Here is a 57,671-nt window from a genome sequence, read left to right on the forward strand (position 1 = left end):
AGTAAGAGGGAAAGAAAAAAAGCCTGTGGAGTTCGGCGCCAAAGCCCACATTCTTCAGGTTGATGGCCTTACTTTTATTGACAAACTGGATTTCAATGCCTTCAACGAGTGTACCAGACTTAAGCTGTCGGTAGCCAAACATAAAAGGTTTTTCGGCCCTGCAAAACAGCTTGGAGCTGACAGGATCTATGCTACCAACAAAAACCGTGTATTCTGCACTGGAAAAAAGATTTTTACCTGCTTCCCTAAAAAAGGTCCTAAAAAACTAAGCAAAGCTGAAAAAAACCTGAGCTCGGAAATATCCAAACAGAGGGCCACTGTTATGGAAGGTGTTTTTGGAACAAACAAAAACTTTTACGGTCTGGGTAAAATCAAGGTCAAAGGGGAAAAGAGGGAGAAGCTGATGATTTTTTTTGGTATTATGACGGCCAACGCTGTTCTGATCGCTAAAAGAAGGAAAGCCAAAGAAAGTCCAACTAAGCAAAAAGCAGCCTAGAAAAGCATCCAAAAAGCAACTTTATGGGATAGGTGTGCCCATACGGAAAATCCAGGTCATTTTCATACAATACCTGACCGTTAATTGTACTTTTTCAACCCTAAATTGACTCCTGGATCAAGGGTCTTATACATAAAAAAAGAAAGTAGGATTTAGTTTCAACCCTACTTTCTAATTCCGGAGGAATTTTCCAAGAAGCCCTATTTAGATACTTCTTGATATTGTTTTGGAATACCCATTTGTATCAGAAATTGAAGCTCCTGGTAAAGTGATGTATAATAATGATTTTTTTTATTCTGCTTTGGTCCACTTGATAGTACAACCTATTGCTTTGGTTGTCTGATTGGCTACAGGCTGTCCGTTCATAACCGCTGCTAGTGCTTCCTCCACATACCTTTCTGTCACCGCTGAGGCATCCTGATAATTGTTGTCTATTGCTCCTATGTATTTGACCTTGAAATCATTTCCTTCTTTGTGCAATAGGTAGACATGCGGCGTTCTGGTTCCTCCATAGGTTTTGATTACTTCCTGACTTTCGTCATAAGCATATGGAAAGGTGAACCCCTTATCCTTTGCTCTTTCCTGCATTTTTTCAAAGCTATCCCCTGGGCTTGCTTTGGCATCATTGGAATTGATTGCAATCACCGGGTATCCTTGAGAAGCATATTTATTGTGCAGTTCAATCATTCTGTCCTCATATGCCACTACATAAGGGCAAGTGTTACAGCTGAAAATCACTATAGCTCCTTTTGCACCGTCAAGTCCGGTCAATGAGACTGTGGAACCATCCGTGGTTTTAAGGCTAAAGTCTTTAGCATTATCCCCAATTTTATAACCTTGGCTGTCTTGGGCCTGCACAAATTCCTGAGCTGCCAGGAATAACACACTGAATAGAAATAAACCGATTTTTTTCATTGTCTTATCATTTGAGTTGCTTGATCATTTCCTTTAATTCTTCCTCAGTCACTTCACCTTCATGAAAAAATCTACTACCATCAGGTTTTACAAAAAGCGTAGCGGGTATGGCTCCAGACCATGAAGGATCTACTTTATCTATCCATTTATTGTAGTCTACATCATTGAGTAAATAAACAGGAGAAGAGACATTCCTTCTTTCCATAAATGTGGTAACCCTTTCTGGCTTTCTTCCATCGTCCATGGAAATAAAAATCAGATCTAATTTTGGATCCTCATCCTTCACTTTTTGGAAATAAGGCATCTCTTTGACACATGGGGCACACCAAGTTGCCCAAAAATTGAAAATTCTGATTTTATCCGATTTTTCATTTGTCATTTCCTCAAATTCAGGAAAGCTGATAAGTTGTAACTCTTTATTGGATTGGTCAGAAATAAAACCAAAAGACAATAAAAGTGTGACTAATGATGAAATGATAAGCTTCATAAGAATTTCACTTAGGGTGTTAAAATTGCATTATTCCAATTCATTCCTAGATAATATATTATTTACTGGTTTTTTAGAATCCCGCTACACAAGGATTTGAACTAAGACATTCTAAAAAAGCAGAATATTATTCTATTATGATAGGTCAAACACCTTAACCAAAATGGTAACGAAAGCAGAAAAAACTTGTTCAGCCATTCATAAAAAACATTGAATTTTAAGCAATTTCAAGGATACAAAAAAGCAAGCTTTTTTTATCCACATTTATCCACACTTATCCACACACCTTTAAAAATTACACATATTTCGTTGATTTTCAGACCATTAACAATTAAAAAGAAATGTCAAAATTGTGGATATCTGTCTGTAAATGAGTTTTTTACACATTGGGATTTTTTTTCATAAGTGGATAAAGTAGACAAACCGAATATTCTTCTTTTTTAAGTCATCTTGGATAAGTCTAATCTTTAAACAACTATAAAAAAGTTGTTTATTATATGTTTGCTTAGATCGTTTTAGAACTAAACTGAAATTTAAAAATTAAAAGAAAGCGCGAATGTAAGCCATGGGCTGTATTGGCACTTTCTAAGGTCAATTTTGAATTTATAGGTGGTGACCGATTTTTGCCTTTTTTACCAATCCATTTGGTCAAACTCCCTTAAAGACCGAAGTATCAAACCCACCGCATTTACAAAAAAATCAGGATCTATATTCTCAAATGTATCTGTCTCTTTATGATAATCTTCATGGTCATCTACACCGAAATAGATGAAAGGTATTCCCTTTTTATGAAAAGCGGCATGGTCAGAAGCAGTAGTCCAATCCTGCAAGTCCCCTTTGGGATCATCATGGCCAAAGGACAGGGTAATCGGAGAATCTTGGGAAACCTTTTCCAATGCAGGTTTTAAATTCGGGTAATGGAATGTACCTACTGCCCATAGCACCTGATCATCACTTCTGCTTACCATATCCATATTGATATTCAGTACCACTTGCTCTACAGGAAAAGGAAAGTCATCTACCAATGCCTTGGATCCGTGTTGACCCATTTCTTCAGCGTCCAGGCCTACAAACATCATGGAATGCCTTGGCCTGTTTTTGGAAAAATGTTCTGCCAATGCCAACAAAGCTGCTGTCCCAGAAGCATTGTCATCTGCACCGTAAAAAATCTTGTCGCCACGCTTACCCAAGTGATCATAATGAGCAATGACCACAATCAGTTTCTCTTTTTCTTCTCCTGGAATAAAACCAACTACATTGGCTCCGTCTTTATATTCCTTCATTTCCCTTCTGTTGAAAAATGAAAATTTTTGGACATACCCTGAATACTGGGAAGTCAATTCCAGTTCCTGAAACCTACTCACGATAAAATCCCTTGCCAGGGCACCACCTATAGAACCGGTCTTTCTGCCTTCAAGCTCTTCTGAGGAAAGGTACTTTAAGTCAGAGAGTAATTTTTCCCTGTCAAAATTCTGGGAAAAGGTGGTAGAAATGATAAGTGATGTAAAGAAAATAATTAATCCTGCGGTTTTTTTCATATTACTGCGCTAAATTGTACGTTATCTTTGTCATAAAAGTAGCAAGATTTAATTGCCCGAATCGACTCACATGAAATATCTTTCAGCCTGCTACCTGTTTTTCGTTTCCATTTTTGCTCTACAAGCACAGGGAGGAATACCTGAACCTTTCCTCAACGGAAAGTCAATAGTGCTGATATCAAATGCACCTTCTGCAAGACCTATTCTGGACTGGAAAGAAATCGCAGAGGGTCTGCATTCCGGCTTGGTAGAAGCCGGAGGAGACCCGGTAGGGTATTTTGAACTTGAAGACCTGACCTTATCAGAAGAAGTTCAGACAGCCTATGCCAATCAATTTAGCAAAAGATTGGTTACTTCAATAGTAATCCTCACCAGAAAAGCCAACGGGGAATTTATACTACATATTGCGCCTTACTCGGGCAGCAGCAGCATTGTGAACAGCACCACGGCATGGTCTATAAGTGGAAAAAATTTAGAAAACATCCGCGAAACACTTATCCAAATCGGTCAAAGTATAAGCTCTCAAAACTACTTGGTCTTGGAAGTCCCGGAATATCCGGAGGCGGCTTCTGGCCAATCAACGGCCAGCGCTAGGAGATTTCTACCCCGAAATCCCCTCAACCTGGATGTGTTTAAGCTTGGTGTTCAACTTGGAGGAGCGGTGGGTGATGCCGGAATTCTAAGCAGCTTCAGGTATGACCTATTAGGAAAATCAGAACAAGCCATAGAAGCAGAGCAAAAAGCAGAAAAAGAAGGACTTCAAGGAATATTTGAAACTTATTATCCTCACTCAGTGGAATACCTCAGCACCTCCAAGACAGATGCAGAGCTATTAAGGGACAGGGTTCAATTTTTACTGGTCAAGGTAGAAGGAAGGGAAGCAGACTTGATGGAGAGCATGGGTTTGGACCCTTCTGGACTTAAGGACCCCAGCAGGATAGTGGTGAAATATTATATCAGGCTTATCGTAAGAGATGAATTGTATTTAGGCCCAGAATGGGATGCAGATCCGGACTGGAGGACAGCACTTAGCAATTTTCTGAAAAACCTATCCATCAATCCATAAAAAAAGGACCTTCCGGTCCTTTGGATAAGCTTTTAAATTGTAGAATTTGGGTGATTAGACAACTTTCAGCTTAATTTTTTACTTGTCAATAGATCCTGTAACCCTTTTCATGAAGGCATTCATGGCTTCTTTTTTATCCATACCATCTTTGATCATTTTGTTGACTTCGAGCGTACCATACAAGTTGGACAGCAGTTCTCCCATTACTTCCAATTCATCATCCTTTAAGGAAGGTATCTCGGTCATGTTTTCGAGGAGCTCGATGGTTTCATTTACCCAATCCTCATCATTCTCTTCGATAAAGGACAGGACATGCTTAATTATCGGCAATCTCATTGATAAGGGATTTTAATGCGTCTTCTTTATTGGTTTGGATTTGGTTGACCAAAGTACCGCCTTTGAATGCTGCAAAAGTAGGAAGGTTAGTCACTTGCGCCAGTTTCCTTGACTCGGGAAACTTTTCCGCATCGGCATAAATAAAAGTGATACTTTCAAAATCACCCGAAAGCCTCTTAACTTTGGGCTTCATGATTCGGCAGTTTCCGCACCAAGTTGCACCATATTGAACCAATACAAGTTCATTATCAGCTATGATCTGATCTAGGTTATCTGATTCTAATTCCTGTAACATTATCTAAAATTTTAATTTCCTTTATTTGAAGTCACAAAAGTAGTGACTATTGACTTCATAATCCAATTGATAATCTCTATCGCTTATTGAAAACACTTTAGTAAAGGTCTTCATGTAAAAAGGGGATGAGGGCCAGCACTACCGCTTGCTGATAATATTCTTTCCTATCGATGGCCCCCTTTGTAAGTATGCCAACAGCGCCACTTTCCTCCTTTGAGTTCTCTCTCTGAAATACTTTGTCATCTGCATCTCCAAGTTCCATTCCACCGTCAACAAGTTCTGAAATCGCTTTTGGTAAGATAAATGAGGCAGTTTTTGCTTTTCCCATATTGTTGTATTTATCCAACACTACAATCCAGGCAAAAGCTACCATTTCCCCATTGAAATGGTCGACACCACCCTCAATACCCACCCAAAAATCTGCTTCGGGAAAAACAGCTTTGGAGTTTACAGCCCTGTTGGTTGCACCTTTCAGTGTTTCTTCATCGCCTACAGGTTGTGCTGTTACGCCCGAAGATACATTTAAGCCTTCTACAAGAAACGAATAGGGGAGTGCCTGGTGAAAACCAAGCTCTGTACATTCTATTTTCACTGGGTTTTTGCTACCCACGATGACCAGCTGTTGCCTTACGCTTTGCTGTATATTCTTTCTTTTTGGAAATGCCATTTCAAAATAAATTTCAAATCCTGATTGCACTTTTATGGTCCTTCAAAAATTTGGCAATCAGGGATCAAAGAAAAAGGTCTAAGTCTTTCTTAGACCTGCTTATGCCATGTTTGTAAAAACTTGGTTGACGTCATCGTCTTCTTCGAGCTTTTCAATTAGCTTATTGATATCTTCTTCCTGTTCTTCTGACAATTCTACAGTGGTCGTAGGAAACCATTGGAAGTCCGCATTGATGATTTCGATATTCTTATCTTCAAGTGCCTTTTGCATTTTTCCAAAATCTTCAAATGCTGTATAAACAAAGATTTCTCCTTCATTTTCTGCCACTTCTTCCAATCCAAAATCAATAAGTTCCAACTCCAACTCTTCCAGATCATGTTCGTTATGCGCAAATCTGAATACCGCCTTTTTATTGAACATAAAACTCACGGAACCGGATGTACTCAAAGAACCATTGGCTTTTGAGAAATAACTTCTGATATTGGCGACAGTCCTGTTGGTATTATCTGTGGAAGTTTCTATGATGACAGCCACACCGTGTGGTCCGTACCCTTCATATACAAGTTCTTCGTAGTCTTTTTCGTCCTTATTGGAGGCCCTTTTGATGGCAGCTTCAATCCTATCTTTAGGCATAGAAGCACCTTTGGCATTTTGAATGATCGTCCTGAGTTTTGAATTATTTGCCGGATCAGGTCCTCCTGCCTTTACGGCCATTACAATCTCTTTCCCAAGTCTTGTGAAAACCTTGGACATTTGGCTCCACCGCTTAAATTTTCTTTCTTTCCGAAATTCAAATGCTCTTCCCATTACTGATTGTTTTTTAAAAGGTCGGTAAAAATAAGAAATCTTTTCGTAAGGTTAAGAATCAAAAATCAAGGATAGGTGTTAACCTTACAGTATCGGTAATATCTATTAAAGGCTCTTTTGTCAAAACAACCCTGACTTTTATGATAACAATACAAGAACTCACTCCGATCCCCAATATACCCCAAACAGATTCCAAAAGAATAGTAATTGTTGGAGCCGGTTTTGCCGGTCTCAAACTGGCCCAAAAACTCTCCGGGACAGGATATCAGGTTATTTTGCTTGATAAAAACAATTACCATCAATTTCAACCACTACTGTATCAGGTAGCAACAGCTGCCCTGTCACCAAGTGCTGTTTCATTTCCATTGAGGAGAATTTTTCATAAGACAGACAACGTTATTTTCAGAATGGCAGTGGTCAGAAAAGTCGACAGAGAAAAAAAGTTGCTGGAAACTAATCTTGGGCACCTGAACTATGACATATTGGTAATGTCACAAGGAGCCAGTACCAATTTTTTCGGAAATAAAAATATTCAGGAAAATGCAATTCCGATGAAATCCACATCTGAAGCACTTTACATCCGAAACAAAATCATTTCTAATTACGAAAGGGCAATTAATCTTTCTAACGTGGAAGAGAAAAGACCCATTATGAATGTAGTGATAGTCGGCGGAGGGGCAACAGGAGTGGAGCTTGCAGGCGCCATAGCAGAACTGAGAAACCATGTATTTCCCAAAGACTACCCACAGCTCAGCTTTCAGAATATGAGAGTCATACTTATTGAAGCAGGCCCTGTTTTATTGAGCGGTCTCAGAGAAAAATCCCAGGAGAAAGCCAAACTCTACCTTGAAAAACTAGGGGTGGAAGTCAAGTTAAATACCATGGTGGAAGATTATGACGGCTTTACAGTAAAAATTCAAGACCAAGAGCCTATCAAAACAATCACATTACTATGGGCTGCAGGAATCAAAGCAAATCTGCTTACAGGTCTTGACCCGGTGCAAATAGCCAAAAATGGAAGGTTGATCGTAGATGAGTACAACAGGTTGATCGGAGAAAAGGACATATACATATTGGGAGATCAGTGCTTTCAAAAAGAGGAAAAATTCCCTAATGGTCATCCGCAGGTAGCGCAGGTAGCCATTCAGCAGGCATCCAATTTGGCCAACAACCTAAAATCGGATTTGAAAGGAAAAGATTGGAAGCCTTTTAATTATAGGGATCTTGGATCTATGGCTACTGTAGGTAAAAAAATGGCTGTGGTGGACTTACCTTTTATCAGCTTTCAGGGAATTTTTGCCTGGCTGGTATGGCTATTTGTTCACTTAATGGCCATCCTAGGTGTAAAAAACAAGCTTATAATTTTTATTACTTGGGCATGGAAGTATTTAGCTTTTGATCCCAGTCTGAGGCTTCTTATCAGACCGAAATATGTCAAAAGAAACAAAAGAGAATGGTTATTGGATCAAGATGAGTTAGAGGAGTGATTGGGTGATTCCGGCCCTGTTCATGATTTGGGAGAGGTAAGTAGCCGGGATGCCACAATCCAAACCACCTTTATAAATGGTCTCCCAATAGGACTTGGCAGGGAATATTCCTTCCTGGATATGTTCAGATACAAACACAAATGCCTCAATGGCGCCTTTCGCAGTATTTATTTCTTTTTTGACAAACTCATAGCCTGGCTCTGAAGTAAGAAAGTGTTCTTTTGCAGATTCAGAAATCTCGAAAACTACCCCATACACCGATTCGTTTGGGCTGGGAACAATATTGGCCCTGGCAGATCCATCAGGATTGCGAAAATTGAAACGGAAGCCGTATTGAGGCAATAGACCCAATCCAACTTTTGAAACAGTAGCTCCTACACGGCTATCCAATGTAGCTACATCAAGGTTACTTGCATACGCGAAGTAGTAAATCTTCCCCATTCTTTAATTAAGATTTATTAACATTTTAATTCAAAACTGGATTAAACCTGCATCACACTTCACAGTCTAATCAACAAATCCCTCGCAACAGATACAGCTTAGCCTAGGAAAGCCTGCTGTCTCAGGGACAAGTTAAAAATTGATTTTCATTTAAAAAGATACAGACATGAAAAAGCTATTGATGATTGCCGCAATATTTTCTTTGACTTTTGCCACTGCATTTGCTCAGAGAGAAAACCCTAGAAAAATGCCAAGCTCTGAAGAAAGGGCTGAAAAGTCAGCAGAGAGGTTGGCGGAAAGACTGGAACTGACAGAAGCTCAGAAAAAACAGGTTTATGAGCTTAACCTTCAGACAGCTGAAGCCAGGAAAGCTCAGATGGAAGCCAGAAGAAACGAGCTCAAGCAGAACCGCGAAGCCCACAAAACCCAGATGGAAGCAATTCTATCACCAGAGCAGGTAGAAAAGTGGAACGAACTGAGAGAAGAAAACAGAAAACGTGGTGCTGAAATGAGAAAGGGGAATGAGGAGCGTAGGAAGCAATTTAGAAAAGGTGGCCCTCACAAAAAAGGCTCTAGGCATGATGGACCTAGAGCTTCTCACCGAGAGCGCTCATAATATTAAATTTTCATAGATAGGTTGGTTAATAAACCCGGAAGGGATACAATGAAAAAAAGCAGGTTTTTGGCCTGCTTTTTTTTGTAAAAAGAAAAGGTCATCAACCTGATCTTTTTTTAGTCAGCCAGTGGTGGCTGGTCAAACTAAACTTACTATCACGCTTACTCTTATTTTAGGCTTATTGCTTCATTTTTAATCTGTGAGGATATCTTCCTCCACTTCATAGTATCCTTCATCCTTCCTCGGCAAAGATGAGCTACCCATTAAAAATTCATCCACTTTTACCGCAGCCTCCCTACCTTCTGAAATGGCCCATACTACTAAAGATTGGCCTCTGCGCATATCTCCGGCCAAAAACACTTTTTTGTTAGTACTTTGGTATTCTCTGGATTTAGGAAGAGAGTTTTCAAGTGTTTGAACACCAAATGCTTCAAGCAAACCATTTTTGGCAGGACCTGTATATCCTATTGCCAGGAATGCCAGGTCACATGGCAGAGTTCTTTCACTACCTGGTATTTCCACAAACTGCATTCTTCCATTTTCTTCTTTCCACTCAATATCCACGAGCACCAGCCCGGTCACTTCTCCCTTTTCATTTCCCACAAACTCTTTGGTAAGAATAGAAAAGACCCTTTCGGCACCTTCCTCATGGGATGAGGAAGTCTTTAGGGTCATAGGCCATTCCGGCCAAGGATTCAGCACGGTTCTCTGTTTCGGTGGCTTTGGCAACAACTCCAACTGGGTAATACTCTTCGCTCCATGTCTATTGGACGTTCCAATACAATCCGAGCCTGTATCTCCACCTCCTATTACTATCACATGTTTATCTTTGGCAGAGATGGGATTTTCTTTTAACTCTTCTCCTACTACTTGATTTTGTTTTCCCAAAAACTCCATGGCAAAATGCACACCTTTAAGGTCTGCTCCTTTTATATTCAACTCCCGAGGCTGTTGGGCTCCGGTTGCAAGTAGGACGGCATCATAATTTCGCAAGATATTTTCGGCTTTGATATTAAAGCCTACATCAGTACCATTGCTGAAGATCACCCCTTCATCCTCCATTACTTTTAGCCTGCGGTCAATCACCCATTTTTCCAGTTTGAAATCCGGAATTCCGTACCTAAGTAAGCCACCTGGCTTTTGATCCTTTTCAAATACTGTCACTTCATGTCCTGCTTGATTCAATTGGTCTGCAGCGGCAAGTCCTGCAGGACCCGATCCGATCACTGCTACCTTTTTCCCTGTCCTGTTTTTAGGAGGATTGGCAATCACATGCCCGTTTTCGTAAGCCTGCTCTGCGATATGTTTCTCTATCAGCTCAATGGTGACAGGATCTTTATTGATTCCCAATACACAAGACGCCTCACATGGCGCTGGGCAAATTCTACCGGTAAACTCCGGAAAATTATTGGTACTGCGCAGGATATGGTAAGCCTCTTCCCATTCATGCCTGTAAACCGCATCATTGAAATCAGGAATGACATTGCCCAAAGGGCAGCCCTGATGACAGAAGGGAATGCCACAATCCATGCAGCGTGCTGCCTGATTGTTGAGTTTTTCCCCATCAAAAGGTTCATATATCTCCTTGTAATCCTTTATTCTCTCCTCAGGCTTTCTGGACTGAGGTAATTCTCTTTTATATTTGATAAATCCTTCTTTAGCTCCCATCTTAAATCAATGTTGTTGATTTCTCCAATGCTCTTTTTCTCAATACTTCTTTATAATCCCGAGGGATAACCTTTACAAACTTGGTCTTGTACTCTTCCCAATTGTCAACAAATTCAGTTCCTAACTCACTTTTAGTCAGTGCCACGTGTGTAATCAGCTTTTGCTTGATCGTCACAAAATCATCCTCGTTTAGAGGATCTAGGTCGACCATCTCAGTGTTAATCTGATCCTGATAAGACTTAAGAATATAGGCAATTCCTCCGCTCATACCTGCCGCAAAATTTCTTCCTATCTCTCCAATATTGATCATCAGCCCACCTGTCATATATTCGCAACCATGATCACCAATACCTTCCACTACAGCCTCCACGCCGGAGTTTCTAACACAAAAACGTTCTCCTCCTTTGCCATTGATATAGGCCTGACCGGAAGTCGCTCCATAAAACGCCACATTTCCGATGATGATGTTCTCATGGGCAAGGAACTTGGAGTTACGGCTTGGATAGACAATCAGCTTACCGCCTGAAAGCCCTTTTCCGAAGTAGTCATTGGACTCTCCCTCCAGTTCGAAGGTGACTCCTTTAGTCAAAAAGCCTCCAAAAGACTGTCCCGCTGAGCCTCTAAATTTATAGTGTATGGTATCCTCAGGTAGACCTGGACTTCCAAAAATTTTGGATATTTCGTTGGAAAGCATCGCTCCCACAGTTCTGTCTGTATTTTTTATCTCGAATGAGCCTTTGACGGCATTGGCCTGTTCCAAAGCCGGGGCAGCCTGTTTGATCAGCTTTCTGTCCAGTACTTTTTTGAGCTCAAACTCTTGATCAATCTGCTTATAAACTCCAACATGGTCCGGAACTTCCACTTTATGAAATACCGGCGTAAGGTCTACTTTATCCCATTTCCAATGATTAAGCTGAGATACTACTTTGAGCACATCACTCTGTCCGACCATTTCATCCACCGTATGGAAGCCTAAAGAAGCCATTATTTCACGAAGGTCTTCCGCCAGGAATTTAAAATAGTTGACCACATGATCTGGGTCTCCGGTAAATAACTTTCTCAGCTCGGGGTTTTGTGTAGCTATGCCTACAGGACATGTATTCAAGTGGCATTTCCTCATCATTATGCAACCTTCGACCACCAAGGCTCCGGTAGAAATGCCCCATTCCTCAGCCCCCAAAAGAGTAGCGATGGCCAAGTCTCTGCCTGTTCTGATCTGACCATCAGTCTGTAGGACTACACGGCTTCTCAGGTTGTTTTTCACCAAGGTCTGATGCGCTTCAGAAAGCCCAAGCTCCCAAGGCAATCCAGCATGACGGATAGAACTTAATGGAGAAGCTCCTGTCCCTCCATCTGCACCTGAAATGAGTATCACGTCAGATTGTGCTTTGGCAACACCGGCCGCTACAGTCCCTACTCCGGCTTGAGATACTAGCTTGACGTTAATCCTTGCTTTTCTATTGGCATTTTTCAGGTCATAAATCAACTGCGCCAAATCCTCAATAGAATAGATATCATGGTGTGGGGGAGGGGAGATCAACCCAACCCCTGGAGTAGAATGCCTTACCCTGCCTATCCAATCATCTACTTTGTGTCCGGGCAATTGGCCGCCTTCCCCAGGCTTGGCACCTTGTGCCATTTTGATCTGAAGCTCGTCGGCATGGGAGAGGTAATTACTTGTCACCCCAAACCTACCGGAAGCCACCTGCTTGATCGCTGATCTTTCCCAATCTCCATTTTCTTTTCTCTCAAATCTGATTTCATCTTCCCCGCCTTCTCCAGAATTACTCTTAGCGCCTATTCGGTTCATGGCTATTGCCAGAGTGGAATGCGCCTCATGGGAAATCGAACCAAACGACATAGCTCCTGTGGCAAAACGTCTCATGATGGACTCTGCAGGCTCCACCTCTTCCAAAGGAATAGATATTCTCTTTTTAAATTCAAATAAGCCCCTCAGTGTCAATGCATCCCTAGTCTGATCATTTATTTTCTGGGCAAATTTCTTGTACAATTGATAATCCCCAAGGCGGGTGGATTTTTGAAGTAAGTGGATGGTCTCAGGATTGAAAAGGTGTTTTTCACCTCTTCTCTTCCATTGATACACCCCTCCTGCTTCCAAAATTGGACTCTCAGTCTTGTAGGCAGCATGATGCCTGATGAGAACTTCCTCTGCTAGCTCGTCAAATGAAATTCCAGATATACGGCTTACTGTGCCTTTAAAACACCTGTCAATCACTTCAGGACCTAAACCGATTGCCTCAAAAATCTGGGCACTCTGATAAGATTGTAGGGTGGAAATACCCATTTTGGAAAGTACTTTAAGCAAGCCCTTTCCTATGGCATTTTGATAATTTGCAAATAAGTCTTTCTGATCAAGCTTTTTGCTCAAGGCACCCTTTTCGTTCAAAAAAGCGAGTGATTCCAAAGCTAAATATGGATTGATAGCTGAAGCCCCATAGCCGATTACCGTCGCAAAGTGGTGGGTTTCACGTATATCTCCTGCTTCTAACACCAAGCCGGCTCTGGTTCTCAGTTTCTTCTTAATAAGGTGATGGTGCACCGCCCCAATCGCAATAAGTGAAGGGATGGGAGCATGGCTTTCATCACTGTTTCTATCAGAAATAATGATGATATTCTTCCCGGCATAGATTGCCCCTTCTGCCTGTCTGCAAAGATGATCCAAGGCTTCTAATAACCTGCCCGGCTGATGGTCAACTTCAAAATGGGCGTACAATGTCACCGCACGATAACCTTGATCTTCCAGGTGCTTTAATTTCTCCAAATCCTCATTGAGCAATACCGGCTGTGAAATATGGATCTGCCTGGTATGTCTCGGGCTTTCTGCAAGGATATTATGGCTTTCTCCTATCCTTGTAAATAGTGACATCACCAACCTCTCCCTGATAGGGTCGATGGGTGGATTACTTACCTGCGCAAAAAGCTGCTTAAAATAATTGGAGATGTGTTGACTCTGCTTGGATAAAACTGCCAAAGGTGTATCCGCCCCCATTGATCCAATAGGTTCATAACCAGTATCTCCCATAGGAGCCAAGACAACTTTAATCTCTTCTGCAGTGTATCCAAATACCGTTTGTCTCTTTTTGATATCTTCAAGTGAATAAGGATTTTCAAGCGTCTTGGGATCCGGCATCAGCCTGAGTTTCAACCTTTCTTCTTTGACCCAGGAGTCGTATGGTTTATTGTCACAAACCGTGGACTTGATTTCATCATCATAGAAAATCTTACCTTTTTGTAAGTCAGCAAGAAGCATACGTCCAGGACTGATGCGTCCTTTATCTGTCACAGTCGCCTCTCTAATAGGTAATGCCCCTGCTTCGGAAGAAAGAATCAGCCTGTCATCACTGGTAACAAAATACCTCAAGGGCCTCAAGCCGTTTCTGTCAAGTGTAGCTCCAAGAGATTTACCATCGGTAAACAACAGGGCCGCAGGTCCATCCCATGGCTCCATTAGGGCTGCATGGAATTTATAAAAAGCTTTCCTATCCTTATCCATGGTCTGATTGTCCTGCCAGGCTTCGGGAACCAACATCATCATCACATGAGGAAGTGACCTGCCACTCAAAGTCAGCAATTCCACCATGGCGTCAAGGTTGGCAGAATCTGAATTAAGCTTATTGGTGATGGGCATCAGCTTACTGAGCTCATCATCTGTAAAATAAATAGACCTCATCAGGGTCTGCTTGGACTTCATCTTATTGAGGTTACCCCTGATGGTATTGATTTCACCATTGTGCGAAAGGTACCTGAAAGGCTGGGCCAAACGCCAGTTGGGAAAAGTGTTGGTCGAAAATCTTGAGTGAACAATCGCCAGACCAGAGGTAATTTTATTATTTTGAAGATCCTTATAAAATGGCAAAACCTGATCAGTTCTCAGCTGACCTTTATAAATTAAAGTAAAGGCGGAGAAACTGGCAAAATAAAAAGCAGAGTTAACACCGGGAATAGTCTGGTTGATCACATTTGTAGCATAGTTTCTCAACACGTACAGTTTTCTTTCCAGGTCTATGTCACTAAGACCGTCTTTGTGCTTGACAAATACCATTTCAATATTTGGCATCACCTCAAGCGCACCGGAACCAGGCACAGTTTCATCTACAGGTACTTCCCGGTAGCCAATTAATTTAAAGCCTAGCTCATCAATGATCTTTTTAAGCTGCTCTTTGGATTTCTTATAAAGTTGCTTATTTCTCGGAAAGAAAGTCATTCCTACTCCATAGCTTCCCTCTTCTGGAAGATCAAATCCAGCTCTTGAAGTAACTTCTTCCAAAAATGTATGCGGTATCTGTATGAGGATGCCTGCACCGTCTCCCGTCTTAGGGTCACTTCCGCGACCACCCCTGTGCTCCATGTTGCTCAACATGAACAGCGCATCGCTGATGGTTTCGTGACTTTTTACCCCCTTTACGTTGACTACTGCTCCAATCCCACAGGAATCGTGTTCAAATTCCTCACGATAAAGTCCTTGATTCATGTATGTTTGGTTTAATATAGGTTTAATCAAATTGGATGCAAAAATTACAAAAAAATTTCCTTTTATTAAAACCAACACAAAAAACAGGGTATTAAAATGAATAGTTTACATATAAATAGGCCATTTTTTAAATTAAAAGAAATTAAATTATTGGTTTAAAAATTAACCAGAATTTAATGAATCTATACAATTATCAATTTATTGGGATATAAAAAGAAGCTAATGATTTATTTTTTACACTAAATCATGAAAAATCAGTTGATCAGATATTAATTTAAAAATTTTTGGTCAAAAATGAATGTTTCTTTGTGAAGTAAACGTTTTCAAAAAAATAGAGGATTCATTATGAAATCAATAATGTTGTAAAATGATAAAAACTCAAAATATTATTTTGCAATAAAAATCGTTAATCTTGGTTATCACCCTCCATTTGCTTCTCATTTTCTACCAAATGAACTTTGACTTTTTTAATCCGTCTTGCATCGACTGCCAAAATGGTAAACTCATATTTACCGAATACAATCTTGGCTCCGTTTTTTGGAAAATTAGAATTCAATTCCAAAAGCAAGCCTCCAAGAGACTCACTTTCTCCTTTCACTTCGTCAAATTCCTGAGGTTCAATTTCAAGCTTTTTACAAAAGTCATTCAAAGACACTTTCCCCTCAAAAATAAAGGTATTGGAATCCAGCTCTTTAAAATAAAAATCTTCTGCATCATCAAACTCATCGTTGATTTCCCCTATGATTTCTTCTATGAGGTCTTCTAAGGTAACCAATCCTGAAGTACCTCCATATTCGTCCACCACGATTGCCATATGAACCCTTTTTAGCTGAAAGTCTTTCATTAGGCTATCCACTTTTTTATTTTCAGGGACAAAAAACCCTTTCCTAACTAGATCTTGCCATTTGAAATCTTCTCCCAGATCAATAAAGGGAAGTAGGTCTTTAATGTAAAGTATTCCTTCAATATTGTCTATGGTCTCTCTGAAAACAGGAATTCTGGAATACCCGCTTTTATTGATTTTATCCATCAACTCATGGAAGTCCATTTCTAGGTCTACGGCAGTGATGTCCATTCTGGATCTCATTACCTGTCTGACAGACAAAGTTCCAAAATTGACAATTCCCTTTAGGATATCTTTCTCTTCTTCGCTCGTATCCTCGGTTGTAATTTCCAAAGCTTGGTTGAGCTCGTCTACAGAAAGCGAAAACCCTCTTCTTTCTATTCTTTTTTCAATCACGTTGGAGACAGAAAGGAGCAAAAAGGACAATGGCTTCAGCACAAAGGAAAAAAAGTAAATAACCGGAGCCATCATCAAAGAAAACTGTACATTGGCTTTGGTAGCATACACTTTGGGTACTATTTCACCAAAAAACACAATGGCAAAAGTCACTCCGATTGTTTGTACCACTATTATAAGCAGTCCTGTAGCATTGTACCCAAACAGCGTCCATGCCAGAAAAGTGGTCAGCGTGACCATACCGATATTGATCAGGTTATTTAGAATCAAAATTGTACTGAGGAGGCTTTTAGGAGATTCTATGAGGGAGATAACCCGTGAAGCACGTGGGTCACCTTTTTCCTGAATGGAAGCGAGATCATCAGAATTGAGAGAAAAAAAAGCAATTTCAGATCCTGATATCAAACCTGAAGCGATCAGCAAAAACACGAAAATTACTGCATTCAACAAAAGATAGCTGGCCGAAACCGAATTGATTTCAGCCAGCAACATTATACTCGGGTATGGGTCGTCCATCAATTTTTTTAGATGATGATTGCAAAATTAAACATTTCCCAATCAATTCTTCAACTATTTGGGTCAGAAGGGCAAATCGTCTTCTTCCTGACCACCTTCTGAGACGGTACTTGGAGCAGAGACATTGCTCGGCTGCTGTCCATAATTACCTCCGCTTTGAGGAGCACCTCCTGAGGCACCATCAGGCCTTCCGCCAAGCATGGTAAAGCTCAGAACCCTGATTTTTACTCTTTTTCTATTATTTCCCTGATCGTCTTGCCAGGTGTCTGATTTGATTTTTCCTTCTACAAAAATCTGACTGCCTTTGCGAAGGTACTGCTCAGCTATCCTCGCCTGACCATCCCAAAGCTCCAGATCATGCCATTCCGTATTTTCTATACGGTTGCCTGTTTTGTCTTTGTATGCTTCTGTGGTCGCAAGTCTTAAGTTAGCAACTACCTTGTCGCCATCCAAATGCTTTACTTCCGGGTCAGCACCCAAGTTGCCTACTAAAATAACTTTATTTACTCCCGCCATAGTGTTGAAATTTTTAAGGTTTAACGAAAAGTTTATGATTAAAATTAAGAATTATTTTTCTTGGTTCAAATACTTCGAAATCAATCTGGGTTTACCAAGGTTTTCAAATTGCTCATCACTTACTAGTAGATAACCATGCTCTTTTGCCCATTGGAACAATTTATCTTTCTCCTTCTCATCAATCACAAACTTTACAAAGTTGGCAAAAATTCTTTGATGGGTAAGGATATGTTTGAAGATATGTGAAGATTCTTCGACATTTAATGTCACAAAATCTTCAAGACCATTGATCCCTCCTTCCCAATCGCACAGCTCATCCAGCGTTTTCTTTTCAATTTTGGGGAAATCATGCAGACCTTGCCAGATATCTCCTTCTTGCCTTTCTCTGATCACTATAAATTGACCACACCTTATATGTATGTACTTGAAAAATCTTTTTCTTACCTTTACTTTTTTTTCCTTTTTAGGCAAATCGCCAACATGATTGTTTATAAATGCAAAACAGGAATCGGCCAAAGGACAGACGAGGCAATCAGGGCTTTTAGGCACACATTGTAATGCTCCAAACTCCATTATGGACTGATTGAAAACATCTGGTACATCAGCAGGAATCAATTGATTTGCCAAGGTTTCGAATTCTTTTTTGCCTGCCGGTGTTGCAATGTCAGTGAAAATTCCAAAATACCTGGACAAAACCCTGAAAACATTTCCATCTACTACCGCGACCTGTTCTCCAAATGCAAAAGAAGCAATAGCTGCTGCGGTGTATGAACCCACACCTTTGAGTTTTAAGAGGTCCTTGTAGTTGTTGGGAAAAGTACCGCCATAGTCGTGGACTACCATTTTGGCACATTCATGTAGGTTTCTAGCTCGGCTGTAATACCCTAGACCCTGCCACAGTCTCATAACATCTTCTATGGGAGCATTGGCAAGGCTTTGAACATCCGGATAATGATCTAAAAATTTCAAAAAATAAGGTAGTCCTTGAGCCACACGGGTTTGCTGTAGGATAATTTCCGATAACCAAATGATATACGGGTCATTGGTATTTCTCCATGGCAAATCCCTATGATGTCTGGGATACCACTCCAATAAAGTATGGACAAAGGGGTGAATTCTCAAAACGGCAAGAAATTTAATATGAAGACAATGTTAAACAATTCAATCTTATTTTGTGCTTTTTGTTTTTATATTGGAATGCTTCCTTTAAATTTGCAGTCCCAAAATTAGTTGGTTAATAGGTCGTTAAGCTTATTTGATAATAATTTAAATTAATTAAACAGTGACTAAAGCAGAAGTAATCACAAAGATTTCGGATAAAACCGGTATTCAGAAAGACGATGTAACTCAAACTGTTGAGGCGTTCTTCAAAGTGGTAAAAGATTCCATGGCTGAAGGAGAGAACATTTACATCAGAGGGTTTGGAAGTTTCATCAACAAAAAGAGGGCTAAGAAAATTGCGAGAAATATCTCTCAAAATACAGCTATCGTAATTGATGAGCACTATGTACCGGCCTTTAAGCCATCTAAGGTATTCATAGAAAAAATCAAAAACAGTAAAAAAATCAAAGAACTAGCACCTCAGGATTAATCCTGAGTGCTTTTTTCCTTATGAAAAAATCCCAAATTATAGTTCTAGCTATCGGTGTTGTCAGCATTGCGGTGCTGTTTTCACTTCCTACGGCAGTAGTGGACAATGATGAAGGGGATACTCAGATCAGGTCGGAGGCAAGCACAGATGAAGAGACTCCAAGGAACCTTCATGAAGCGGAAATCTCTCAGGATGTGCGTGAAAGAATTGCTTCTCTAGCCATAAAACTGGAAGGCATTGAAGATAAGGAAGAAATCAGTTCTTTGGCAGACTTATTGGCTGAAGAGTACACCCAGGCGGGTAAATTTGACTCAGCAGCTTATTATCTCGAGCAAGCCGCTATCAAGATCGATGACGTGAAGCATTGGGAAAAAGCAGGGTCTGCCTATTATGAGGCATATACATTTGCCTTAAATGAACAAAAGATAGCTTTGCTTGCAGACAAGACTAGAAGCTACCTGAACAAAGTGTTGGATAAAGATCCTTCACGTCTGGATTTGAAGACCAAAGTGGCCATGACTTATGTGTCTTCCAACAACCCTATGCAAGGCATTACCATGCTTAGGGAGATATTGGAAGAAGATCCCACTAATGAAGACGGTCTCTTCAATATGGGCGTATTGTCCATGCAGTCAGGCCAATACAAACGAGCTGCAGAAAGGTTTGAAGAACTTGTGCGTTATCATCCCGATAACATACAGGGCCAATTCTACCTAGGAGTCAGCTACTTTGAATCCAAACAAACCAATAAAGCAAAAAAACAATTTCAGGAGGTCAAAAACATGACCCAAGACCAAATGGTATTGGCAAGTGTGGAAAGCTACCTGGAGAGGTTATAAACAATTTGTTCCACTTAAAATCTTTAAAACTATGCCTTGCGGTAAGAAAAGAAAAAGACATAAGATCGCTACGCACAAGCGTAAGAAAAGACTTAGAAAAAACAGACATAAGAAGAAGTAAGATTACTTCTTCTTTTTGAGTTTTTAAACAACACGTTCATTAAAATCTAAAAACAGACACGATTGAGCACAGAATTATTAATTGATTCGGCTCAAAACGGTAGTCGGATTGCTCTTCTCAAAGACAAAAGTCTGGTAGAACTTCACTCAGAAGGTGGGGAAAACCAGTTCAAAGTAGGTGATATCTACTTGGGGACAGTGAGAAAAATCGTCAATGGGCTCAATGCAGCATTCATTGACGTAGGCTATGAAAAGGATGCTTTTCTGCATTATCAGGACTTAGGTCCTCAGATCAACAGCTTAAATAAATTCTCCAAACTTGTCCGCAACAACAATTACCCAAACGTAAATCTGAAAGGATTTGAGAAAGAAGCTGACATAGAAAAACTTGGAAAAATCTCCAATGTTTTGTCAAAAAACAATCAGGTCTTGGTGCAGGTGGTCAAAGAGCCCATCTCCACCAAAGGCCCAAGACTATCTTGTGAGCTCTCCATCGCAGGTCGTTATTTGGTATTGGTGCCTTTTTCAGACACGGTCAATGTATCCAAAAAGATACGCAGTGCAGAAGAAAGAAAAAGACTAGTACGCCTTATTACCTCCATCAAGCCTTCCAATTTTGGCGTGATCATAAGGACGGTAGCTGAAGGTCAGTCAGTCACAGAACTTGACAAAGACCTTAGAAACCTCCTTACCACTTGGGAAGATGGAATGAAAAAGCTGACCAAAGCCAAAAGCCGCGACAAGATCATAGGAGAAATGAGTATGGCTTCTTCCATTATAAGAGACCTGCTCAACGAATCATTCGATGCAATCACCGTAGAGGATGAATTGATCTTTGATCAAATCAGGTCTTATATCAGGTCTATTGCCCCTGAAAAGGAAAAAATAGTCAAGCTTTTCAACGGAAAAGCGAAGCTCTTTGAAAGTTTTGGAATAGAAAAGCAAATCAAAAGCTTGTTTGGTCAGACTATAAGTCTTCCACAAGGAGGGTATCTAATCATAGAACATACCGAAGCCCTTCACGTCATTGACGTCAACAGTGGAAACAAGTCAAACCAAGAAAGTGACCAGGAAATGACGGCCTTAAAAACCAACCTGGTTGCAGCCAAAGAAATTGCCCGACAGTTGCGCCTCCGGGATATGGGAGGCATCATCGTCATTGACTTTATCGACATGAAAAAAGCCGAAAACAAAAAGGCTATTTACGATGCGATGAAAAATGAAATGAAAGATGATAGGTCCAAACACACCGTGCTGCCACTGACCAAATTTGGTCTGATGCAGATTACCCGGCAGCGTGTAAGACCAGAAGTCAACATTGTCACCAAAGAAACCTGTCCTTCTTGTAACGGTACAGGTAAGATCCAGGCTTCCATCTTGGTAGCCGATCAATTGGAAAAAGACCTCGAGCATATTGCTACTATCCAGAATGTTTCTGATATCCACATAGGATTACACCCTTACCTATTTGCCTATTTTACCAATGGCATGATTTCAAAAAGAGTAAGGTGGTTTTTCAAATACTTTAAGTGGGTAAAGCTGATAAAAGATTCTTCTCTACCTGTGACGGAATACAAATTCCTGGACGCTTCAGGAGAGGAAATAGAACTAACAGTAAAAAGCGAGACCGAATAGGTCCCGCTTTTTTTTATGAATTTTTGTTTCCAAATAATTGAACAACAAGGAGACCTGCTCCTCCACCAAACATAGCCCCTGTCAAAAAACCAATTAATTCAGTGCCTGGCGGAGTTAATATGCGAATAATAACTCCCGAGATAATCATTAATATAGCAAGGATAATTATAGTGTTTTTTTTCAATTTGTTCATTACAGAATATTCTTTCAATTAGGTCTAAATTTCATTTGCAAGCCCCTCAAAAAGTAACGCAATACCTGATCCTTACAATCCCTGTATTGGCTCTGGGTGGGCTTTCTGAATATCGCACTTAGCTCGTGTTTGGAAAACCTGAAATCAGCATCATCCAAAATCTGTAAGATATCTTCATCCCGCAACTCTAAAGCAATCCGAAGCTTCCGGAATATCATATTGTTGTTCAGCCTTTTTTCCGGCCTGGGTTCTTCCCCATCTCTTCTTCCTCTGTTTTTGATGATGAGACCATTTAGAAATGCGGCTAAATCCACGTCATATATCGACAAAAAATCAGGGTCTTCGTCTTTTTTAAGCCAATTGCTAATCTCTGTCCTGTCTGTCTGCCTTCCACCGTCTCTGAAGAGTTGAATCATCTGATCATCACCAAAATCAAAGGTGTACCTCAGTGACCTTAAAATATCATTGTTGTTCATAGCTGCAATTTAAACTCCTAGGAGCAAATTACCCTAAAGTTGCCCTAATTGATTCTGTGAAAATTTTTGGCCTTATAATAATGGCCCCCTCTAACTTATCCAATCCAAGTAGTTTCCTGAATGGATTAAATCTATTTCCCTGAAAATCAATCAAACTGACGGAATTTACACTAGGGCTTGCTGAAAAAGTCTCAGGTATGCCAGATTCAAAGCGGGCGAATGAAGATGTATGCTTATACTTCGAGTGAGCCCAATGAAGAAGATGGTATGCCTGAGACTAGCCTTAAAATTTCAAAATTCGAAATTTTAAGGAGCACGGAAATCAAGCTATAACATTGAATAAACGTGCACCTGCTAAAAAGAAATTACCTGACAAACGGGGTATTCATCAAAATTTAAAGAATTTATTCTTCAGTTGGCGTTTTTCAGCACGCCCTACATTAATTCCGTCAGCACAATGACTGATTTAACGTTAATTGCATCACTTCAATGGTCTTAGGTTATAAAAAATCCGCATCAATTACCTGACTGCATAGCTGAGCCGCATGGTAATGGAAGCCGTTTTTTCTTTTGAACTGGTATTGAAAGTACCTCCCCAAGAATAATCTTCCGTACTGTTTTGTCCTGTAATCTGAAAAATACCCATGTTGGCCGAGATCAACTTCCCAAGGCTAGCACCAGAGTTTTCGGCTATCCTTTCAGCCCTGAGCCTCGCATCCTCAGTAGCCTTTGAAATCATTTCAATTTTGAGGCTTTCAAGTTGGGTATAATAATACCTAGGAGATTGTGAATAAAAGCGTACACCTTGTATAAGCAACTCTGTTATTTCTCTGGAAATCTGCTCAACAGTTTCTACATCTCGGGATTCTATTTGTAATGATTGCTGCAGTTGATAGCCCTTAAAGGTTTGTCCCATATAATTACCCGAACTGCTGTAATTCTGCTCGTAAAGAGGGTTGGTATTGACTGCGTTGAAAACAATATTTTCTGAAGGTATCCCCTTTGAATTAAGGTATTTTGTGACCGCCTGCCGGTCTTTTTCCAATTCCGAATAAGCAGACTTGATATCAAAACTTTCCCGGCTAAAGTTGCCTTCCCAGACTATCAGATCTGAGGTAAAGTTCTGCTGACCCAGACCCGTTACATCTATTGTTCCTGATTTTTGATGCCTATTGATGAAAGCATTTCCCAAAAGTGCAGAAGCTACAATGATGGCCAGGGAGAAGATAAATGCCGATAAGTGCTTTTTCATAGGCCGGAGTATTTAGTTTTTATAGAGATACGAAACTTTGCCAGTTAAGATAGAAAAATTCCGATTTAGCTTAAACTTAGTTTTTGATATATGCATCTTACTTCTTGATAACCTTTCCTGATTTACAGGCTTAACCAACAACAAGCGATAAATTGAAGTTACTGGCAAAGAAGCATTTAATCAAATGGTATTTACATCAATCTTTGCTTGAAAGCTACTTTTTCTGGTTTGTCCAAATCTATCAAATAGCCATTGACCAAAGCGTATTTGAGATTTCCATTTTTTGCCAAAAAGAAATTTGGGACATTTCCCACACTGACCATATTCGGTATTCTGTTTTGATTTTTCAATACCAAAAGCGGTAGTCTATGTAAGGCCTTTCCTTCTTTTACTTTTATAGCGAGATACCCATTTCTCAATAATTCAAATGCTTCTTCCTGATCCAAATCTTCGGTTGAGTCGAATTCTTGGTCATAAATTTCTCCTTGTACGATTTCCATTTCAAAAGCATCTATCTCTTGATACCCATGAAAAATGGAAAGATCCCCCATATCATCTATGGATCCAGTAGCAAAATAATCTCCTGCCAGATCGGTTTCCTTTTTTCTTATTCCAATGTCTGCCCGGTATTGATAAACCCCTTTGGTAAGGTTCAGATTTCTGATTATTACATCCATCAGTTTAAATGAATTGTCCGGTATACCATAATAATCCTCAAGCTTGTATTTAGTATAGCTGCCATTTGCAATTAGCTGAAAAGAGTGCAACATAGCCATAAAATTCAGCTTTCTTATTTCCTGCTTTTCGGGATCATTGGGATACCCACCTGATTCTATTAATATGGTACTGGTACCCCATTTCTGAATATTGTCACCAAACGCCCTAGGTTCGAAGGCGTCGTCATACTTTCCAACATGACCGGGCTTTACCTGCTGCAACATCTCGTTCATGCCCACTATCACTTGCATGGCCCTTTGTCTGACCTCATTGACCTCAGTTTCATAATTGTAGGCAGGGGCCAAAACAGAAATTGTTGCTGGCTTTTCGGTATCCCCTACGGTATAAAATGTGGATTGGTCATGAAGATTGAATCCAAATTCTGGTGAAAATGAATCTCTGGCATTTTTGAGTATAACTGCTTCAGGTGAAGCCAACCTGAGCGCATCTCTATTGAGGTCAATATCAAGGGCATTTCTTCTAATCCATCGGTTCATTCCGTCTGGATTGAGCATAGGGATAAATCTTATAGTCAGCTCATTTTTCAAAAATTCACGAAGCTCATCATAGCCATCATTGCTGCCTTCTATAAAGTTGAACAGGTCAAACAATGCCATGGTAGCCGTACTTTCATTACCATGCATCTGTGACCAAAGCATCACCTTGGTTGGCCCATTGCCCCAAGTCATCTGATAAATGTCTCTACCCTCCACAGATTTTCCAATGGCTTCCACTTCAAAAACACCCTTGTTTCTGCCCTTTACCAAAGCTATTACATCTGAGTATTTGAAGCGCCGTTCAGCTACAGCACCTTCTTTTGAGCTTTCATAAGCTGATGCCAGTTGGTCCACGCTTAGCGGACTGAACTTTTCTTTGGGTTGACATTGCACCATAAGCAGTACCAAAAAAATAAATAGGGGAATAAGTGGAGTCTTCATAAACTAAGATTTCTTGAATTTCTTATACTAAGTTATGAACTTAGCCAAAAATATTAAGTTACTTTGATTCTATTACCAAAATTAATACAAATGAAGCTTTCATATTTTGTCAAAGACCTGCCACTCAAACATACTTTTACCATCGCGCATCAAAGCAGAGATGTACAGGATACAGTAATCGTAAAATTAGAAAATGAGGAGTATTATGGTCTAGGAGAAACCACCACCAATCCATTTTATGGGATGACTGCCGATAATATCACTGAGGCGCTTGAGGATGCAAAACAAAAAGTGGAGTCAAAAAACTGGAATAGTCCAGAGGAACTTTGGGAATTGTGTAGGGATGCCTTTTCACAAAACCCTTTTGCCCAATGCGCTTTGGATTTGGCTGCTTGGGACCTATTTACCAAAATGAAAGGGAAAAAGCTTTATGAATACCTTGGGCTTGATCCGAAAGTAATTCCTGTGACCAATTTCACTATAGGAATAGACACCACAGAGAAGATGGTAGAAAAAATGAAAGAGGTAGATTGGCCCCTTTACAAAATCAAACTGGGAACTGATCATGATCTGGATATCATCCGGGAGCTCAGAAAACATACTGATGCGGTATTCCGGATTGATGCCAACTGTGCCTGGACTGCCGAACAGGCAATCATTTATTCTGAGGAGCTACAGAAGTTGAATGTAGAATTTATGGAACAGCCTCTCGGAAAAGACGACTTAGAAGGTATGAAAGAAGTATTCAGGTACTCAAAGCTCCCTGTAATCGCAGATGAAAGCTGTATAGTGGAATCGGATGTAAAAAAATGCAGTGGATTGTTTCATGGTATCAATATCAAATTGGTCAAAGCCGGAGGGATAACCCCTGCATTGAGGATGATAAAAGAGGCCAAAAGCTTGGGTATGAAATGTATGGTAGGTTGTATGACCGAATCTTCTGTAGGCATCACCGCAATTGCCCATATTGCACCTTTGCTGGACTATGTGGATATGGATGGTGCTATGCTCCTCTCAAAAGACATTGCCAGAGGAGTGATCATCACGCCTGAAAAAGTAACCTTTCCGGACGGAAATGGGATAGGGGCGGAATTGATCTGAAGGTTGGGTGATTGATGAATTGTGTAAATGTGGACCTGTTTAATTGTGGAACTGTGTAAGAGATTAACTGATTATTGTTCTACCAAGTTATTGTAAATTAAGCTCTGGACTGCAATCAAAAGTCAGGCTTAAGGTCAAGCGATTGAGTTTTCACCTCTTGAATACTACTGGAATATTGGGTTTTTGAAATTTATTTTATGGAAAGTCGTACAAAGGCCATTTCATCATCCAGGTTAAGGTAAAGGTAGATTTTACCGTCTTTGACAAACTGCGGATTGGGTACTTTTATTCCTAAATCTGTAATTTCCTTTTCTCCCATCAATTCAAATTCCGGGCTTAGTATACTGATAAAACTCCTGTATCTGATCTCTTCATCAGCCACTTTTGGCAAGGCATAAGAGGCAAATCTATAAAACACTTCATTCTTATCATCCCAAAGAACTTTAGTAAAATTCACTTCCTCCCTGATCTCTGCGCTTACCTTTTGCATTTCTTCCTGAGAAGAAACTTCATTTTTATAGGTTCCTGTCTTCTCACTTGGGGTCAATACATTTTCATATTGGTGCAGGGTAAGGGAGTCCTTTTCAGGATCATATCGATAAATACTGTTATGGGAAGTGGTGTAAAAAAGGTTTTTACCCTGCCAGTTGACCATATTGAGACCTGGAAAAGTCATAGACATGGACCTACCATCATCAGATTTCCAGGACACTCTATACTTTTCTCGTTTGTCGAATTCAGGAAGCTCAATTTTTGTCCTAGTTTGGTTTTCAAAATCTATTATATAAATGTCAGAGTCGAGTTTTTGAAAGTTTGAAATACTGCTATATGCCTTTTGCCCATCTTCAGAAAATTCCATTAATGATAAAGTACTTCTTTCTTCCAAGCCCTCCATCATCCACGGTTCTTCCAGGCTAATTTTCTTTATTACTTTCCCTCTTAGATCAGTCACAGCCATTTTTTCTCCCCACCCAATAAAGGCCAACTGATCTTTGCCAACATACTTCATATAATAAGCATTTTGACCGACTCCATCTGGACCTTCCTTCTCTGCGGGTATTTTCTCTACAATTTCCAGTTTATTTAAATCGACCACTTCAATTTTGGAAGATTTCGAATCCCAGTGGTATAAACGCTCGTTGCCTGGGTCTATAGCATGCCCATACCCAGTAGTTGCTGCCATAAGTATCTCATCTTTGGAGTCAACCATTACAGTATCCGATACGACAGTGAAGTCCGAATATGCATTTGCCTGATCTGAGGATTCACGGTCTCCGCAGGAAACCAAAATAAGAGCCGAAAGGCCGAAAAGTAGCTTTCTCATAGTGTCTAATATTTTGATTGTTTAAAAAATTTTTCAATTGGCCAAGTTTTTCTACGAAATATATTAGTTCACAAAACTAATAACTTACTATATTAAACTAATAGGATAAAAAATACAAGATAAATATTCTCGAATTGAATAAATTAAGAAAAAAATTTACAGGTTTGTCAACAGAAAGGTAAAATGTTTCGTCTAGGTTTCATATGAAATAAAAATGAAAAAAATTTACATCTTGTTTGTCAGCCTTTTGGTACTGAGCTCCTGTATGGGAACAGATGATATGGAAATGGTCAATGCTGAGTTTCCACTGGGTATCTGGAAGCAGTCCTCGTGGAAAGGTGAAACTTTTGATCTGGAAAAAACCGTCAAACTTTCTGAAAACTCATTTGGCTACATTTTTAAAGCTGACGGCTCTTTGATTCAAAGATCCAATGCTGGTTGGTGTGGTACCCCTCCAGTAGTCACGGCAGATTATTCGGGTAAATGGACTTTGGCTGGAGATATCCTGAGTATAGAATCGGAGTTTTGGGGAGGAACCCAACTCCTCACATGGAAAATACTGCGTGTGAGCAATGGAAAAGCCTCAATAAAGTTTATTGATTCCGAATTCATTTATAACGAATAGCATAAATATTTACTTCTCTCACAAGATCAAACTTAAATGTTATGAAAAAGCTTTTACCATTCGCATTTTTAATTTTCTTCTTTTACTCCTGTATCGAAAGTAGCGAAGATTTCAGTAGTCAAACCTTAGAAGGAAGTTGGCTTAGAAAATTCGAAAATACTTACGAAGCATTGGATATCATCTATTCATTTGACCGAAATGGAACTTATGAAAACTTTATCATCCGAACAGGTAGTCAGGAGGAGCTGGAAAACGGGATTGTCGGTTATTACAAAGGAAATTACTCCATTTCTGAAGGAACAATTTTGTTCTCTGATAGAAGGTATTTTTATCCGGAAGTCTACGAAAACCCACCTTCGGTCCCGGAAGATCTGATAGAGCAAACCTCTTTTCCTATGGTCATTCAGTCAGCAGAGATTTCTTTTGAAGAAAATGAAATGGTGATGGTATTGATTTACGGCTGTAATGACATGATCCCTCAGGCTGATTTTATGTCTATATGTACAGAGCCAGAACCAAAGCGTTACGATAAGATTTTGGAATAAGCTTAAAATTTTTTTCCATGTTAGTCTTTATTAAAAGCCTCATCAATATTTGCTGAGGCTTTTTTTATTGTAGCCCTTAAATGTCGTCATATCCACGATGTTATAGGTTAGGAAAAAAGAAGCTTAAAAGTGATATGGAGCCCCATACAGGAAAATCTTTAAGTTCACTATTCCCTATTAGCACTCAAACCTAAAACCTGTTTGCCGCATGGACTGATTTGGGCATAAAAAAAGAGGCTGTCCTATTACAAAGACAGCCTCTTTTCTTAAACTTTTATTTCAGATTATTTTCCTTTTCCACCGATAGAGATCATGGCGCATCTGAATCCGATATGGTTAGTAGCAGAATCCTGATGTGCAAACCTTCTTGCACCAGGAGTCAACCAATAAGCCATATCTCTCCAAGATCCTCCTTTATACACCCTAAATTCATCTGTGATCAACATAGTTGTGTAGTTCTCTTCTTCATCGTAAATTCCATCCTGTCTCAATGGGTTGAGGTCGTCAAAATCCTGGAATGAAAGTGGTCGATAAACGTCACCCACCCATTCATTGACGTTACCTGCCATATGATACAATCCAAAATCATTTGGTGGCATGTCATACACATTGGTAGGAAGGATCTCTCCATCATTGACTTTACTACCTGCGATACCGGCATAGTCACCGCGACCTCGCTTAAAGTTGGCAAGGAAATCACCTTGTCTTCCTTTTCTTTTTATATTGTATGGGTTTCTTACCCCTCTACCATCCCAAGGATAGATTCTTCCGTTTTCCTGGTTCTCATCCATATACTGAGTACCAATCATTGCTTTGGCAGCATATTCCCATTCACCTTCGTTAGGAAGTCTGTATTCGGCGATAGCTACCCCTCTTTCAATCAATTGCCTCTTGGTCAGGGCAGAATCAACTTTGTTTTGTTCTCTTATGATATTGGATACAAATTCTGTTCTCCACTTGGCATAAGTATTTGCTTGTGTCCAGGAAACACCTGCCACTGGATAAAAATTAAAGCCTGGGAACCTGAAATAATAGGTATCATAAAGATCATTGTAGTTCATGGCGCCAGCCCAAACATGTTCCTTAGGTTCTAATTTCTGAAGAGAATCAGCACTTACTTTTTTACCCATGTAAAACAAAAACTCTCGGTAATCCACATTGGTAACTTCTGTCTCATCCATATAAAAAGAAGCGATGGTGACAGTTCTCTCTAAATTATCTCTGAAACCCATGATATCCTGCTCCTGAGAACCCAGAACTGTACGGCCACCTTGGATGTACTTCAACCTTGGACCTACTTTTTGTTCTGCAAATTTTGCTACAAAGAATTTGGAGCTGTCATTGATGTCTTTACTAAATTCAGCACCTGTAGAGGCGCTGGCCTTGCCAGGCTTATTTGCGGTTCTTCGGCCATAGCCGGGTTGTCTGTTACAGGAAGATAGGATGGCTCCACCAACGATCAGCACCATTGCTGCTATCATTCCCAAGTTACTTTTTCGAAAAACCATTTGACAATACTGTTTTTTGTGCACAATTAGAACGCTAATATATAATCATTAATATCTTATCCCAAAGAATTTTTTTTGGAGCCAAAATGTCCAAAACCACAAAAATGGCCTAAAATCAAAGGATAATACAAATATCTTTCCCCTAAAAGCAATTATCCTGCCATTAAAATTTTTTCAAATTTTAACCTTTTTTCATATCCTCCAACCATTTTTTTGCTTTTGAAATGCTATCCACTCCTGAAATGTGCAAAATGAGTCTGTTTTTGTATTCTTTCATTTTGGTCTTTCTGGGCTGGGTCTGAACAAAACGAATGATTTTCCCAAAAGTATCTGACTTATAGTATTTTTCTTTGGATGAGGGTAGAAAATAACATTTCATCACTCCACCTTTCAATGCAAGTTTTTCAAAACCAAGACTTTCTGCCATCCACCTCAACCTTACCGTTTCAAACAGGTCCTTCACTACTTCCGGTACCGGGCCAAACCTGTCTTTGATGGACTGTACAAATGGCTCCAGCTCTTCTTCTGTTTTTATATTGTCCAGTTTGGAATAAAGGTTTAATCTCTCGGAAATATTGGACACATAGTCTTCAGGTATCAACAGCTCAAAATCTGTCTCGATCACGCAATCCTGTACTAAAACCTCCACTTTTTCTTTGAGATCCACTTCAAACAATTCCGCAAACTCATTTTCTTTCAGCTCTTGTACCGCCTCATCCAGAATCTTATGGTACATGTCAAAGCCCAAATCGGTGATAAAACCACTTTGCTCAGCTCCTAAAAGGTTTCCTGCACCCCGGATATCAAGGTCCCGCATGGCTACTTTAAAACCATCACCCAAATCAGAAAACTCTTCCAGGGTCTGAAGTCTTTTTCTGGCTTCAGGTGTAAGACCGGAAGTAGGAGTGGTCAATAGGTAGCAGAATGCTTTTTTATTGCTTCTTCCAACACGGCCTCTCATCTGGTGCAGATCACTCAGGCCAAACATGTGCGCCCTGTTGATGATTATGGTATTGGCATTAGGGATATCCAAGCCGGATTCAATGATATTGGTAGAAACCAATACATCGTATTCTCCTTCGATGAATTTGACCATTATCTTCTCCAGCTTTTTGCCATCCATCTGCCCATGTGCACCTGCCACTCGGGCATCCGGCACCAGCCTCATGATCAGGTTGGCTATGGAATCAATTTCACCTACTCTATTGTGTACAAAAAATACCTGCCCACCTCTTCTCAACTCATAAGCTACAGCATCACGGATGACTTCCTCTTGGAAAGTGTGTATTTCAGTAGTCACAGGTTGTCGGTTGGGCGGAGGAGTGGCAATGACAGAAAGATCTCTGGCACCCATCAATGAGAAATGAAGTGTCCTGGGAATAGGAGTGGCTGTAAGGGTAAGCACATCCACATTTACTTTCATTTCTTTAAGCTGGTCTTTGACCTTGACACCAAATTTTTGCTCTTCATCTATCACCAACAAGCCCAGGTCTTTGAACTTCATGTCCTTATTGACAATCCTGTGTGTCCCCACAAGGATGTCAATCTCACCTGAATTTACCTGTTTTGCGATTTCTTTTATTTCCTTGGCTGTTCTGAACCGGTTGATGTACTCCGTTTTTACCGGAAAATCTTTCAGCCTCTCGCTGAATGTCTGATAATGCTGCATGGCCAGAATGGTAGTTGGTACCAAAATAGCCACTTGCTTCCGGTCATTAAGGGCTTTGAATGCTGCCCGGATGGCCACTTCTGTTTTTCCAAAACCTACATCTCCGCACACAAGCCTGTCCATGGGATAGGGTTTCTCCATATCAGCCTTAACATCAGCCGTGGCAAGTGCCTGATCGGGTGTATCTTCAAATACAAACGAACTTTCCAACTCTACCTGCAATACAGAATCCTGACTGAAGCGGAAGCCTGGGGCATTTCTTCTTTTGGCATAAAGGGCTATGAGTTCTTTGGCAATGTCTTTTACTTTACCTTTTACCTTTTTCTTCTTGTTTTCCCATTCCGGTGAGCCCAACTTTGACATGATTGGCATGGTGCCTTCCTGTCCTGAGTATTTGGAAATCTTATGTATGGAATGAATATTCACATAAAGAAGGTCATCATCTCTGAATACCAGACGTACCGCCTCCTGTAATTTACCGCTGACGTCCACTTTTTCCAAACCTGCAAATCGCCCAACTCCATAATCCACATGGACTACAAAATCACCTGGATGAAGGGCTTTGATTTCCCTAAGCGTAAGTGCCTTAGACTTACTCGCTTTGTTTTTGGTTTTATACCTATGGAAACGCTCAAAAATCTGATGGTCCGTATAGCAGGCAATTTGTAGGTTTTTGTCAACAAAACCCTCCCTCAGACCAATCTGAAGCGGCTGCACCTTAAGAGTAGGATCCAATTCCTGAAAAATATTTTCCAAGCGATTGATCTGCTTATCAGACTCTGAACATATCACGTTAAGCCAACCCTGCCTTTCGTTGGATACAAGATTTTCGACCAACAACTCAAAGTTCTTGTTGAATGAGGGCTGGGGCTGGGATTCAAACTGAAATACCTCTGCACCTTCGAAATAGAATTTATGGCCAAACTCCGCCTTAAAAAACCTTTCAACACTCTTTAAAAATGCCTGAGAGTCATCAAATAAATCCTGAGGTTTTAACAGCAATTTATCGTTTTGATGGGTTTCAGTAATCTGGTGAAATGACTTTTCTGCTTTAGAAAAATGCTCATTTAAAGTATCTAGGGTAAATTGATAATCCTTAAACCAAATAAATGTGTCTTCGGGAAGAAAATCCAAAAACGACTGCCTTACCTCTTGGAGAAACTTGGTCTGCACATTCGGAATGATACTGATTTGATCGATATTGTCTATCGAAAGCTGTGTTTCCGGGTCAAAAGTCCGGATACTTTCGATTTCTTTTCCAAAAAGCTCAAGCCTAAACGGCAATTCATTGGCATAGGAAAAAATATCCACTATTCCTCCCCTTATAGAAAATTGCCCCGGTTCAAATACAAAATCCGTTTTTTCAAAATCGTATGTTGAAAGCAACTCAGCAATGAATTCCAGATCTACCTTTTCCCCTACTTTGGCTTTGAGTGTATTTTCAGCTAATGACTTTTTATTGATTACCTTTTCATAAAGCGCCTCAGCATAAGTGACAATGATTTCTGAGTCTTTTTCTTTAGCCAATATCCTGTTAAGAATTTCGGCGCGCATCAGAATATTCGCATTTTCTACCTCTTCATATTGATAAGGCCTTTTGTAGCTGGAAGGAAAAAGCAAAGTAGTCTGCCCTCCCAGCAATTCCTGCAAATCGTTGTTCAGATATGCTGCTTCTTCTTTATCATGGGCAATAATGAGGTGAAAGCCTCTTTTTTTTCTGAAAACAGTTGCAAAAATGACCATATCCAAACTGCCAGACATGCCTTTGAACTGAAAGGTTCTATTTTGATTCTGATCCAATCTCGTGACCAAAGTTTGAATAAAGGGATCGGACTCGTATAGGGATAGAAAAGCGGATTTTTCCAAAATATGATAGAATTCAGATTGAGGCGTAAAGTTAGGAAAATGATTCCTTTTTGTATGTATTGGATGTCAAGACCAAATTGTGTACAAAAAGCTGAACCTAGACCCACACAAAATGTTTAAGGGTAAGAGGAAAGTAATAATGGACAGAACTGAAGAAAACTGGTTTCAAAAGATAGAAAACATGCATCCGTACCAAACTTTGATGTATTTAGGAATGTTCGGTAGCGGTTTGATTTTTTTGTTTATGACTGTGGCTTTTTTGGCTACTGCTACCGGTAACCTGGATGCTGTAGGTTTTCGAATGCCCAAATCTTTTATTCTTAGCACCTTCGTCATACTAATTTCGGGATATACGGTATCCAAAATGTTGAAATTTTACCTTCAGGAATCCATCAAAGACCTTAGAAAAGCCCTTATGCTAACTTTTTGGCTTGGAGTGGTATTTTGCATACTTCAGGTAATCGGCTGGAAAGAGCTAACTTCCATGGGTGTGGATTTTACAGGCCTCCCAAGTGGCAGTTTTTTATATGTATTGAGCGGCATCCATTTGTTTCATTTAGGTGGTGCCATGGTATTTGCGATGATCATGACTGTCCAATATCATAAGAAGGAAAAAGATGAAATTCAGGAGATTGTGATGCTGACCAATCCATTTGAAAAAATGCGCATACAACTTTTTACGCGTTATTGGTATTTCATGGATTTGATTTGGTTGGTGCTCTTTATGATTTTTGTCCTTACCTTTTGAATCCGATATTTAAAAAATTCAATTAAATAAACCTTAAAAAATGTCAGACAATAGATATGAAATCAATATTGATCCAGATTGGGTGAAAAAATATGCCCTCAGGATTGTACTTGGGTTTTTGCTTTTGGCTGCGGCTGTCACAAGTACCAAAACGGTAGGTCCGGAAGAAGAGGGTGTGGTCCTTCAGCTGGGCAAATACAATAGGACAGTTCAGCCGGGTCTCAATTTTATCCTCCCATATGGATTGGAAAGCATGTACAAGATTCCCGTTCAGCGTCAATTGAAACAGGAGTTTGGCTTCAGAACTCAAAGTGCCGGAAGACAGACGGAATATTCCAAAAGCAACTTCGGAGAAGAATCAATGATGTTGACCGGTGACCTCAATCTGACAGATGTGGAATGGGTAGTACAATACCGGATTGTGGATTCTTACAAATACCTATTCAGGGTAAGAAATGCAGAAAAAACCCTCAGAGACATGTCAGAAGCTGCCATGAGAAAAATCGTAGGAGACAGAACAGTCAATGAGGTACTCACTGTAGGCAGACAGGAAGTGGCTTCGAGTGTGGAAGTCTTACTTCAGGAAATGTGTGATGAGTATGAAAATGGGATCCGAATAGACCAGGTCGTACTTCAGGATGTCAACCCACCTGAACCCGTCAAGCCATCCTTCAATGCAGTCAATGAAGCCCAGCAAGAAAGGGAAACCCTCATCAACCAAGCTGAAGCCGAATATAATAGGGTGATCCCAAGAGCAAGGGGAGAGGCATTGGAAACGATACAGCTGGCAGAAGCTTATGCCCTCAACAGGGTCAACCGTGCTCAGGGTGAGGCTACCAGGTTCAACAACTTGTTTGAGGCATACGTCAAAGCACCGGAGGTGACCAAGCAAAGGCTATATCTTGAGACTATGGAAAGGGTCTTACCAAAGCTGGGCAACAAAATCATCGTCGATGAAAAAGGCAATAATGTGTTGCCGCTATTGAATATTGACAAAGCAAAAACTACTCCTACACCATGAGCACTTCAAAAACACTATTGACAATTCTCATTGCTGTGTTGGCTATTGCGGCTTTCAGCAGCGTCTATATTCTTGAGGAAACTCAGCAGGCCATTGTGACACAGTTTGGCCGTCCTGTTGGTGAACCAAGAACCACCCCAGGGCTTAATTTCAAGGTGCCTTTTCTGCACAAGGTGCAGTTTTTTGACAAAAGATACCTGGAGTGGGACGGTGACCAAAACCAAGTGCCTACCAAGGACAAGAAATTCATCTTTGTAGACACCTATGCAAGGTGGGAAATCACTAATCCGCTTCAGTTTTTTATCCGATTGAGAGATGAACGCTCAGCCCAGTCCAGACTTGATGATATTTTGGATGGTGAGACCAGAAATGCGGTAGCCAGCCATGACTTACTAGACTTGGTGAGATCCAGAAACAGGGATCCGGAAATTACTGAAGACTTTATGGAGGAGATCGAGATTTTGGAAGACATCTCTGTCGGACGGGCCAATATTGAAAAAATCATTTTGGAAAAAGCCAACGAAAGGACTTCTGATCTGGGAGTGAGGATTTTGGACTTTCGGTTTAAAAGGATGAATTACGTAGATGAAGTCAGAGACAGGGTTTACGATAGAATGATCAGTGAGAGAAACAGAATTGCAGACCAATTCAGGTCTGAAGGACAAGGCGAAGCCCGAAAAATCGAAGGGGACAAAGAAAGAGACCTTGCACAAATCCAGTCAGAGGCCTTTAGACAAGCGGAAGAAATCAAAGGACGTGCAGATGCTGAAGCTACGGATATCTATGCTGCGGCTTACAACAAAAACAGGCAGTCTGTAGACCTTTACAAATTTGTGAGGTCGATGGAAAGCTTCGAAAAATCCATGGATGAAAACACCAGCTTGATTTTAACTTCAGATTCGGAGTTTTTCAAATACCTAAGAAGACTTAATTGACCAATAAAAAGAGGCAGACAATCACTTTCTGCCTCTTTTTTTTAAACATTCTTCAATGAAATCACTTTTTGAAATATGAAAATCACCCTAAGTACTTCTGTAAAACAGGATTATCTTTCTGTCAAAAGAGGGTTCAATGAAAGCCTTTTCAAAAAGTTAAGCCCTCCTTTTCCACCGGTCAAATTATTAAGGTTTGATGGTTCCTCCAAAGGGGACATAGTTAGTTTAGAGCTGAATTTTTTGATTTTTAAGCAAAAGTGGATCTCAGAAATCACAGATGACCATACAGACGAGGGAGAATTTTACTTTATCGATGAAGGAATTCAATTGCCATTTTTTCTGGGTAAATGGAAGCACAAACACAGGATTATTGATCAGGAAAAAGGCACGGTAATTCGTGATGAAATAGAGTATCAAGGACCAAATGCTTTGATGAGCGTGCTTTTGTATCCGGCTCTTTACCTGCAGTTTTTGTACAGAAAGCCCATTTACAAAAAAATATTTCGCTGATCAGATGATCCGGAGGTTGTCGCAGTCTTCGATCTGACAATCCCCATAAAGCACAAGTGAATGGCTGCTGATGGCCGATTGGAACTCTCTTCCCATGGCTTCTTTGATCAAGGTGAGTCTATCGTCCGAAAATTCCCTGATTTTGCGGCATTGATTGCATACATGATGATCATGGTGCTTGTAGGTCAATGCCTGTTCGTAAAGGGCAACTTTATCTTTGAATTGATGCTTTACAGCCAACCCACACTCCACCAAAAGATCCAAAGTGTTATAAATAGTGGCTCGGCTGATGGAGTAGCCTTTATTTCTCATCAAGAGAAAGAGCCCTTCCACATCAATATGCTCATCTTGCGGAAGCCCATATAGCTCATCGATCACAGAAAACCTTTCCGGAGTTTTTCTGCTCCCCTGACGGTTAAGAAAGTTTTCAAAAATCTTCTTTGCTTTTTCTACCACTGATTTTTCGGCCATGCTCTTATTGTCTAAAAATTAAAGATGCAGGATTTTTTAGATTTTTTCAAAAAATAGATACACCTTCGGTCATGTAATCTTGCTAATCCATTGATTTTTAAAATATTCTTTGATTTTTATAACAAGTAGTTCCTAATGTAGTATAGATAAATAGTAGTAAATTTTAACTATCTTATCTACATAACCCAAATTACCCGGACTTCATGATATTAAAATCGCTGTATTACGGTTTTTTGTTCAACATCATACTGCTTTTGTCTCTTTCGGCTCAGGTACCTGGATTTTATGTAAAAGAAGAAGCAAGAAAAACAGAGTTGCCTTTTTTGGCATCCAACAACCTTATAATAGTACCAGTTTCTATCAATGATGGTCCTCCAATCAATTTTTTGATTGACACTGGTGTCAAAACCAATATCCTGTTCAGTAAAACCTTAGGAGACCAATTAGAGCTGAACTATACACGAAAGCTGAATCTCATGGGAGCAGATGGCAAAACAGTCCTTACTGCCAATGTTTCCCCGACCAACCACCTGGACTTAGGACCAATTGAAGGTATCTCCCAAACTGTACTGGTATTGGATTCTGATTTTTTTGAACTTGAAGCTGTGATCGGTATCCCGGTTTTCGGTGTCTTGGGATATGAATTTTTTAAATACAATCCAGTCAAAATCGATTATGATAAAAACATCATTACTTTTTATGAAACAAATGCCATGCGCTGGAGGCCCTTCGGATATAGAAAAATAGATTTGAACATCGAAAATGGTAAACCTTATATCAATGGAAAAATCAAACAGATAGTCGGAGAAGAACTGAAAGCCAAGCTTCTGATAGACCTTGGTGCGAATCACGGTCTTCTTTTGAACAGGGAAACAACGGATGCGATTACAATCCCACCCAAACACATAGAATCTGACCTGGGCAGGTCTCTCGGTGGAGATTTATTTGGCTTGATCGGAAGAACAAAGGTCACAAACCTTGGAGGACTTAGGTTCAAAGAGGTGATTACCTCTTATCCTGAAGAAACTGAATTCAGCTATGTCATCAAGGAAAGTGGTAGGCAAGGAAGTCTAGGGTCAGAATTACTGGGAAAAACTAAACTCATACTTGATTACAGAAGGGAACGAATGTTATTCAGAAAAGGCAACAAATTTAACGATCCATTTGAATATGACATGAGTGGCATAATGCCAAGAATGATGCCTACTGAAGATGTTCGTTACATAGCCAATAGCGTCAGAGAAGATTCACCTGCTTACAATGCCGGTGTAAGGGTTGGAGATGAAATTACAAGCATTAATGGTATTCCAGCAGATTTTTGGGACCTCTCTGATATGGTCAAACTTTTTAGGTCTGAGCCTGGAAGAGAAGTGAGATTGTCATTGAAGCGCTATAAAAGTAATGACCCGAACGATTTTGAAGCCATCAATATCAGTTTTCAACTTGAAAGGCAAATTTAGAACCCTATAAATATTCATTTTGCTTGAGTAATAAAGCTGCTTTTTATTAAAATTCTAGTCTTTGGTGGTATATTCCATAAATTAGGTTTGTTTTACTATCTTTGAATAATTATAATGAATTGAGCTGTAAGTTGTTGAATTTTAAAATCTTCTATTGCTGGAAGTAAACCAATGTCCCGGAAAAATACGGTACTTTTTCAAAATATACTTCTTACCCTAAAACGGTATAAAGAGGGGAACTATGAGCTTTTGTATATATCATCAGAAATAAAGAAGATCCTTGAAAAAGGCGATAAATTCTACGAAGAGTCATTCTTTCAAGCCCTATTTCCAACTTTGCCCGAGCACCTTTTTGATTATCTTTTTGAAAAACTTGGAAAAGGGGAAAAACTACAGTGTCCCATTATCATAAACAAAAAATCATTTTTGTTCATTGCTATTGAGGGCTATGTCATCGCGCAAGAAGACCAGTCCTATTTGATAAATGCGCTTATTTCTCCCTCTGATTGGCGAAGTAATGTCAGGTATTCCTGGTTGATCCAACCCGAAAAAAGTATAGTTTTACCAGCATTTGGACAGGATTTAAAGATAAATGACACCCACAGCTGGGTCAAATTTATCCAAGGAAAATTCGATTTTTTACCTAAGTCACAAATCGAAATATTTGTCGGAGATCCTTTAAATGCAAAGCTTGAGGTGTTTCCAAGACACCTTTATCTGACCAAAAAAGGCTTGGAAAACAATATGCTCCTAATCCAACTTGAGTTTTTCAACTCCTATATTCCGGATGAAAAGTACCCTGTTAATCCAGACAAAAAAGACAATGGCCTATATTATTATGATTATTCTCCCCAAACAGATAAAGTCACCTGGACTGGAAAGATGCAGAAGTTGTTGGGCTATGATGCTTCCTTTTTCGAGAATTTCACAGGAGAAGACTGGAAAAAACTAATCCATCCTGAAGACCGTCACGGGTATAAAATCAATTATGCCCACAACAGTAAACTCAATTACCGGGTATTGCACAGAGAAGGACATTATATCTTTGTCCAGGACGAAATCAAAAAATTCGAAACAGGAACTGAAGGTATTTATCTAGGCGTCATCACAGACGTAACAGCACTCAAAGAAATAGAAAAGGATCTTATCAAAAACAAGTCAGTTCTTGACGAGCTAACTGGGGTGGTTCCAGGGATGGTGTACCTTCTCCAGGCTTACCCTGATCATACTCATAAGTTTCTATTTGTGAGTGAAGGTTCTTCAAACCTTTTTGGTCTTAAACCGGAACAGATTATAGAAGATGAAGGGTATTTGGATAAAGCCATCCATCCCGAAGATAGGGAGCTGGTACACAATGCTGACAGGCTTGCCTACCTCAATGATTCCAAATTTGAAGCCTACTTCCGGATACTTACACTGGATGGACAGACCAAATGGGTATATGGTGCATCCAATAGGCTGAAGAAATATACAAAAGAATCGATCTGGGCCGGCTTCTTCGTAGATTTCACATATACCAAAGAAAAGGAGAAGGAGTCTTCCATTCACCTCAATAGGTATAAGACCCTTTTTGAGGAAAATCCATTGCCTATCCTCCAATACGACCAGAATGGTCATATACTCGATGCCAATAAGTCTTTCATCAAGAAAATCGACTTATCCGATACGAGCTCTTTAATAGGACAAAACATATTTCGATTAGTCGGAGACAACCCCATTAAAAATGCCTACTTAGACAGTATCCAGAAAGGATCCGGCTTCTATGAAGGACCCTATATCAGCGCTTTTACCAAAAAACTTTTTCATCTAAGAGTCAATGCCAAGGAAATAGAAAAAGGAAAATATTATCAGGCCATACTCGAAGACATCAGTGAACAGGAGTTTGTCCACAATACCGTGTCCCACCTGACCGAAAACACCTCGCGATACAGCGGTAGAGAATATTTCGACGCCCTTACCCAGTTATTGTCATCCAAGCTGGAAATGAACCATTGTTTTATTGCAGAAATCAGTGAGGATACAAATACTGCTAAAATTCTTTCCTATTCCCGCAACCAAAAGAAAGAAGAAAACTTTTCTTATTCTCTGGAAGGCACACCCTGCAAAATGTGTCTGGACAGAAATGAACCATTAATTATCCAAAAGGATGCACATGAATTGTTTCCTTCTGATGATGTTTTAGTAAAAATGGGTATTTCTACTTATTTGGCTGTACCTATTACGGATTTGGAAGAAAATAGACTTGGGATACTCGTGTTGCTTGATGAGAAACCCAAGCCTTACAGTCAAAGGCTTTCAGGCTTACTCACCATTTTGTCTGATAGAGTTGGGGCAGAGCTGAACAGGATAAATTATGAATCCAAACTTCTTGCCTCAGAGCAGTTGTTCAGAAGCATAGCTGAAAATTTTCCTAAGGGAACCATTGAAGTATTGGACGAGAACCTGATTTACATACACACTGATGGAAAAGAGTATAAAAATAAAGGGATAGACCCTAGAAAGCTCATAGGAACCCCACATCTTGCCAAATATGAAAACTATATAGCCGGAGAGGTTAGGGCAAGATTGGACAGAGTTTTGAAAGGAGAATCCGTTATGTTTGAGGTAGTAATAGGTACTCAATACTACCTCAAAAGTGCAGTGCCCTTGCAAAATAACAAGGGAAAAATTGACCGAATTTTATTATTTACCCAAAACATCACCGAAACCAAGCTCGCTGAGGAAGAACGGGAACAACTTATCCGGGACCTTAAATCACAGAACGAAGAACTGCAAAGATTTGCCTACATCATTTCTCACAACCTTCGGGCACCGATAGTCAATATCTCTTCACTTTTGGAATTATACGATCAAAATTATCCCAATAATCCGGAAAATGAAGAAATCATTCATAATCTAAAAGTTTCTACAGAAATATTAAATGGTACTTTGGAAGACTTAATAGAAGTGGTTTCGATTAAAAAGAACAAGCTTCCTAAAATCGAAAAAATCTCTTTCGAAAAAATCATGCGGAATGTGGAAAAAAGTCTCGCAAAACAGATTTCAGAAGCTAAGGCCATCATCCACAAAGATTTTTCAGAAGCAAGCCATATTAATTATATTTACTCTCATCTTGAGAATTTTCTGATCAACCTGACCACTAATTCTATCAAGTACAAACACCCAGAAAGAGAACCGGTTATTTCCATCAAAACTAGGAAAGAACATGAATTCACTGTTTTGGAATACAGTGACAACGGAATAGGCATAGACCTGGATAGGTATGGGGACAGGATTTTTGGACTTTATCAAAGGTTTCATTCCCATGTAGAAGGCAAAGGTTTGGGCTTATATTTGGTAAGGGAACAAATCCGTGCCCATGATGGCAACTTGACAATAGAAAGCAAAGTGGGAGTAGGAACAACCTTTCAAATTTTTCTAAGAAACTTAAAGATTTCTACCTTTGAAATAGCAAAAGAAAGTCTGCCATAAAATAAACCCAACCTGATAAAATCAATCCCCGTAATAGTGCAAAGATTCACTAAACTTAAAAACTTACTATGAAAAAAGCTTGGATTCCTATTTTGGTGATCGGTCTGATTGCCTTATTTGTTTACACAAAGGCTGTAGGTGTGTACAATATATTTGTGCAAAATGAAGAAACCATCAATGGCCAATGGGCAGAGGTGGAAACCCAGTATCAGAGGAGGGCGGACCTTATTCCAAACTTGGTAAATACAGTGCGGGGATATGCGGATTTTGAACAGCAAACCCTCACTCAAGTAGTAGAAGCAAGGGCCAAAGCCACTTCCATCAATTTGAATGCAGATGACCTAAGTCCTGAGAATATTGCAAGGTTTCAGGAAGCACAGGATCAATTAAGCGGTTCACTGAGCCGACTTTTGGTAGCGGTGGAAAGATACCCTGATCTTAAAGCCAACCAAAACTTCCTGGAACTTCAGGCGCAGCTTGAAGGTACAGAAAATAGGATTGCAGTGGCCAGAAGAAATTTCAATCAATCTGTACAATCTTACAATTCCAACCTTAGGACATTTCCCAACAACGTTTTCGCCGGTTGGTATGGCTTTGAAAGAAAAGGATACTTTGAAGCAGCTCAAGGTGCAGAAACAGCGCCTAGCGTACAATTCTAAGAGATATGCCTGAAAAGTTATTTTCCGCATCTGACAGATCCAGCATTATAGCAGCGATCAAAGCAGCCGAGAGAAAAACTTCCGGCGAATTGCAGGTCCATATTGAGAATCATTGCAGCGATGATGTCATGGATAGAGCTGCTGAGGTTTTTGAAATCCTCAAGATGCACAAAACGAAGGAAAGAAATGCTGTCTTATTTTACCTTGCCATTGAAGATCATAAGTTTGCCATTTTAGGAGACTGTGGCATCAATGCCGTAGTTCCTGAGAATTTTTGGGTAGAGATAAAAGACATGATGATCGACCAATTCAAAAAGGGGGCCTATACCCAAGGACTCTGTAAAGGCATAGAATTAAGTGGACAGGCACTACAAAAACATTTCCCATTTGACCGTAAAGGTGACATCAATGAATTACCTGACGAAATTTCCTTTGGATAAAGCATTATGAGTTTGAGATTTCTATTGACCTGCATCTTTTTCTTATCGGTAAGTTTGTTATTTGCCCAAACTGATTTTCCAGACGTACCTCAACCGCCAAGGTTAGTAAATGATTTTACCAACACTTTGTCCGATCAGGAGTCTTCTAACCTGGAAAGAAAGTTAAGGGCATACAATGACAGCACGTCGACTCAAGTTACTATTGTAATGATCAGGTCTGTAGGGCCTTATGACATCAGTGATTATACTTTCCAATTGGGCGACAAATGGGGTATTGGCCAAAAAGACAAAGACAATGGGGTACTGATACTTGCAGCAATGGAGGACCGAAAAGTGTTCATTGCTACTGGATATGGTATGGAAGGAGTAATACCGGATGCTTTGGCAAAAAGAATTGTAAGCCAATTAATTGTGCCAAATTTCCGAATGGAAGACTATTATGTGGGCTTGGACAAAGCCACAGATATGATTTTCAAATTGGCTTCCGGAGAATATCAGGCAGATAAAGTAACGTCTTCCGGAGAAAATTTTGGAGCTCTGATCTTCTTTCTGATCATGGTATTCCTTTTTGTAATCATTCCCATAATAAAAAATAGGAAAGATAATGACAACCACATGGGTGGTAAAGGTGGAAATGTTGACCTTTTTACTACCATCATGCTGGCAAATATGCTGAAAGGCGGTAGTAAGGGAAAGTTTGGAGACTTTTCATCAGGCCGAGGTTCCTTTGGCGGGGGAGGATTCGGAGGAGGAAGCTTTGGCGGTTTTGGAGGAGGATCTTTCGGAGGCGGCGGCGCCGGGGGAAGTTGGTAAAAGGTTACAATTTTGAAAGGAAAATTATCTATTCTAGCCTTTTATTTCGAAGCCTGGTCCAAATAGTTACTTATTGAAATTATTCAATTTGTATTAAGTTTTTCCTGCTGCAATCACCGCCAGATCCACTGATTTGGACTTATTTTCCAAAAGCTTATTGGTACATGACACCAGTGTAGCACCTGTCGTCATGACATCATCCACCAATAAAATTCTTTTCCCTATAACTTCATCTGGATTTATCACGCTAAATACATCTTCAACATTGCTTAACCTTTCCATCCTGGATTTTTGGGTTTGGGTTTCGGTAAAAACCATCCTTTCTAAGGCCAAACTTACCGGAATTTCTAAAGACTGATGTAGACCAATGGCAAACTGTTCACTTTGGTTGTAGCCTCTTCTTTTCTTTTTTGTAGCATGCAAAGGAACCGGAGTAATCATATCCCAGTTATTCTCAAAGCCGGTTGATTTAAGCAGTTGCCCATAAATTCTTCCCAATTCAATGCCCACTTCGGGTTTGTTACGGTATTTGAGCAGATGAAGTAATCGTTGGCTGTCCCCCTTTTTGGTAAACCTTAAAAAGGACATCACCAGGTTAGGTTGGGTCAGCCCAAGGATTTTGGTAACAAGGTCATTGTTCTGCGGTCTCAGGTGATAATTGGTGACAGGAAGGTTTCCAATACAGATCCTGCAAAGCTGATCTTCAAAATCAAAAAGACTGCGCTTGCAAAGACAACAGGTCTTGGGAAAGACCAAGGACAAAAAATCATCAATTATAGGCATTTGCATATCAAAAAGGCTTTTAATGACTGAACGACAGTAAAATACCTGCTATATTTGCAGGTTATACATAAGCTCACAAAATTTAATGAATTTAATAGAAGAGTTCAACAATTATAGAGGTCAGATGAATGAAAAAATCATGGCTTCTGACAACAAAGTCATAAAAAGGTTTTTTAACCTGGATACAAATACCTATGCCGAAGGCGCTATTGACGTCAAAAGTAAAGAGATGATAGGCTTGGCCTGCTCAATGGTATTGAGGTGTGACGATTGTGTTAAGTATCATTTGGGCAAATGTTTTGAAGCAGGCTTAAACAAGAAAGAGGTATTTGAGGTATTTTCTATTGCAACTGTGATAGGGGGATCCATTGTAATTCCCCATTTAAGGAGGGCTGTTGAATATTGGGAACTATTGGAAAAAGAAGGATCAAAGGATGTTTAAAAAAGATTTAGATCTTGAAAAACGTTGGGGCAAATTGCTGATAGGCCTGGAAAGTGTGATCGGAAAAAAACCAAAAGATCTGAATGCCGTCCTTTTCCTTATAGGTGTTCAAGAACTGGGTCAAGGCCATAAGCAGTTTACAAAAGAGCAAAAACAGGATCTCATGCATATAGCTATATGCAAAGTCCTAAGTTTGGCTGGCTTTTACGAACTCGACTTCATTGATCAAGAGGGTTGGCCGCATTGGAAGCTTATAAAAAAACTACCGCATTTTGATATCCTGGAACAAGAGAAATTACTTAAAATCCAGGTGTTGGAATATTTTGAACAAGAATATCAGATAGAAATAAAGTAAGAATTCAATGAAACTAATCTCCTACAATGTAAATGGGATCCGTGCAGCCATCAATAAAGGTTTTGTAGATTGGTTAAAAGAGGAAAACCCGGACATTATTGGTTTACAAGAAGTAAAAGCTCAGGAAAACCAGATAGAAAAATCCATGTTTGAAGATTTAGGTTACCATATTTACTGGTACCCTGCAGTCAAGAAAGGCTACAGTGGAGTAGCTATTATGAGTAAAATCAAACCGCAAAACATAGCTTACGGAATGGATTTACCCGTATATGATGACGAGGGAAGAATGATCAGATTGGATTTTGATCAGTTTTCTTTTACCTCAGCTTATTTCCCATCTGGTACGACAGGAGATATCAGACAGGATTTTAAATATCAGTTTCTCGATGATATTTACCATTACACACAGGATTTGACAAAGAAAATTCCTAATTTGATCATTAGCGGAGATTACAATATTTGTCATAAAGCAATAGATATACATAATCCTATATCCAACAAAAACTCTTCTGGTTTTCTACCAGAAGAAAGGGCTTGGATGGATAAGTTCACAGAAAGTGGATTTGTAGACAGTTTCCGAAAGTTCAATGAAAATCCCCACCAATACACTTGGTGGAGCTACAGAGCCAATGCAAGAGTAAAAAACCTTGGATGGAGAATTGACTACCATATGGTCAATCAACCGTTCGAAGATAAAATAGTAGGAGCAGGTATACTACCGGATATTTATCATTCAGATCATTGTCCAATAGTACTTGACATAAAAATTTAATTAAATAATTAATTACATTATCCATATTAATTTTATGAAATCTATCAAAATTTCAATTCCATCTCTGATGGATAATATAAAAATCATAGAAAGTTTCATTGATAATGCTAAGGAAAAGTATACCATCAATGAAGATATCTATGGAAACATAATGATTTCAGTGACTGAGTGTGTCACAAATGCCATCATTCATGGCAACAATATGGATAGTAAAAAACAGGTAGAGCTAGAACTCGCATTAGGAGAAAATGACATAAAGTTCACTATCACTGACCAGGGAAAAGGTTTCGATTATGAAAATTTAAATGATCCAACTTCTCCTGAAAATCTCGAAAAACCAGGAGGTAGAGGAATCTACATCATCAAACATTTAACAGATGAGGTGAAATTTGAAGATGAGGGAAGAAAAACGATTTTAACATTTTACATGTAAAATGGCAATATCGTTTTTCCAAGAAGACATAAGGTTTGACTTAAAACCTAAAATCAGCTATAAATCCTGGTTGAAAAAAATAGCTGCAAATGAAGGATATAAAATAATAGAACTCAATTATATATTTTGTTCCGACGAGTACCTCTACAATATAAACGTTGAATACCTTCAACATGACACCTATACTGATATCATCACATTTGATAACTCTGAAAAAGAAAAAGAGATAGAAGGTGATATTTTCATTAGCGTAGACCGGGTGAAGGAAAATGCAACAGATGAAAAAATCTCATTCGATGAAGAAATAAAAAGAGTGTTGAGTCATGGCCTTCTTCACTTGATGGGTTACAAAGACAAAACGGAAGAGCAACAAAAACAAATGCGAATAAAAGAAGAAGAGTCAATCGCTCTCTTTTAAAACGTTCCACGTGAAACATCTTTGATATATTCAATTAACTGTTCCACGTGAAACATTAAATAAGGAAGTATATGTTTCCACAATATGATGTAATTGTAGTAGGGGCAGGTCATGCAGGCTGTGAAGCCGCACATGCAGCTGCAAAGATGGGTGCCAGCGTATTGCTGTGCACAATGAACATGAACACCATTGCCCAAATGTCCTGCAACCCTGCAATGGGAGGCGTAGCAAAAGGACAAATTGTTCGTGAAATAGATGCACTGGGAGGAATGTCAGGTATTATATCTGACAAATCAATGATTCAATTTAGAATGTTAAACAGGTCAAAAGGGCCTGCAATGTGGTCTCCAAGATCCCAAAATGACAGGATGAGGTTTGCTGAGGAGTGGAGATTAGCATTAGAAAATACACCAAATGTGGATTTCTGGCAGGAAATGGTCAGTGGATTGGTAGTAAAGGATAATAGGGTAATTGGTGTAAAAACAGGAATTGGCTTAGAAATTAAAGCTAAATCAGTAGTGTTGACAAACGGCACCTTCCTGAACGGGATCATTCACATAGGAGAAAAGCAGTTTGGAGGTGGTAGAACAGGAGAAGCAGCTGCAAAAGGAATAACAGAACAATTGGTTTCTTTAGGATTTGAAGCAGGTAGAATGAAAACTGGTACACCTCCAAGAGTTGATGGAAGGTCTCTAGATTTTACAAAGATGGAGATACAACATGGAGACGAAAATCCAGAAAAATTCTCTTTTTCAGACGAAACTCTACCTTTAAATAATCAAAGGCCTTGTTGGATAACCTATACCAATAAAGAAGTTCATGAAACGCTAGAGACAGGATTTGACCGATCACCAATGTTTAATGGTAGGATACAAGGATTAGGACCAAGGTATTGTCCCTCTATAGAAGATAAAATCAATAGATTCGCCGAAAGAGAAAGACATCAAATCTTTGTTGAACCAGAAGGATGGAATACGGTAGAAATCTATGTAAATGGCTTTTCTACTTCACTTCCAGAAGATGTACAGTATAAAGCAATGCAGAAAATCCCTGGATTCGAAAATGCAAAGATGTTCAGGCCAGGCTATGCGATAGAATACGACTTTTTCCCACCTACCCAACTCAAACTCACTTTAGAGACACAATTGGTAGAGAATCTATACTTTGCTGGACAAATTAATGGGACAACAGGATATGAAGAAGCAGCATCTCAAGGATTAATAGCAGGAATCAATGCAGCACTCAAGGTTAATGAAAATGAACCCTTCTTGTTAAAAAGATCAGATGCTTATATAGGTGTATTGATAGATGACCTGATCAATAAAGGTACCGAAGAACCTTATAGAATGTTTACATCAAGAGCTGAATTCAGGCTATTGCTGAGGCAGGACAATGCAGACCTAAGATTAACCCATTTAGGCCATAAAATAGGCTTGGCAGATGATAAAAGGCTGGAAAAAACCTTAGATAAAAAGGATGAAACTGCAAAGCTTATCAATGATCTTAAACAAAAACGTCTAGCACCAGAACAAATAAATGAAGGTCTTGAGGAATTTGAAACTGCTACTATTAAAGAGAAAATAACAATAGAAAAACTGCTAAAAAGACCTCAAATGGGATTGGAAAAAATCATGGAATTAGATGAGGACATAAAAATATACCTATCCAAATATCCTAAAGAAGTTTTGGAGCAAGCTGAGATTCAAATCAAATACGAAAGCTATCTATTGAAAGAACAGCAGATGGTAGAAAAATTAAGCAATATGGAGGATTTTAAAATACCTCTTTCTTTCGATTATTTAAGCATTCCTGCACTTTCTGCAGAAGGCAAACAAAAACTACATAAGATCAGACCAGATACTTTAGGACAAGCCTCAAGAATAAGCGGAGTATCTCCTGCAGATTTGTCTATTTTAACCGTCTATTTAGGAAGATGATGGGTGAATTGGAAAGATTGAATAAATGCCCACTTTGTAAAAGTGGGCTTTTTCTTAATTATAGCCAGATTCAAGATCATTTCTTTAGTAAAAAGGAGTTCTTACTATGCCAATGTAGCAAATGTAATCTGGTATTTACCAATCCAAGACCTGATAAAGAAACCATTCAGGAATATTATCAATCAGAGGATTACATATCTCATAAAAACAAATCCAATAACCTTGTAAATTTTTTATATAAACAAGTTAGAACTGTCACATTAAAACGAAAGCTACAGCTTATCAATTCACTTTCTTCAAGAAAGAATAAACTCCTGGATATAGGAGCAGGAACTGGTCATTTCTTGGAAATAGCTAAAAATAACGGTTGGAAAACCTATGGAATAGAACCTAATACAGAAGCACAAAAATTACTGGAACAAAAAGGTATATCAACATATGAAGATATACTATCCATACCAAAAGGTAAAAAATTTACCATAATTACTTTATTTCATGTTTTGGAACATATTCATGATTTAAGAAAATCAGCAAAAAAAATTAACAAACTCCTTGAAGAAAATGGAACACTGATAATAGCCGTTCCTAATATTGATTCTTACGACTCTAAATTTTACAAACATTACTGGGCAGCATGGGATATACCAAGACATCTTTATCATTTTGACCAAACTTCTATACAAAATTTTGCAGAAGAATTTGGATTCAGGATAGCAGATATAAAACCCATGTCTTTTGACAGTTTTTATATATCTATGTTATCGGAAAAATATATAAATCCAGGAAAATCTCCGTTAAAACACCTGATGAAAGGTTTAATAAATGGCTGGAAATCAAATAAATGGGCAAAAAAGAATCAAAAAAACTATTCAAGTTTAATGTTCATTTTAAAGAAAAAATGAAATATATTAAATACATAATTGTAATACTTATTATTATAATAATACATTCTTGTGCTAAACAAAGTACTCCAATGGGTGGACCCAAAGACGAGGAACCACCAAAACTTCTTTCTATAACACCAGAAAATGAATCATTGAACACAAAACCAAGTGTGATAGAACTTTTATTCAGTGAATATGTAAAAGTCGAAAATCCCAATAAAGGAATAATCATTACACCAAGAATCAAAAAAGATGAAATGGAAGTAACGGCTTTAAAAAATAAAGTTACCATAAAGCTTAATCAGGAATTGGAGGACAGCACCACATATGTTTTCAATTTCCAAAAAACAATTTCTGATATAACTGAAGGAAATGTTCCAGAAAACCTCAAATTGGTTTTTTCAACAGGACCAGAAATAGACAGTCTTACCTTTTCAGGTACTGTTGCTTACACTTTTCCCCAAAAAGAAAAGAAAATGAAGGATGTGTTGGTAGGCCTATACACCGAAGATGATACCACAAATGTCCTTACTGCTCCACCATATTACATAGGAACAACTGACTCAGTAGGAAATTTTAAACTCACCAATATAAAAGAAGGAAGATATTTGGCTTATGCCTGGCATGACGCAAACAACTCACTAAAGGCAGAAGAAAAATCAGAAGCCTACTCTTTCCTTGGTGATACGATTGTAATAGACAGAGATGTAAGAGGAGCCAATTTTTACCTTGACAAATCAAATGTATCAGAATTTAAGATCAATAGATCTGCATCAGTAGGCAGCAACTTTGATGTGGTTTTGAGCAAAGATCCTCTTGAAATAAATGTAGAAGCAGAAGGCCTCAATGAGAACCTGTATTTTAGAAGAAATGAAAAGACCCTCAGGTTTTACCATACATCACTACAAAATGACAGTTTACAGGTAAGACTAAACTTAAAGGATTCTGTAGGATTCCAGATTGATACAACCTTATATGCAAAATTTGAAGAAAGCGAAAGAAGAAAAGAAGCTCTGGAAATAAGTTTGGAAGGACAGAAAAATTTTGTAGAAAAATTGAGGGCTGAAATAAAGTTGAATAAACCGGTTAACAGAATCAATTATGACTCTTTGATAATCAAATACGATACAGCTTCAGTAGTTCCGGTTACGGAAGATATGCTATTTTTTAAAGATAGTCTTATGAGAACACGCTTAATTCTAGAATGGAAGGTTCCTGACACACTATCAATAGAAAATTTTATAGTATATGCAGGAGACAGTACCTTCATTGATATTGAGGATCAATTTAACAAAGACAAAAAGGAAACTTCTTACAGAAGACTTAAAAAAGAAACACTCGCCGAGGAAATAAAAGTTACTGTAAATACTGACGAAAGACCGCTAATTGTTCAAATCCTAAACAAAAAAGAAGAAGTGGTCCACGAACAATTCCTGACAGATACAAACATTGCAACATTTATAAACATAGAACCTTCAACATATTACATAAGAGCCATTGTTGACAGAAACAATAATAGAAGATGGGATACACACAATATATTAGAAAATAGACAAGCAGAGCCTGTATACTATTTAGAAAATCCCAATGATAACAACAATAAAGAAACGACCGTAAGGGGTGGATGGACTTTAGAAGTAGTAATACAACCAAGAATACCAATTGGTTTGGCACAAATACCCAGATTACCAGAGAATGAAATGGATGATATAGAATCTGAAATTGATGCGCATTGGGAACAATTGTTGAAATTATTCAGGCAAAACAATGTAGATAACTCTACAAATTGATGTGGATTGCTGAGGAAAAGTCGGGTAAAAAGTAAAAGTTATCCTCTTCTACTATTGTAAATAGATAAATATTTATCAAAGCTGGGGAAAAGTATCAATTACTCCACACTTACCCACAATCAGACTCACACTAAGTTGTCTACTATTTACTAAATCTAACTTAACCACATATATAAACCAAAAACAAATCAAATCATACAATACCAATCACTTAAGCATCTACAAAGCAGTGGATAAAAAGTGGAGAACAGGTGAATTTCCCAGTATTCTAATGTGGAGAAAAAAGAATGGAGTTTTTATCCACAAATCCACACTATAATAAAGACCTTAAATCTTTTTTAAAAAAAATCACATTAACATTAAATAGAAGGTGGATAAGTAGCTTGAAAAGTAAATTGGATAAATGAGACCTTTTTCATAATTTGAAAGATGTCTTAACCAAAACTCACTATGACCATCAACAGATTATTTGATCTTATACCTCATCAGATTGCTACTTACGATAAAGAAGTAGCTTTGGCTCAAAAATTAAACGGAGAATGGAAAACCTATTCTTCCAGAGACCTTAAGAAAATTGTAGACAACTTGGGTCTGGCTTTTTTAGCCTCAGGAATAGACCAAAATGATAAAGTGGCCATCATTTCCAACAATAGGCCTGAGTGGAATTTTGTGGATTTGGCATTACAGCAGATAGGAGCGATTTCTGTTCCTATGTATCCCACCATTTCAGCAGACGATTACAAATATATTTTTGAACATGCGGAAGTAAAGCAGGTTTTTGTTGGAGATTTAGATATCTATCGAAAAGCCACTGAAGCTGCTACAGGTACACCTATCAGAATATTTTCCTTTGACCAAATAGAGGGATGTGAATATTGGGAGGATTTTTTGGCAAGCGGAGAGAGTGGTGATTTGGCTAACTTAGAAGAAAGGAAAGAATCCATACAGAGCAATGACCTCTTTACTATCATTTACACTTCCGGTACTACAGGCAGGCCAAAAGGAGTCATGCTGACTCACGGAAATGTCATCCACAATCTTTTGGCTATAGAGGATAGGGTAATAGTGGAGAAGGGTCAGTCATCCGCTCTGAGTTTCTTACCTCTATGCCATATTTATGAAAGGACTGGTTCATTTTGTTTCCTCTACATGGGTATTTCAATTTATTATGCTGAGAGTATGGAAACAATTGGGGACAATCTCAAAGAGATCCAACCACATATTTTCAATACTGTTCCCAGGCTTTTGGAGAAGGTATATGACAAGATTGTGTCAAAAGGATATGAACTCACCGGTTTGAAAAAATCACTTTTCTTTTGGGCTTTGAATCTCGGACTGAAATATGAGCCGAATAAAAATCAAGGATGGTGGTACAATTTTCAATTGAAAATTGCCAATAAAATCATATTCAGTAAATGGAGAGAAGCGCTTGGCGGAAACATTGCACAGATCAATTCAGGTGCTTCAGCACTACAACCAAGATTGGCAAGGGTATTTTGGTCTGCACAGATTCCTGTATGTGAGGGATATGGCCTTACCGAAACATCCCCAGTGATTTCTGCATCTGTCTGTAACCTAGATGATATTCGGATAGGTATGGTAGGAAAAATAGTGAAAGATGTGGAAGTAAAAATCGCAGAGGACGGAGAGATCCTGGTAAAAGGACCAAATGTCATGCAAGGCTATTACAAACAGCCCGATCTTACTGCTGAAGTAATTGATGAAACAGGCTGGTTCCATACAGGAGATATTGGAGAAATTCACGAAGGCGTTTACCTGAAGATTACTGATAGAAAAAAGGAAATGTTCAAAACCTCTGGCGGCAAATATATAGCTCCTCAACCAATGGAAAATAAATTCAAAGAATCTGCTGTTATTGAACAGATCATTATTGTGGGAGAAAATAAGAATTACCCTGCAGCACTCATTGTACCCAGCATTACAGGACTGCAGGATTGGTGTAAGCACAAAGACATCCCTTATACCAATGATGAGGAAATGCTGCAAAAAGAAGAAATCATTGACAAGTTTCAAAAAGAAATTGATTCCCTAAATAAATACTTCGGAAAATGGGAACAGGTCAAAAAGTTTAAGATTCTTAAAGAACAATGGAATATAGAAACTGGTGAACTTACCCCAACAATGAAACTTAAAAGAAGGGTAATTCATCAGAAATATGCCAGCGAAATAGAAACACTTTACAATTAGATAGAATTTTTTTGAGAAACTAATTTTGTGTAAATCAGTTTTCATAAAATAAATACCCTTATAAAAACTATATTCTGTAATAATTCAGAATATAGTTTTTTTTATTGGCGTAAACTGAGATTTAAATTTCTTATGCATGCATAACTTTTTTTGATTTTAGTATGCATGCATACAATATTTTTTGTAAATTAGACCTTCATTATTATGCCTATGAAACGCGAAGAAACAGTTGATTACCATATAAAGAGTGCCTGGCATGCGATTTCAAGGATGTACAACCAACAAGCAGCCCAGGAAGACTTTACCACTTCAATAGGCTTTGTATTGATCAATATCAATTCCAAAGAAGGAACCCCGGCAACAAAGATTGCCCCTTTGATGGGTCTTGAAGCCAGAAGCCTGACCAGAATGCTGAAAAGCATGGAAGAAAAAGGCCTGATTTTCAAGAAACCTGATCCTATTGACAAAAGGTCTGTCAGGATTTTCCTGACAGAAGAAGGAAAAAGAAAAAAAGAAATTTCTGTCAAAACCATCAAGACATTCAACCTCTTGGTAAGAGAACACGTGAGTGAAGATGAGCTGGATGCTTTTTTCACGGTATTCCAGAAAATCAGTCATGTTATAGATAAAATAAATTCCGAAACATTAAACCCTAATACGTACGACAAAAAAGTCTACGAACTCTAAACCAATAATTTTATGAAAAGAACCATTAAAAAAGTTGCCATTTTAGGTTCAGGAGTCATGGGATCAAGAATAGCCTGCCACTTTGCCAACATCGGTGTTGAGGTATTGTTGCTTGATATTGTACCCAGAGAACTGAGCGAAGAAGAAAAAAAGAAAGGACTCAGCATGGACGATAAAGCTGTCCGAAACAGAATTGTCAATGAGGCATTTCAGAATACGCTAAAAGCAAAACCAGCTTCCTTATATGACAAGTCCTACGCTAGTCGTGTTTCTTTAGGAAATTTTGACGATGATCTTCCCAAAATAAAAGACTTTGACTGGGTAATAGAGGTGGTCGTAGAAAAGCTTGAAATCAAACAATCTCTTTTCGAAAAAGTAGAAAAACACCGTAAACCTGGAACGCTCATTACTTCCAATACTTCCGGAATTCCTATGCATCTGATGTGTGAAGGAAGGTCAGAAGACTTCCAGGTCAATTTTGCAGGAACACACTTTTTCAACCCACCCAGATATCTGAAACTCCTGGAAATTATTCCTGGACCAAAAACAGATCCTGGAATCGTAGACTTTTTGATGGATTATGGAGATAGGTTTTTGGGTAAAGAAACCGTGCTCTGTAAAGATACCCCGGCTTTTATTGCCAATAGAATAGGTGTCTATGCCATCATATCCGGCATGCATGCCATTGAAAAAATGGGATTGGGTGTGTCAGAAGTGGACAAACTCACCGGAACAGTGATAGGAAGGGCCAAGTCTGCCACATTCAGAACAATGGACGTGGTAGGTCTTGATACTACGGTCAATGTAGCCAACAACCTATATAAGACATTGGAGCATGATGAATCACGCGACAAATTCAAGCTTCCCAAAATCGTAGAAAAGCTATATGAAAATAAATGGTGGGGAGATAAGACCGGTCAGGGTTATTTCAAAATGATCCGACATAAGGATGGTACCAAAGAACTCAAGGAAATTGATTTTGAAACCTTTGAATATAAAGATGCCGAAAAGCCAAAATTTAAAGCTCTTGAAGCGTCCAAAGAAATTGATGACTTGAAAAAGAGGATCAAATTCCTCGTAAATTTTGATGACAAGGCAGGGGAGTTTTATAGGACTACATTTTATGATTTATTCAAGTACTGCTCCCACAGAATTCCTGAAATCTCTGATGAGTTGTACAGAATAGATCAGGCTGTATGTGCAGGCTTCGGATGGGAATATGGTCCTTTCGAAAACTGGGACATTTTAGGTGTGAAAGAGACTGTGGAAAAAATGGAGGCTGCAGGAGAAAAAGTTGCTCCATGGGTACATGAAATGTTGGAAGCGGGTCATACCTCATTTTATAAAGTGGAAGCCGGACAGCGCATGTACTATGACATTCCTTCAAAATCCTATAAACCTATTCCAGGTACAGAAGACTTTGTCATTCTGGAAACTTTGAAGGCAGCAGATAAAAAGCTTTGGAGCAATGCAGGATCCTCCATCTATTATCTCGGCGATGATGTCCTGGGCTTAGAGTTCCATACCAAGATGAATTCCTTAGGACAGGAAGTGATAGAAGGGATCAATACGGCCATTGCCATGGCTGAGAAATCTTATAAAGGATTGGTGATCGGCAATGAAGGTCAAAACTTCTCTGCGGGTGCCAATTTGGCCATGCTGTTCATGTTCGCAGGAGATCAGGAGTTTGATGAAATCAATCTAATGATTGCAGGGTTCCAAAAAACAATGATGCGGGCACGCTATTCATCAGTGCCTGTTGTCGTGGCTCCTCACAACATGGCTCTAGGTGGAGGTTGTGAGCTGTCTCTGCATGCCGATGCAGTACAGGCACACGCAGAACTTTACATGGGTCTGGTTGAATTCGGTGTAGGTTTGATTCCTGCAGGAGGAGGTACCAAAGAAATGACCCTTCGTTTTTCCAATGAATCCAAAGAGGGTGATGTGGAATTGAACAGGTTGCAAGAGTACTTTATGAACATTGCTACAGCTAAAGTCTCCACTTCTGCAGCAGAGGCCAGAGGTCTTGGATACCTACAGGTAAAGGATGCTGTGACACTCAACAGAAAGAGACAACTGGCAGAAGCGAAATCCAAAGTCCTTTCACTCTATGATGCAGGCTATTCGCAACCAGTAGAGCAAACCAATATTAAGGTTTTGGGAAAAACATCCTTGGCCTTGTTTGAAGCTGGAATCACAGGTATGTTATATGGAAAATACATTTCAGAGCATGATGCTAAGATTGCCAGGAAACTTGCCTGGGTAATGTCAGGAGGAGACCTTTCCTCTCCGACAGAAGTCAGCGAGCAATACCTTCTGGATCTTGAAAGAGAAGCTTTCCTAAGTCTTACCGGTGAGAAAAAGACCCTTGAAAGAATACATAGCATTCTGTTTAAAGGTAAACCGCTTAGGAATTAGACGAAAGGAAAGAGATACAAGAACCAAGATACAA

51 protein-coding genes and 1 pseudogene are annotated in these 57,671 nt (G+C 39.2%); 30 read left to right on the forward strand and 22 right to left on the reverse strand.

Annotated elements, in window-relative coordinates; all coding sequences use genetic code 11:
- A pseudogene (locus EGN73_RS05975) lies at positions 1 to 496 on the forward strand (transposase); the annotation flags it as partial.
- Between the two features lie 291 nt (positions 497 to 787).
- Here EGN73_RS05975 and EGN73_RS05980 read toward each other — a convergent pair.
- From EGN73_RS05980 to EGN73_RS05990, 3 genes are all read right to left on the reverse strand, one after another.
- Entirely contained in the window at positions 788 to 1,411 is a 624-nt protein-coding gene (locus EGN73_RS05980; protein ID WP_219287637.1) for a thioredoxin family protein, read from the reverse strand.
- A gap of 7 nt (positions 1,412 to 1,418) precedes the next feature.
- Entirely contained in the window at positions 1,419 to 1,898 is a 480-nt protein-coding gene (locus tag EGN73_RS05985) for a TlpA family protein disulfide reductase (RefSeq protein WP_219287638.1), read from the reverse strand.
- Positions 1,899 to 2,530: 632 nt separating this feature from the next.
- Positions 2,531 to 3,436: a M28 family peptidase gene (locus EGN73_RS05990; RefSeq protein WP_219287639.1), complete on the reverse strand. Its 906-nt coding sequence runs from the start codon at positions 3,434 to 3,436 to the stop codon at positions 2,531 to 2,533.
- Between the two features lie 70 nt (positions 3,437 to 3,506).
- On the opposite strand from EGN73_RS05990, the gene EGN73_RS05995 reads away from it, so the two are divergent.
- Positions 3,507 to 4,502 (forward strand): NTPase, encoded by a 996-nt coding sequence (locus EGN73_RS05995; protein WP_219287640.1) that lies wholly within the window; start codon positions 3,507 to 3,509, stop codon positions 4,500 to 4,502.
- Between the two features lie 78 nt (positions 4,503 to 4,580).
- Here EGN73_RS05995 and EGN73_RS06000 read toward each other — a convergent pair whose 3' ends face one another.
- From EGN73_RS06000 to EGN73_RS06015, 4 genes are all read right to left on the reverse strand, one after another.
- Positions 4,581 to 4,838: a DUF6952 family protein gene (locus EGN73_RS06000; RefSeq protein WP_219287641.1), complete on the reverse strand. Its 258-nt coding sequence runs from the start codon at positions 4,836 to 4,838 to the stop codon at positions 4,581 to 4,583.
- Positions 4,819 to 5,133 (reverse strand): thioredoxin family protein, encoded by a 315-nt coding sequence (locus EGN73_RS06005; protein WP_219287642.1) that lies wholly within the window; start codon positions 5,131 to 5,133, stop codon positions 4,819 to 4,821. The genes EGN73_RS06000 and EGN73_RS06005 overlap by 20 nt, the downstream gene beginning before the upstream one ends.
- A 97-nt stretch (positions 5,134 to 5,230) precedes the next feature.
- The gene (gene yjjX, locus EGN73_RS06010; RefSeq protein WP_219287643.1) at positions 5,231 to 5,800 is read right to left on the reverse strand and encodes an inosine/xanthosine triphosphatase; all 570 of its coding nucleotides are present in this window, start codon (positions 5,798 to 5,800) and stop codon (positions 5,231 to 5,233) included.
- 99 nt (positions 5,801 to 5,899) lie between these two features.
- Positions 5,900 to 6,607, reverse strand: coding sequence for a YebC/PmpR family DNA-binding transcriptional regulator (locus EGN73_RS06015; protein ID WP_219287644.1), 708 nt, complete (start codon positions 6,605 to 6,607; stop codon positions 5,900 to 5,902).
- Between the two features lie 140 nt (positions 6,608 to 6,747).
- Between EGN73_RS06015 and EGN73_RS06020 the strand changes: the two genes are divergently transcribed.
- Positions 6,748 to 8,094, forward strand: a complete 1,347-nt coding sequence (locus tag EGN73_RS06020; RefSeq protein WP_219287645.1) for an NAD(P)/FAD-dependent oxidoreductase — start codon at positions 6,748 to 6,750, stop codon at positions 8,092 to 8,094.
- Here the strand turns inward: EGN73_RS06020 and EGN73_RS06025 are convergent.
- Positions 8,083 to 8,535, reverse strand: coding sequence for a gamma-glutamylcyclotransferase family protein (locus EGN73_RS06025; protein ID WP_219287646.1), 453 nt, complete (start codon positions 8,533 to 8,535; stop codon positions 8,083 to 8,085). The two genes, EGN73_RS06020 and EGN73_RS06025, sit on opposite strands and share 12 nt — an antisense overlap.
- Before the next feature lie 166 nt (positions 8,536 to 8,701).
- Here EGN73_RS06025 and EGN73_RS06030 point away from each other — a divergent pair, with 166 nt between their 5' ends.
- A complete protein-coding gene (locus EGN73_RS06030) occupies positions 8,702 to 9,151 on the forward strand; it encodes a DUF4890 domain-containing protein (protein WP_219287647.1) in 450 nt (149 codons plus the stop codon).
- Positions 9,152 to 9,343: 192 nt separating this feature from the next.
- Here the strand turns inward: EGN73_RS06030 and EGN73_RS06035 are convergent, their stop codons facing one another.
- The 5 genes from EGN73_RS06035 to mutY all read right to left on the reverse strand — a co-directional run bounded on the left by EGN73_RS06035 (position 9,344) and on the right by mutY (position 18,705).
- Positions 9,344 to 10,819: a glutamate synthase subunit beta gene (locus EGN73_RS06035; RefSeq protein WP_219287648.1), complete on the reverse strand. Its 1,476-nt coding sequence runs from the start codon at positions 10,817 to 10,819 to the stop codon at positions 9,344 to 9,346.
- A gap of 1 nt (position 10,820) precedes the next feature.
- Entirely contained in the window at positions 10,821 to 15,311 is a 4,491-nt protein-coding gene (gene gltB, locus EGN73_RS06040) for a glutamate synthase large subunit (protein WP_219287649.1), read from the reverse strand.
- 406 nt (positions 15,312 to 15,717) lie between these two features.
- Positions 15,718 to 17,067, reverse strand: a complete 1,350-nt coding sequence (gldE, locus tag EGN73_RS06045) for a gliding motility-associated protein GldE (RefSeq protein WP_219287650.1) — start codon at positions 17,065 to 17,067, stop codon at positions 15,718 to 15,720.
- 63 nt (positions 17,068 to 17,130) lie between these two features.
- Entirely contained in the window at positions 17,131 to 17,583 is a 453-nt protein-coding gene (locus EGN73_RS06050) for a single-stranded DNA-binding protein (protein ID WP_219287651.1), read from the reverse strand.
- A 51-nt stretch (positions 17,584 to 17,634) separates the two neighbouring features.
- A complete protein-coding gene (gene mutY / locus EGN73_RS06055; protein WP_219287652.1) occupies positions 17,635 to 18,705 on the reverse strand; it encodes an A/G-specific adenine glycosylase in 1,071 nt (356 codons plus the stop codon).
- Positions 18,706 to 18,865: 160 nt separating this feature from the next.
- Here mutY and EGN73_RS06060 point away from each other — a divergent pair, with 160 nt between their 5' ends.
- The 3 genes from EGN73_RS06060 (at position 18,866) to EGN73_RS06070 (ending at position 21,768) form a co-directional block, all read left to right on the forward strand.
- Positions 18,866 to 19,174 (forward strand): HU family DNA-binding protein, encoded by a 309-nt coding sequence (locus tag EGN73_RS06060; protein ID WP_219287653.1) that lies wholly within the window; start codon positions 18,866 to 18,868, stop codon positions 19,172 to 19,174.
- Between the two features lie 20 nt (positions 19,175 to 19,194).
- Positions 19,195 to 20,013, forward strand: a complete 819-nt coding sequence (locus EGN73_RS06065) for a tetratricopeptide repeat protein (protein ID WP_219287654.1) — start codon at positions 19,195 to 19,197, stop codon at positions 20,011 to 20,013.
- A 183-nt stretch (positions 20,014 to 20,196) separates the two neighbouring features.
- On the forward strand, positions 20,197 to 21,768 hold the full coding sequence (locus EGN73_RS06070; RefSeq protein ID WP_219287655.1) for an Rne/Rng family ribonuclease: 1,572 nt from the start codon (positions 20,197 to 20,199) through the stop codon (positions 21,766 to 21,768).
- 13 nt (positions 21,769 to 21,781) lie between these two features.
- Here EGN73_RS06070 and EGN73_RS06075 read toward each other — a convergent pair whose 3' ends face one another.
- The 4 genes from EGN73_RS06075 to EGN73_RS06090 all read right to left on the reverse strand — a co-directional run bounded on the left by EGN73_RS06075 (position 21,782) and on the right by EGN73_RS06090 (position 25,344).
- Positions 21,782 to 21,961: a hypothetical protein gene (locus EGN73_RS06075; protein ID WP_219287656.1), complete on the reverse strand. Its 180-nt coding sequence runs from the start codon at positions 21,959 to 21,961 to the stop codon at positions 21,782 to 21,784.
- Positions 21,962 to 21,975: 14 nt separating this feature from the next.
- The gene (locus EGN73_RS06080) at positions 21,976 to 22,437 is read right to left on the reverse strand and encodes a YehS family protein (RefSeq protein WP_219287657.1); all 462 of its coding nucleotides are present in this window, start codon (positions 22,435 to 22,437) and stop codon (positions 21,976 to 21,978) included.
- Positions 22,438 to 22,957: 520 nt separating this feature from the next.
- Positions 22,958 to 23,689, reverse strand: coding sequence for an SIMPL domain-containing protein (locus tag EGN73_RS06085; protein WP_219287658.1), 732 nt, complete (start codon positions 23,687 to 23,689; stop codon positions 22,958 to 22,960).
- A gap of 191 nt (positions 23,690 to 23,880) precedes the next feature.
- Positions 23,881 to 25,344, reverse strand: coding sequence for a M14 family metallopeptidase (locus EGN73_RS06090; protein WP_219287659.1), 1,464 nt, complete (start codon positions 25,342 to 25,344; stop codon positions 23,881 to 23,883).
- Positions 25,345 to 25,434: 90 nt separating this feature from the next.
- Between EGN73_RS06090 and EGN73_RS06095 the strand changes: the two genes are divergently transcribed.
- Complete coding sequence (locus tag EGN73_RS06095; RefSeq protein WP_219287660.1) at positions 25,435 to 26,445, forward strand: dipeptide epimerase; 1,011 nt, start codon at positions 25,435 to 25,437, stop codon at positions 26,443 to 26,445.
- Positions 26,446 to 26,635: 190 nt separating this feature from the next.
- Here the strand turns inward: EGN73_RS06095 and EGN73_RS06100 are convergent, their stop codons facing one another.
- On the reverse strand, positions 26,636 to 27,769 hold the full coding sequence (locus EGN73_RS06100) for a DUF4221 family protein (RefSeq protein WP_219287661.1): 1,134 nt from the start codon (positions 27,767 to 27,769) through the stop codon (positions 26,636 to 26,638).
- Positions 27,770 to 27,983: 214 nt separating this feature from the next.
- On the opposite strand from EGN73_RS06100, the gene EGN73_RS06105 reads away from it, so the two are divergent.
- Together EGN73_RS06105 and EGN73_RS06110 are read left to right on the forward strand one after the other, a co-directional pair.
- Complete coding sequence (locus EGN73_RS06105) at positions 27,984 to 28,394, forward strand: hypothetical protein (protein WP_219287662.1); 411 nt, start codon at positions 27,984 to 27,986, stop codon at positions 28,392 to 28,394.
- A 41-nt stretch (positions 28,395 to 28,435) separates the two neighbouring features.
- Complete coding sequence (locus tag EGN73_RS06110; RefSeq protein ID WP_219287663.1) at positions 28,436 to 28,939, forward strand: hypothetical protein; 504 nt, start codon at positions 28,436 to 28,438, stop codon at positions 28,937 to 28,939.
- A gap of 284 nt (positions 28,940 to 29,223) precedes the next feature.
- Here EGN73_RS06110 and gldJ read toward each other — a convergent pair whose 3' ends face one another.
- A complete protein-coding gene (gene gldJ, locus EGN73_RS06115) occupies positions 29,224 to 30,447 on the reverse strand; it encodes a gliding motility lipoprotein GldJ (RefSeq protein ID WP_219287664.1) in 1,224 nt (407 codons plus the stop codon).
- A gap of 181 nt (positions 30,448 to 30,628) precedes the next feature.
- Entirely contained in the window at positions 30,629 to 33,982 is a 3,354-nt protein-coding gene (gene mfd, locus EGN73_RS06120) for a transcription-repair coupling factor (protein WP_219287665.1), read from the reverse strand.
- Positions 33,983 to 34,094: 112 nt separating this feature from the next.
- Between mfd and EGN73_RS06125 the strand changes: the two genes are divergently transcribed.
- The 4 genes from EGN73_RS06125 to EGN73_RS06140 all read left to right on the forward strand — a co-directional run bounded on the left by EGN73_RS06125 (position 34,095) and on the right by EGN73_RS06140 (position 37,196).
- The gene (locus EGN73_RS06125) at positions 34,095 to 34,730 is read left to right on the forward strand and encodes a cytochrome c oxidase subunit 3 (protein ID WP_343207092.1); all 636 of its coding nucleotides are present in this window, start codon (positions 34,095 to 34,097) and stop codon (positions 34,728 to 34,730) included.
- A 40-nt stretch (positions 34,731 to 34,770) separates the two neighbouring features.
- On the forward strand, positions 34,771 to 35,751 hold the full coding sequence (hflK, locus tag EGN73_RS06130) for an FtsH protease activity modulator HflK (RefSeq protein WP_219287666.1): 981 nt from the start codon (positions 34,771 to 34,773) through the stop codon (positions 35,749 to 35,751).
- Positions 35,748 to 36,686, forward strand: a complete 939-nt coding sequence (hflC, locus tag EGN73_RS06135) for a protease modulator HflC (protein ID WP_219287667.1) — start codon at positions 35,748 to 35,750, stop codon at positions 36,684 to 36,686. Before hflK ends, hflC begins: the two co-directional genes overlap by 4 nt.
- Before the next feature lie 75 nt (positions 36,687 to 36,761).
- Positions 36,762 to 37,196 (forward strand): SRPBCC family protein, encoded by a 435-nt coding sequence (locus tag EGN73_RS06140; protein ID WP_219287668.1) that lies wholly within the window; start codon positions 36,762 to 36,764, stop codon positions 37,194 to 37,196.
- Here the strand turns inward: EGN73_RS06140 and EGN73_RS06145 are convergent, their stop codons facing one another.
- Entirely contained in the window at positions 37,197 to 37,667 is a 471-nt protein-coding gene (locus EGN73_RS06145; protein WP_219287669.1) for a Fur family transcriptional regulator, read from the reverse strand.
- A 203-nt stretch (positions 37,668 to 37,870) separates the two neighbouring features.
- On the opposite strand from EGN73_RS06145, the gene EGN73_RS06150 reads away from it, so the two are divergent.
- From EGN73_RS06150 to EGN73_RS06170, 5 genes are all read left to right on the forward strand, one after another.
- Positions 37,871 to 39,127, forward strand: a complete 1,257-nt coding sequence (locus EGN73_RS06150) for an aspartyl protease family protein (protein WP_219287670.1) — start codon at positions 37,871 to 37,873, stop codon at positions 39,125 to 39,127.
- Positions 39,128 to 39,298: 171 nt separating this feature from the next.
- On the forward strand, positions 39,299 to 42,598 hold the full coding sequence (locus tag EGN73_RS06155; RefSeq protein WP_219287671.1) for a PAS domain-containing sensor histidine kinase: 3,300 nt from the start codon (positions 39,299 to 39,301) through the stop codon (positions 42,596 to 42,598).
- 68 nt (positions 42,599 to 42,666) lie between these two features.
- On the forward strand, positions 42,667 to 43,257 hold the full coding sequence (locus tag EGN73_RS06160; RefSeq protein WP_219287672.1) for a LemA family protein: 591 nt from the start codon (positions 42,667 to 42,669) through the stop codon (positions 43,255 to 43,257).
- A 5-nt stretch (positions 43,258 to 43,262) separates the two neighbouring features.
- On the forward strand, positions 43,263 to 43,697 hold the full coding sequence (locus EGN73_RS06165) for a TPM domain-containing protein (protein WP_219287673.1): 435 nt from the start codon (positions 43,263 to 43,265) through the stop codon (positions 43,695 to 43,697).
- 6 nt (positions 43,698 to 43,703) lie between these two features.
- The gene (locus EGN73_RS06170; RefSeq protein WP_219287674.1) at positions 43,704 to 44,510 is read left to right on the forward strand and encodes a TPM domain-containing protein; all 807 of its coding nucleotides are present in this window, start codon (positions 43,704 to 43,706) and stop codon (positions 44,508 to 44,510) included.
- Positions 44,511 to 44,603: 93 nt separating this feature from the next.
- Here the strand turns inward: EGN73_RS06170 and EGN73_RS06175 are convergent, their stop codons facing one another.
- Positions 44,604 to 45,299: a ComF family protein gene (locus EGN73_RS06175; RefSeq protein ID WP_219287675.1), complete on the reverse strand. Its 696-nt coding sequence runs from the start codon at positions 45,297 to 45,299 to the stop codon at positions 44,604 to 44,606.
- A 79-nt stretch (positions 45,300 to 45,378) separates the two neighbouring features.
- Here EGN73_RS06175 and EGN73_RS06180 point away from each other — a divergent pair, with 79 nt between their 5' ends.
- The 11 genes from EGN73_RS06180 to EGN73_RS06230 all read left to right on the forward strand — a co-directional run bounded on the left by EGN73_RS06180 (position 45,379) and on the right by EGN73_RS06230 (position 57,637).
- Positions 45,379 to 45,735 (forward strand): carboxymuconolactone decarboxylase family protein, encoded by a 357-nt coding sequence (locus EGN73_RS06180; protein ID WP_219287676.1) that lies wholly within the window; start codon positions 45,379 to 45,381, stop codon positions 45,733 to 45,735.
- Positions 45,728 to 46,090 carry a hypothetical protein gene (locus EGN73_RS06185; protein ID WP_219287677.1) on the forward strand — a complete coding sequence of 121 codons (363 nt, stop codon included), beginning with the start codon at positions 45,728 to 45,730 and terminating at the stop codon, positions 46,088 to 46,090. Before EGN73_RS06180 ends, EGN73_RS06185 begins: the two co-directional genes overlap by 8 nt.
- Before the next feature lie 7 nt (positions 46,091 to 46,097).
- Positions 46,098 to 46,862 carry an exodeoxyribonuclease III gene (locus tag EGN73_RS06190; protein WP_219287678.1) on the forward strand — a complete coding sequence of 255 codons (765 nt, stop codon included), beginning with the start codon at positions 46,098 to 46,100 and terminating at the stop codon, positions 46,860 to 46,862.
- A gap of 34 nt (positions 46,863 to 46,896) precedes the next feature.
- Positions 46,897 to 47,295 carry an ATP-binding protein gene (locus tag EGN73_RS06195; RefSeq protein WP_219287679.1) on the forward strand — a complete coding sequence of 133 codons (399 nt, stop codon included), beginning with the start codon at positions 46,897 to 46,899 and terminating at the stop codon, positions 47,293 to 47,295.
- 1 nt (position 47,296) lies between these two features.
- On the forward strand, positions 47,297 to 47,713 hold the full coding sequence (gene ybeY / locus EGN73_RS06200) for an rRNA maturation RNase YbeY (RefSeq protein WP_219287680.1): 417 nt from the start codon (positions 47,297 to 47,299) through the stop codon (positions 47,711 to 47,713).
- 71 nt (positions 47,714 to 47,784) lie between these two features.
- The gene (mnmG, locus tag EGN73_RS06205; protein WP_219287681.1) at positions 47,785 to 49,650 is read left to right on the forward strand and encodes a tRNA uridine-5-carboxymethylaminomethyl(34) synthesis enzyme MnmG; all 1,866 of its coding nucleotides are present in this window, start codon (positions 47,785 to 47,787) and stop codon (positions 49,648 to 49,650) included.
- Positions 49,647 to 50,552 carry a class I SAM-dependent methyltransferase gene (locus EGN73_RS06210; protein WP_246611492.1) on the forward strand — a complete coding sequence of 302 codons (906 nt, stop codon included), beginning with the start codon at positions 49,647 to 49,649 and terminating at the stop codon, positions 50,550 to 50,552. The genes mnmG and EGN73_RS06210 overlap by 4 nt, the downstream gene beginning before the upstream one ends.
- Positions 50,492 to 52,324, forward strand: a complete 1,833-nt coding sequence (locus tag EGN73_RS06215) for an Ig-like domain-containing domain (protein WP_246611493.1) — start codon at positions 50,492 to 50,494, stop codon at positions 52,322 to 52,324. The genes EGN73_RS06210 and EGN73_RS06215 overlap by 61 nt, the downstream gene beginning before the upstream one ends.
- A 450-nt stretch (positions 52,325 to 52,774) precedes the next feature.
- Positions 52,775 to 54,532, forward strand: coding sequence for an AMP-dependent synthetase/ligase (locus EGN73_RS06220; protein ID WP_219287682.1), 1,758 nt, complete (start codon positions 52,775 to 52,777; stop codon positions 54,530 to 54,532).
- A gap of 210 nt (positions 54,533 to 54,742) precedes the next feature.
- Positions 54,743 to 55,219, forward strand: a complete 477-nt coding sequence (locus EGN73_RS06225; RefSeq protein ID WP_219288420.1) for a MarR family winged helix-turn-helix transcriptional regulator — start codon at positions 54,743 to 54,745, stop codon at positions 55,217 to 55,219.
- A 12-nt stretch (positions 55,220 to 55,231) separates the two neighbouring features.
- The gene (locus EGN73_RS06230; protein WP_219287683.1) at positions 55,232 to 57,637 is read left to right on the forward strand and encodes a 3-hydroxyacyl-CoA dehydrogenase/enoyl-CoA hydratase family protein; all 2,406 of its coding nucleotides are present in this window, start codon (positions 55,232 to 55,234) and stop codon (positions 57,635 to 57,637) included.
- The last annotated feature ends 34 nt before the right edge of the window (positions 57,638 to 57,671 follow it).

The organism is Arthrospiribacter ruber (genome assembly GCF_019343195.1).
GTDB lineage: Bacteria > Bacteroidota > Bacteroidia > Cytophagales > Cyclobacteriaceae > Arthrospiribacter > Arthrospiribacter ruber.

Bases quoted from the DNA above. Each gene is read 5' to 3' on its own strand.
- EGN73_RS05980 (WP_219287637.1), bottom strand. From the start codon at position 1,411: ATGAAAAAAATCGGTTTATTTCTATTCAGTGTGTTATTCCTGGCAGCT.
- EGN73_RS05985 (WP_219287638.1), bottom strand. From the start codon at position 1,898: ATGAAGCTTATCATTTCATCATTAGTCACACTTTTATTGTCTTTTGGT.
- EGN73_RS05990 (WP_219287639.1), bottom strand. From the start codon at position 3,436: ATGAAAAAAACCGCAGGATTAATTATTTTCTTTACATCACTTATCATT.
- EGN73_RS05995 (WP_219287640.1), top strand. From the start codon at position 3,507: ATGAAATATCTTTCAGCCTGCTACCTGTTTTTCGTTTCCATTTTTGCT.
- EGN73_RS06000 (WP_219287641.1), bottom strand. From the start codon at position 4,838: ATGAGATTGCCGATAATTAAGCATGTCCTGTCCTTTATCGAAGAGAAT.
- EGN73_RS06005 (WP_219287642.1), bottom strand. From the start codon at position 5,133: ATGTTACAGGAATTAGAATCAGATAACCTAGATCAGATCATAGCTGAT.
- yjjX (WP_219287643.1), bottom strand. From the start codon at position 5,800: ATGGCATTTCCAAAAAGAAAGAATATACAGCAAAGCGTAAGGCAACAG.
- EGN73_RS06015 (WP_219287644.1), bottom strand. From the start codon at position 6,607: ATGGGAAGAGCATTTGAATTTCGGAAAGAAAGAAAATTTAAGCGGTGG.
- EGN73_RS06020 (WP_219287645.1), top strand. From the start codon at position 6,748: ATGATAACAATACAAGAACTCACTCCGATCCCCAATATACCCCAAACA.
- EGN73_RS06025 (WP_219287646.1), bottom strand. From the start codon at position 8,535: ATGGGGAAGATTTACTACTTCGCGTATGCAAGTAACCTTGATGTAGCT.
- EGN73_RS06030 (WP_219287647.1), top strand. From the start codon at position 8,702: ATGAAAAAGCTATTGATGATTGCCGCAATATTTTCTTTGACTTTTGCC.
- EGN73_RS06035 (WP_219287648.1), bottom strand. From the start codon at position 10,819: ATGGGAGCTAAAGAAGGATTTATCAAATATAAAAGAGAATTACCTCAG.
- gltB (WP_219287649.1), bottom strand. From the start codon at position 15,311: ATGAATCAAGGACTTTATCGTGAGGAATTTGAACACGATTCCTGTGGG.
- gldE (WP_219287650.1), bottom strand. From the start codon at position 17,067: ATGGACGACCCATACCCGAGTATAATGTTGCTGGCTGAAATCAATTCG.
- EGN73_RS06050 (WP_219287651.1), bottom strand. From the start codon at position 17,583: ATGGCGGGAGTAAATAAAGTTATTTTAGTAGGCAACTTGGGTGCTGAC.
- EGN73_RS06065 (WP_219287654.1), top strand. From the start codon at position 19,195: ATGAAAAAATCCCAAATTATAGTTCTAGCTATCGGTGTTGTCAGCATT.
- EGN73_RS06075 (WP_219287656.1), bottom strand. From the start codon at position 21,961: ATGAACAAATTGAAAAAAAACACTATAATTATCCTTGCTATATTAATG.
- EGN73_RS06080 (WP_219287657.1), bottom strand. From the start codon at position 22,437: ATGAACAACAATGATATTTTAAGGTCACTGAGGTACACCTTTGATTTT.
- EGN73_RS06085 (WP_219287658.1), bottom strand. From the start codon at position 23,689: ATGAAAAAGCACTTATCGGCATTTATCTTCTCCCTGGCCATCATTGTA.
- EGN73_RS06090 (WP_219287659.1), bottom strand. From the start codon at position 25,344: ATGAAGACTCCACTTATTCCCCTATTTATTTTTTTGGTACTGCTTATG.
- EGN73_RS06095 (WP_219287660.1), top strand. From the start codon at position 25,435: ATGAAGCTTTCATATTTTGTCAAAGACCTGCCACTCAAACATACTTTT.
- EGN73_RS06100 (WP_219287661.1), bottom strand. From the start codon at position 27,769: ATGAGAAAGCTACTTTTCGGCCTTTCGGCTCTTATTTTGGTTTCCTGC.
- EGN73_RS06105 (WP_219287662.1), top strand. From the start codon at position 27,984: ATGAAAAAAATTTACATCTTGTTTGTCAGCCTTTTGGTACTGAGCTCC.
- EGN73_RS06110 (WP_219287663.1), top strand. From the start codon at position 28,436: ATGAAAAAGCTTTTACCATTCGCATTTTTAATTTTCTTCTTTTACTCC.
- gldJ (WP_219287664.1), bottom strand. From the start codon at position 30,447: ATGGTTTTTCGAAAAAGTAACTTGGGAATGATAGCAGCAATGGTGCTG.
- EGN73_RS06125 (WP_343207092.1), top strand. From the start codon at position 34,095: ATGTTTAAGGGTAAGAGGAAAGTAATAATGGACAGAACTGAAGAAAAC.
- hflK (WP_219287666.1), top strand. From the start codon at position 34,771: ATGTCAGACAATAGATATGAAATCAATATTGATCCAGATTGGGTGAAA.
- hflC (WP_219287667.1), top strand. From the start codon at position 35,748: ATGAGCACTTCAAAAACACTATTGACAATTCTCATTGCTGTGTTGGCT.
- EGN73_RS06140 (WP_219287668.1), top strand. From the start codon at position 36,762: ATGAAAATCACCCTAAGTACTTCTGTAAAACAGGATTATCTTTCTGTC.
- EGN73_RS06145 (WP_219287669.1), bottom strand. From the start codon at position 37,667: ATGGCCGAAAAATCAGTGGTAGAAAAAGCAAAGAAGATTTTTGAAAAC.
- EGN73_RS06150 (WP_219287670.1), top strand. From the start codon at position 37,871: ATGATATTAAAATCGCTGTATTACGGTTTTTTGTTCAACATCATACTG.
- EGN73_RS06155 (WP_219287671.1), top strand. From the start codon at position 39,299: ATGTCCCGGAAAAATACGGTACTTTTTCAAAATATACTTCTTACCCTA.
- EGN73_RS06160 (WP_219287672.1), top strand. From the start codon at position 42,667: ATGAAAAAAGCTTGGATTCCTATTTTGGTGATCGGTCTGATTGCCTTA.
- EGN73_RS06165 (WP_219287673.1), top strand. From the start codon at position 43,263: ATGCCTGAAAAGTTATTTTCCGCATCTGACAGATCCAGCATTATAGCA.
- EGN73_RS06170 (WP_219287674.1), top strand. From the start codon at position 43,704: ATGAGTTTGAGATTTCTATTGACCTGCATCTTTTTCTTATCGGTAAGT.
- EGN73_RS06175 (WP_219287675.1), bottom strand. From the start codon at position 45,299: ATGCAAATGCCTATAATTGATGATTTTTTGTCCTTGGTCTTTCCCAAG.
- EGN73_RS06180 (WP_219287676.1), top strand. From the start codon at position 45,379: ATGAATTTAATAGAAGAGTTCAACAATTATAGAGGTCAGATGAATGAA.
- EGN73_RS06185 (WP_219287677.1), top strand. From the start codon at position 45,728: ATGTTTAAAAAAGATTTAGATCTTGAAAAACGTTGGGGCAAATTGCTG.
- EGN73_RS06190 (WP_219287678.1), top strand. From the start codon at position 46,098: ATGAAACTAATCTCCTACAATGTAAATGGGATCCGTGCAGCCATCAAT.
- EGN73_RS06195 (WP_219287679.1), top strand. From the start codon at position 46,897: ATGAAATCTATCAAAATTTCAATTCCATCTCTGATGGATAATATAAAA.
- ybeY (WP_219287680.1), top strand. From the start codon at position 47,297: ATGGCAATATCGTTTTTCCAAGAAGACATAAGGTTTGACTTAAAACCT.
- mnmG (WP_219287681.1), top strand. From the start codon at position 47,785: ATGTTTCCACAATATGATGTAATTGTAGTAGGGGCAGGTCATGCAGGC.
- EGN73_RS06210 (WP_246611492.1), top strand. From the start codon at position 49,647: ATGATGGGTGAATTGGAAAGATTGAATAAATGCCCACTTTGTAAAAGT.
- EGN73_RS06215 (WP_246611493.1), top strand. From the start codon at position 50,492: ATGGGCAAAAAAGAATCAAAAAAACTATTCAAGTTTAATGTTCATTTT.
- EGN73_RS06220 (WP_219287682.1), top strand. From the start codon at position 52,775: ATGACCATCAACAGATTATTTGATCTTATACCTCATCAGATTGCTACT.
- EGN73_RS06225 (WP_219288420.1), top strand. From the start codon at position 54,743: ATGAAACGCGAAGAAACAGTTGATTACCATATAAAGAGTGCCTGGCAT.
- EGN73_RS06230 (WP_219287683.1), top strand. From the start codon at position 55,232: ATGAAAAGAACCATTAAAAAAGTTGCCATTTTAGGTTCAGGAGTCATG.